The organism is Sphingomonas sp. IBVSS2 (genome assembly GCF_002127225.1).
GTDB lineage: Bacteria > Pseudomonadota > Alphaproteobacteria > Sphingomonadales > Sphingomonadaceae > Sphingomonas.
Window position 1 is genome coordinate 115962 of sequence record NZ_NFUR01000001.1, and the last position, 55675, is coordinate 171636.

The following is a 55675-nucleotide window of genomic DNA, read 5'->3' on the forward strand; positions in this document are numbered from 1 at the left end:
GCGTCACGGCGCGGCAGCACCCGCACCAGCGCCGCCAGCCGCTCGCCGGCGCGCTCGTGATAGCGGCGCACGCAGCGCTCGGTGCGGTGCGCCAGCGTCGCGAGCGTGTGGCGCACATCGGCCAGCACGGGCACTGCGATCTCGGCGGCGGCCGTGGGCGTCGGCGCGCGCAGGTCCGCGGCGAAGTCGCACAGGCTGGTATCGGTCTCGTGGCCCACCGCCGAGATCACCGGGATGCGGCAGGCGGCGACGGCGCGCACCACCGCTTCCTCGTTGAACGCCCACAGATCCTCGATCGAGCCGCCGCCGCGCGCGACGATCAGCAGGTCGGGCCGCGGCACCGCCCCGCCTTCCGCCAGCGCATCGAAGCCCCGGATCGCGTTCGCCACTTCCTGCGCGGCGCCATCGCCCTGCACCTTCACCGGCCAGACCAGCACATGGCTGGGAAACCGGTCCGCCAGGCGATGCAGGATGTCGCGGATCACCGCGCCGGTGGGCGAGGTCACGACGCCGATCACCTTCGGCATATAGGGCAGCGGCTGCTTGCGCTCGCGGTCGAACAGCCCCTCGCCGGCCAGCCCGGCCTTCAGCTTCTCGAACAGCGCCATCAGCGCGCCTTCGCCGGCCAGCTCCATCCGGTCGATGACGATCTGGTATTTGCTGCGCCCCGGATAGGTGGTGAGCTTGCCGGTGACGATCACTTCGATGCCGTCCTGCGGCTGGAACGGGATCGCGCTGGCGGCGCCGCGCCAGATCACTCCGTCGATCACCGCATCCGCGTCCTTGAGCGCCAGATAGGCATGGCCCGAAGCCGCCCGCTTCCACCCCGAAATCTCGCCGCGCAACCGGACATGGCCGAACTCGCCCTCGACCATCCGCTTCAATGCCAAAGATAATTCGCTCACCGAGAGCGCAGGCGCGTTGTCGCCCGGCACCGGCTCGGCTACGAGCCGCCCAGGCGTATCGGGAAAGGGGTCGGCCATGAATGTCCTGTTGTTGGGGTCCGGTGGCCGCGAACATGCGCTCGCCTGGAAGCTCGCGCAATCGCCGCTGCTCGAGCGGCTCTACGCCGCGCCGGGCAATCCGGGAATAGCCGAGCACGCCGAAATCGTGGACATTGCGGTGAACGATCACCGCGCCGTGATCGACTTCTGCCTGCGCCACTCGATCGGCTTCGTGGTGATCGGGCCCGAGGCGCCGCTGGTCGCCGGCCTGGCCGACAATCTGCGCACCATGGGGCTGGCCGTGTTCGGGCCGAACAAGGTGCCGGCCCAGCTCGAGGGCTCCAAGGGCTTCACCAAGGACCTGTGCGCGCGCGAGCGGATCCCGACCGCCGGCTATGTCCGCTGCGAGAGCCGTGACGGCGCGCTGGCGAGCCTCGAGGATTTCGGCCTGCCCGTGGTGATCAAGGCCGATGGCCTGGCCGCGGGCAAGGGCGTGACGGTCGCCTTCACCCACGAGGAGGCGGAAGGCGCGGTGCAGGCGATCTTCGCCGAGCCGGGCGCCAGCGTGGTGATCGAGGAATTCCTGGAGGGCGAGGAAGCCAGCCTGTTCGTGCTCACCGATGGCGAGACGCTCGTCTCCTTCGGCTCGGCCCAGGACCACAAGCGGGTGGGCGACGGCGATACCGGCCCGAACACCGGCGGCATGGGCGCCTATAGCCCCGCCCCCGTGCTCACGCCCGCGCTGGAGACCCGGGCGATCGACGAGATCGTCCGCCCAACGATCGCGGCGCTGGCCCGGATGGGGGCGCCCTATTCGGGCGTACTCTATGCCGGGCTGATGCTCACCCCCACCGGCCCCAAGCTGATCGAATATAATGCCCGCTTCGGCGATCCCGAATGCCAGGTGCTGATGATGCGCTTCACCGGCGACCTGCTCCAGCTGATGCTGGCGGTGGCGAAGGGCGAGCTCGCCGGCCAGCCGGCGCCGACCTTCGCGGCCAGGACCGCGCTCACCGTGGTGATGGCGGCCAAGGGCTATCCCGGCACGCCCGAGGCGGGCGGCGCGATCGCGGGGATCGACCGGGCGGAGGCGACCGGCGCCAAGGTCTTCCACGCCGGTACCCGGATGGACGGCGACACGCTGGTCGCCAGCGGCGGCCGCGTGCTCAACGTCACTGCGCTGGGCGAGACGGCGAAGGCGGCGCAGGCCGCAGCCTATGCGGCGGTGGACGCGATCGACTTCCCCAGCGGCTTCAGCCGCCGCGACATCGGCTGGCGCGAAGTGGCGCGCGAGCGCTAGGGCGACGCGCTTCCACGGCAGCGGAGCGGGACAGGGAACGGCCGGCAAGGCTTGCCGTTTCGGGACACTCGGCGCCCGGCACGCGCGACCAGCTTGTCGCGCTGCGCCGCACCACGTTATGCAGTTGCCGGGAATCGCAATTTCGCAGGAACGGGACAGGCGCAGATGAACAGCACGGAACCGCTCTTTCAGGGAGCTCCGCTTTGGCTGACGCTCCCGTTCGCGGCGATCGCCATCGGCGTCGTCTTCGCGCTTCTCGTCCTGTGGTGGGGCGCCCGCCTCGCCGGCCGGCGCCGCAATGCGCGCGAGGAGATCGAGGAGTATAACGAGGAGTATCGGGAGGAAGCCGCACAGGCCCGGCCGATCACCCCGCCCGTCGCTCCGCCGCCTCCGCCTCTCGCCGAGCCGCCCGTGGCGCCGGCACCCGAGCCCGCGGCCGAGATCGTCCCCACGCCGCCACCGCCCGTCGTCGAGGAAGCGCCCGCTCCCCAGCTGGCGGAGCCGGTTGCCGAGGTCGCCGCATCTCCGGCGGAAGAAACGCCCACGCCCGAGCCCCTTGCCGACGAGCCCATCGCCGCCGCTGCGCCGCTCGACGCCACGCCCGCTTCGCTCGCCTCGGACATCGCCGAACCCGCGCACGCGCCGGCTCCCGCGCCGAGCGAGCCCGCCGCGCCGGAACCGGAGCCGGCGCCCGCCACCCCGACGGCGGATGACCTCACCCGGATGAAGGGCGTCGGGCCGCGCCTGGCCGAGCGGCTGGGCAGCGTCGGGATCACCAGCTTCGCCCAGCTCGCCGCGCTCACGCCCGAGGAAGCCGACGCGCTCGACGCCAGGCTTGGCGACTTCCAGGGCCGCATCCACCGCGACCGCTGGATCGAGCAGGCGAGCTTCCTGGCGAAGGAAGACATTGCCGGCTTCGAGGGAGTCTTTGGGAAGCTTTAGGGTCACGGCCCAATCGGCAAACCCGTCATTCCCGCGCGGGCGGGGATCCAGGGTGGTACGGGATGACCGAAGCAATCATGGCGCTGCTTCCGGAGGAGGCATGCGGGCCGCACGACCATCGCCCCTGGCCCCGGATCCCCGCCCGCGCGGGAATGACGGTTGGGCCCCTTGAGGAACTTCCTTGCGCGCCACGAAAGGCGCCGCGCTCATCCCGCCGCGCGCTGGACCAGCAGCTTGTCGATCTTGCGCCCGTCCATGTCGACGATCTCGAAGCGCCAGCCCTGCTCGACGAAATAATCGCCTTCGTTGGGCAGCCGCTTGAACACCGCCAGCGCCAGGCCGGCGACGGTGGCGTAATCGCGGTCCTCGTCGAGATCGAGGCCGAGTCGCTCGGCGAGCAGGTCCGCCGCCATCTGGCCCGAGACGAGCAGCGAGCCGTCCTCGCGCGTCACGATATTGGGGTTGTCGCCGGGTTCCACGTCCGAGGCGAGCTCGCCCGCGATCGCGGCCAGCAGGTTGGCCGGCGTGACGATGCCTTCGAAATGGCCATATTCGTCATGCACCAGCCCCATCGGGACCTCCGCGCGCCGAAGGGCGCCCAGCGCGTCCATCGCATCGACAGTGTCGGGCAGGATCGGTGCCTCGCGCATCAGCTTGCGCAGGTCGAGCGCCTCGCCGCGGAACAGCGCGGCGGCGATGTCGCGCGCCTGGACCACGCCGATCACCGTGTCGACCGAGCCTTCGGCCACCGGCAGGCGAGTGTGCGGGGTGAGCAGCAGCGCCTCGCGGATGCCGTCCGCATCCAGGTTGACGTCGACCCAGTCGACTTCGGTGCGCGGCGTCATCACTTCGCGCACCGGCCGGTCGGCGAGGCGGACCACGCTGGAGATGATCGAGCGCTCATGCTCCTCGATCACGCCCGACTTGCTCGCCTCGGCGACGAGCAGGTGCAGTTCCTCGGCGGTGACCCGGTTCTCCGATTCGCGGCTGAGGCCGATCAGGCGGAAGATGAGCCGGGTGGTCGAATCGAGCAGCCACACCAGCGGCGCGGTCGCCCGGCTCGTCCAGAGCAGCGGCACGGCGACCAGCACTGCGATCGGCTCGGGCGAGCGCAGCGCGAATTGCTTGGGCACCAGCTCGCCCGCGACCAGCGAAGCGAAGGTGGTGAGGCCGATCACGATCGCGATGCCGAGCGTATGGGCGAGCTCGTCGCCCACGCCGAGCAGTTCGATCCGCTGTGCCGTCGGCTCGCCCAGGCTGGCGCCCGAATAGGCGCCGGCGACGATGCCGATCAGCGTGATGCCGATCTGCACGGTGGAGAGGAACTTGCCCGGATCGGCGGCGAGCTGGATCGCGGTGCGCGCGCCGGTCCCGCTGCGCCCGGCACGCGCCATCGCCTCCAACCGTGCCGTGCGCGACGATACGATCGCGAGTTCGGACATCGAGAAAAGGCCGTTCAGAACGATCAGCGCGAAGATGATCGCTACGTCTATCCAGGGGAAAGGCGCCAACATGGTGTGGCGCCCTTCATATCCGCAGATGGTGCCATGCGGCAACCGGCGTTGCATCCGCGCAATGAAATGTAAGATCAGCCGCGCCGTTCGCGGAAGAAATCGCGCAATATCTCCCCCGCTTCGGCCTCGCCGATGCCGGGATAGATTTCGGGACGGTGATGGCAGGTCGGCTGGGCGAAGAAGCGCGGCCCATGCTCCACCGCGCCGCCCTTGGGATCGCCGGCACCGTAATAGACGCGCGCGATCCGGGCATGCGCGATCGCCCCCGCGCACATCGCGCAGGGCTCGAGCGTCACCCACAGGTCGCAATCCTCGAGCCGTTCGCGCCCCAGCGCCTCGGCCGCCGCGCGAATCACCCGCATCTCGGCATGGGCGGTGGGATCGCGGAGCGTGCGCGGGGCATTGGCGGCGGTGGCGATCACTCTGCCATCATGCACCAGCACCGCGCCCACCGGCACCTCGCCCGCTTCCGCGGCCGCGCGGGCCGCGTCGAGCGCCAGGCGCATCGGTTCGGGAAGCGGGAACATCGAGGGTGATTACCGTAGCCCCTCCAGTGCGTCACCCCCGCGAAAGCGGGGTGACGGTTCGGGAGGAGTGACGGGCCAGCCGATGGCAGGGATCGCGATTCACGCGCGGCCCGGGCACGTACGGCCGTTTACTTCTCGGTGGGCGTGGGCGTCGGCGTGGCGCCGGCCTGCTTCACTTCGATGGTGGGCAGGGTGACCGTGGTGTTCCGCATCTCGACCGTCGGCACCGCAACGGTGGTATTGGTCGATCCGATACCCACCGATCCCGTCTCGGCCTTGAACTTGGGCAGCTGGCCGCCCTTGGCATCGAAAGTGATCGTCGGCATCGACGCGCCCTGCTGCTGCTCGATGCGCAGCATGCCAACCGACATGAGCACCACCACGGCCAGCGCGATCAGACCTATGAGAACGAGAATTCCACGCATCGCTTCATCTCCCCAATTGAATCGGTTGCGTAATCAACGCCGCATCAACCATGGTGGTTGCGTCGGCACAAGGCGTTTCTTGGGGCGAATCGGTTGACGCACCGTCCCATTACGGCTATCGGCGCCACCTTTCCGGCCCCAGTTCGCTGAGGCTCAAACCAGGATATCAAGCGATGTCGCGCATTTGCGAGCTGACCGGCAAGGGCCGGCAGGTGGGTAACAACGTTTCCCACGCCAACAACAAGACCAAGCGTACGTTCCTGCCCAACCTGCAGAACGTCACGCTGATCAGCGATGCGCTGGGCCGTAGCGTGCGCCTGCGCGTGTCGACCCACGGCCTGCGCTCGGTCGAGCACAATGGCGGCCTCGACAACTGGCTGCTCAAGACCAGCGACGACGATCTGTCGCTGCGCGCCCGCCGCCTGAAGCGCGAAGTGCGCAAGGCGTCGGCCGAGAAGACCGCGGCCTAAGAGCCACGCCTTCGACGGCTCCATGCGAGCCCGTTCTCCACGCGGAGGGCGGGCTTTTCGCATGTCTGGAATCGACGCCTTCCGTTTCGATGTAGCGCAAGCTTGATCCGGACGACGTTGAAGGCGGCCCGAGTCCTTGCTAAGGAGTTCGGACCCTTGGGGAGTAGCCGCTCGCGAGGCAACGCGAGGAGCATGTCAACACAATCGGTTTCGGCCGTGGCATGTTCGATCTTCGGATTTGGCAAGACCTTGGTGCCGCCCGATCGTCCCCTTGGGGTCTGGATTCTCGGGCGGGCCAATGGTTTGACCCTCGGATGATCCGATGCCCTCCATAGCCGCTCCCGCAGTGTTGCTGCTGCTTTCAGCCGTCGTGATCTATTTCTCCTGCGAGTATTTCGTGAACGGCGTCGAATGGGCCGGCCGCAAGATGAGCATCGGCCAACAGGCAACCGGCACCGTACTCGCCGCCTTCGGCACCGCATTGCCGGAAAGCGTCGTGACCCTGGTCGCAGTGGCTTTTGCCCGCAACCAGGCCCAGAGTGACATCGGGGTGGGAGCCGCGCTGGGGGGACCACTCGCGCTCGCCACGCTCGCATATGCCGTCGTGGGCCTGACACTGCTGATGAAGCGTCGAACATTCGAGCAGACTGGTGCAAATCGTGCCTGGTTCCGAAGCCTCGCCGACGATCAGCGGTGGTTCCTCTCGATATTCGTGGTCAAGCTCGGTCTCGGCATAGTGGTATTCAGCTGGAAGCCGCTTCTGGGCATCGCCTTTCTTGCCGCCTACGCGCTTTATTGCTGGAACGAAATCCGCGGCGGCCGCGGCGCCATCGACGAGGAAGAGGGCGAGCTCGAACAGCTGAAATTCGCCCCACACGAGGCCAACCCTTCGACCGTGATGATAATATTTCAGACCGGCCTGTCGCTGATCGTGATCTTTCTCGCTTCCCATCTGTTCGTCGCGCAGCTCGACGCGATCGGCCCCCCGCTCGGCCTCAAGCCGCAAGTGCTGGCGCTATTGCTCGCTCCGATCGCGACGGAGTTGCCCGAAACATTGAATGCTGTGATCTGGGTGCGCCAGGGCAAGACTAGGCTGGCCTGGCCAATATTTCGGGCGCCATGATGATCCAGGCAACGGTGCCGACCGCCTTTGGGCTATTCTTCACATCATGGTACCTCCAGCCCGCTTTGCTGCTGGCGGGTGCGGTGACCACGGCGACCATCCTGACGATGTACATCGCCTTCTCGCGTGGATGGGTCTCTCGCATCTTCCTCAGCCTTGTCCCGTTGTTCTACATCGCGTTCATCGTGACGGTGCTGGCGTTGCAGTTGGAATGACCTCGAGCCTTTCAGAGCCTCACATCGGCCGCTCAGTGCTTCCCGAACTCGATCCGGAACTTGAGCAGCAGCGACCATTCCCAGAATTGCTGGTTGTCGTCCGATGCGATCCACAGGATCGTGTCGTCGCCTTCGCGCGTGATCGCCAGCGCCTCGTAATTGTCGTGGATCAGGGGCGCGGCCAGCGCCGCGATCTCCGTGCCGCGCACCACGGCGCCGGGGCGGAATTCCTTCGGATCCACCAGGGTCAGCCTGGCCGTGAACAGGCCCGGTACCGCGAAGCGCCGGTTGAGCACAATCAGCCGCCCGTCGGGCAGCTGGACCGCGTCGCTCGGATCGTAGCGCTCGTCGGGCGGCATGTAGACGAAGCGGATCGGCTCCATGCCCGGCGCCGTGGGGTCGCCCGGGAAGAGCAGGGCTTCGCGGCCGACCCGGCTGCCCTTTGGCCGCGAGGTCTCGCCGATCACCACGAATCGGCCATCGGCCAGGCGGACCATCGATTCGGGCCCGCCATTGACCGACCAGTCGCGCATCGCCGCCGGCTGCACGCTGCGCTCGGCGCGCGTCAGCCCGTCGTCATAGCGCCAGATCGCATTATATCGCTCGAAACCCACCCAGATCCGCCCGGTGGCGGGATCGCTCGTCATCGATTCCGAATCGCGGTCCGATTTCAGCCAGCCGGTGCCGGGGCCGGCGGGCAGGTCGCCGAACGCCAGCTCGCGCGGCGTCCAGTCGGCGCCCATGCGGAAACGGATGAAGGTGCCGCCGTCGCTGAGCAGGGTGAAGCGATCGCCCTTGATCTGCATCGAGGAGAAGCCGCCAAAGGCGCGATCCGGGCTCTTCAGCCGGATGCCGCCCAGATAGGTGAGCGCCCCCACCCGGGTCCGCCCGGGATCGCGCGCGTCGAGCGGCACGCGCTCCACGGTCATGCGCGGCACCTTGCCCAGCAGGTCGCGCCCGTCGCGCCCCGATGCGGAGAGCAGCAGGATGAAACCGAGGGAGAACAGGGCGATCGCGAGGCGGAGCAGCATCGCCTCCGCTCATAGCGACTGGCGACGGAAGGACCAGCGCCCGAAAGATGAACGCCAGGTGACCAGCCCGTTCAGAAGAAACTAAAGGGAACCCGGCTAAGGATGCGTTGGTTGTTCGAACAAGAGTTTCCCTCGCGTAGCGTATCGAGGGGTTGGGGGCCGCCCTGAAAGGGGCGGCCCTCATCGCATCAGTACATGTGCTGGCCGCCGTTGATCGACAGCGTCGATCCGGTGACGAAGCCCGCCTCGTCCGAGCACAGGAACGCCACGCCGCGCGCGATCTCGTGCGCCTGGCCGAGCCGGCCCACCGGGATCTTCGCGACGATCTTCTCGAGCACCTCGGGCGGCACCGCGGCGACCATGTCCGTGTCGATATAGCCGGGCGCGATCGCGTTCACCGTCACGCCGAAGCGCGCGCCCTCCTGCGACAGCGCCTTGGTGAAGCCGTGGATGCCGGACTTGGCGGCGGCATAGTTGACCTGGCCATATTGGCCGGCCTGGCCGTTGATCGAGCCGATATTGACGATCCGGCCCCATTTGCGGTCGCGCATGCCGGGGAACACCGCATGCGCCATGTTGAAGCAGCCGCCCAGGTTGATGCGGATCACATCCTCCCACATGTCGCGGCTCATCTTCAGGATGGTGCCGTCGCGGGTGATGCCGGCATTGTTGATCACCACGTCGACCGGGCCGAGCTCGGCCGCGACCTTCGCCACGCCTTCGTGGCAGGCGTCATAGTCGCCCACATCCCATTTATACGCCGCGATGCCGGTGCGATCGGTGAAGGCCCGGGCCTTCTCCTCATTGCCCGCATAGTTGGCGGCGACGATCATTCCCGCGTCCTGGAGCGCGAGGCTGATCGCCTCGCCGATGCCGCGGGTGCCGCCCGTCACGATCGCTACGCGTGCCATGCTTTTCCTCTCCTTCGTGGTGCACCGAAAGGCTAGGCAGGCTCGGTCCAGCCCGCAAGCTCCTCGCTTAAAATTGTGCGCAGCATCCCGATGCCATCCGGACTGTCGTTGAGACAGGGCAGATAGGCGAACCGGCTCCCGCCCGCGGCGAGGAACGTCTCGCGCCCGCGGATCGCCAGTTCCTCCAGCGTCTCGAGACAATCCGCCGAAAAGCCCGGCGCCACGACCGCGACCTTCGTCACGCCCTTGCCCGGCAGCGCGGCGAGCATGGCGTCGGTGGCCGGCTCGAGCCATTTCGCCCGGCCGAAGCGCGACTGGAAGGTGACGATCAGCTCCCGTCCCCCCAGCGTGTCCGCCAGCGCCGCGCCGAGCAGGCGCGCGGTCTTGCGGCAATGGCAGTGATAGGGATCGCCGAGATCGAGGGTCCGCTGCGGCATGCCGTGGAAGCTCGCCAGGATCGCGTCGGGCACAAAGTCGAGCCGGGCGAGGCTGGCTTCCACCGATGCCTTGAGCGCGGCGATATAGGCGGGGTGATCATGATAGGGCGGCAGGGTGCGGATCGCCGGCTGCCAGCGCATCTTCGCCAGCGCGGCGAAGGCCGCATCGTTGGCAGTGGCGGTGGTCGCCGCGCAATATTGGGGATAGAGCGGCGCGATCAGGATGCGCCGGGCGCCATGGGCCTGCATCGAGGCCAGGCGGTCCGCGATCTTCGGCTCGCCATAGCGCATCGCCCAGTCGACGAAATTCCCTTCCCCGAACGCGCCCTGCAATGCCCGGGACTGGGCGGCGGTGATCGCGGCGAGCGGCGATCCGTCCTCGCGCCACACCTGCCGATAGGCATGCGCCGACCTGCGCGGCCGGGTGCGCAGGATGATCCCGTGCAGGATCGGCTGCCAGGCGATCGGCGGAATCTCGACCACGCGCCGGTCCGACAGGAACTCGGCAAGGTAGCGCCGCACCGATGCGGCATCGGGGGCGCTCGGCGTACCGAGATTGACCAGCAGCACGCCGATCCTGTCCGGGGCGAAGAAGGGCGGATGCCCGGCCGGGACGCTCATTCGACGTCCGAGAGCAGGGGCAGCACGCGGAAGCGCACGCCGCTCGCCGATTGCAGCGCGTTGGCGATGGCGGGAGCGACCGGCGGCACGGCGAGCTCGCTCACGCCGCCCGGATCGGCGGCGTTGCGGATCAGTTCCACGGTAATGTCGGGCGCATCCGCCAGCGTCGGCAGGCCGAGCTCGGAAAGGTCGCGCACATCGGCGACGTTCTCGGTGAAGCCGGTCGACCCGGCGAGCGCCGCGGCCATGCCGAACAGCAGCCCGCCCTCGATCTGCTGCGTCACCAGGTCGGGGTTCACCACCCGCCCGCAATCGACCGCCGCGACCAGCCGCTCCACCTTCACCTTGCGCCCCTCGAGCCGCGCCTCGGCCATCACTGCGATATAGGAGCCGCGAAAGGCGTGGCAGGCGATGCCCTGGCCGCTGCCGGGCTGGCCACCCTGCCAGCCGCCCAGCTGGGCCGCCATCTGCACGCAGCGGGCAAGCCGCGTCTCGCCGCCGAGCATCGCCATGCGGAACGATACCGCGTCCTGCTCGGCGGCATGCGCCAGCTCGTCCATGAAGCTCTCGACGAAGAAGCAATTGTAGCTGTGTGCGCCCGAGCGCCAATAGCCGGTCGGCACCCCGATCGCGGCGACATGGTGATCGACCGCGTAATTGGGGATGGCATAGAAGGGCCGCGCCCCCGCCACCGCCGAGGGATCGCCCTTGCCGGGCAACGCGAGCGACGCCTGCACCACCGGATCGCTGCCCAGCAGTCGCGTCGCCAGTTCGCGGCCCGTCTCGGGCGCGGCGATCTTGGCGAGCAGGCCCGAGACCTGGCCCCGCGGGTTCAGCTTGCCGGTCATCCGGCCGATCGCGGGCGGGCGGTAGCGATCGTGCCGCATGTCCTCGCCGCGCGGCCAGGTGAGCTGCACCGGCCGGCCGATCCGCTCGGTGAGCAGCGCCGCCTGCTCCGCCACCGCATGTTCCAGCTTCGCCCCGAACGAGCCGCCCGCCATCGTCGCATGCACGGTCACCGAGCTCTCGGAGATGCCGATCGCCCGCGCCGCCGCCGCCCGCGCCAGCCCCGGCGCCTGGGTCGGCAGCCAGAGCGAGAGGTGCCCGTCATGATAATTGGCCGTGCAGGTCATCGGCTCGAGCGCGGCATGGAGCGCCACGTCGACACGATATTCGGCCGAGACCACTTTCGCCCCGCGGAAATCCGCCGCAAGGTCGCCGGCCTCGTGGATCCGCGTGCCGTCGGCGTTCAGCGCGTCGCTCAGCGCCGAGGCGATCGAATCATTGTTGATCACTTCCTCGGGCGTCTTGAAGCGCGGGCGCATCGCGTCGATCGCCCGCTCCGCCGCCCAGCCATTGTTGGCGATCGTCGCCACCCAGTCCCTGGTCGTCACGATCGAGAGCATGCCGGGGATCCGGTTCGCCGCCGCCCGGTCGAGCTTCACCAGCTCGGTCTCGCCGATCGGCCCCATCCGGATCGAGGCGAACACCATGTTCGGCAAGCGCACGTCCGCCGCGTAGAGAAGGCTGCCGTCCACCTTGGCCGGCGCGTCGAGCCGGGGCAGCTCCTGGCCGTAGAGCCGGTTCGCCTCGCCGGTGCGCAGCGGCACGTCGCCGGGCACGCGCTCGTCCGCCGCTTCCGCCGCCAGCGCGCCGAAGCCGAGCTTCGAATTGCCATGGATCACCTGGCCGCCGGCCGTGTCACAGCTCTGCCATTCCGCGCCCCAGCGCCGCGCCGCCGCCTTGCACAGCAGCACCCGCGCGGTGGCGCCGGCATGGCGCAGCTGATCCTCGAAGCTGCGAATCGAAGTCGAGCAGCCGGTGAGCACCAGCCCAGTGCGCGCGGCATGGCTGCGCCGCAGCTGCTCGGGCAGCCCGCCCAGCGCCAGCTCGAACAATTCCTCGGCGGCCAGCGGATTGGCGTAGAGCGGATTGAGCGGTGCCGGCTCCACGCCCACCAGCTTCCAGTCCGCGCCCAGCTCGTCGGCGATGATCTGCGGCATGGCGGTGAACACGCCCTGCCCCTCCTCGCATTGCGGAACGGCGACCGAGACGTGCCCGTCGGTGCCGATCTTGATCCAGGCGCCGAACAGGCTCTCGCCCGGCGCCGCGGTGAGATTGGGGAGATAGGTGCGCGGCCACACCGCCCAGGCGACCACCAGCCCCACGCCCACGCCGCCGCCGATCAGCAGCGTGCGCCGATCCAGCTTCTGGAGCTTGCCGAAATCGACCTTCATCGCATGCCGTCTATCCTGCCCGCCAAAGGCTGTCACCCCGGCTCCCCCATGCCGAACGCGAGTCATCCTTCAGTCGCGAGGCCCTTGGGTTTGCGGCGAGCCTGCTCTATCGGGGCCCGACACCCGGAGGGATCACCCGTGCTGCTTTCCACCCTGGCCGCCGCCGCGGCCGACCATATCCAGTTCAAGGATCTCGGCCTCGACAAGGTCGCGCTCAATCTCGGCTTCTTCGAGATCAAATGGTATTCGCTGGCCTATATCGCCGGAATCCTGGTCGGCTGGTGGTATCTCCTCCGCCTGCTCCGCCAGCCCGGCGCGCCGATGAGCAAGCGCCATGCCGACGATCTCGTCTTCTACGCCACGCTCGGCATCATCCTGGGCGGTCGCCTCGGCTATGTGATCTTCTATGCGCCCGGGATGTTCCTCGACCCGATCCGCATCTTCAAGCTCTGGGACGGCGGCATGTCGTTCCATGGCGGCGTGATCGGCACGACGCTGGCGATCATCCTGATGTGCCGGCGCCAGGGGCTCAACTGGCTGCGCGTGCACGATTACGTCGCCTGCTGCGCGCCCTTCGGCCTGTTCTTCGGCCGCCTCGCCAATTTCGTGAACGGCGAGCTGTGGGGCAAGCCGGCGGATCTGCCCTGGGCGATCGTCTTCCCGGGCGCCGGCCCGCTGGCCCGCCATCCGAGCCAGCTCTACGAGGCGGCGCTCGAGGGCGTGCTCCTCTTCGCCATCCTCGCCTATGCCTTCTGGCGCACCAAGGCGCGCTACGAGCCGGGCAGGCTCGTCGGCATCTTCCTGCTCGGCTATGGCTGCTTCCGCTTCTTCGTCGAATATTTCCGCGAGCCGGATTCGCAGTTCGCCGGCACGATCTTCGAGCATGTGATCCATATGGGCCAGGTGCTGTGCCTACCGATGATCCTTGGCGGCATCTATCTGATCGTCACCGCCAAGGGCCGCCGCCAGCGTGTGGAGCCCACGCTCGGCACGGAGAGCGTGGCCTGAGCGAGAATCCTCTCGACGCCCCGGCGGGGGAACGCGCGGCCAATGCCGCCGAGCCGCTGCTCGCCGAGCGGCTGGCCCGTGCCATCACCATGGCCGGGCCCATCCCGCTGTCGCAGTTCATGGGCGCCGCCAACGCGCATTATTATGCGACGCGCGATCCGCTCGGCGCGCGGGGCGACTTCACCACCGCGCCCGAAGTGAGCCAGATGTTCGGCGAGCTGATCGGCCTGTGGATGGCGGACCTGTGGCAGCGCGCCGGCGAGCCGCCCGTCCGCTATGTCGAGCTCGGCCCCGGCCGCGGCACGCTCGCCGCCGACGCGCTGCGCGCGATGGCCAAGGCGGGGCTGGCGCCGCCGGTCGACCTGGTCGAGACCAGCCCGACGCTGCGTGCCGCCCAGGCCGAGCGCGTGGCGCATGCCGAATTCCATCTCGACCTGGTCGGCCTGCCCGACGATGCGCCGCTGATCTTCGTCGCCAACGAATTCTTCGACGCGCTGCCGATCCGCCAGCTCATCGCCACCGGGGAAGGCTGGCGCGAGCGGCTCGTCGCCTGCCAGGACATGCTGTTCCTGCCGATCCAGGGCGATCGCAGCTTCGACATGATCATCCCGCGCGACTTCAGGGACGCCGCGCCCGGCTCGATCCTCGAGACCTCGCCCGCCGGCGTCGCGGTGCTGCGCCAGCTCGCCAAGCGGCTGAACGATCAGGGCGGCGCCGCGCTGATCGTCGACTATGGCTATATGGGCCCCGCGATCGGCGACACGCTCCAGGCAGTGAAGGGCCATGCCTATGCCAATCCCTTCGACATGCCGGGCGAGGCGGACCTTACCGCCCATGTCGATTTCGCCACGCTCGCCGAGGCCGCGCGGGCCGAGGGCCTGGTCGTCCATGGCCCGGTGACGCAGGGCGCCTTCCTGATGCGGCTCGGCATCGCCGAGCGCACCGCCAGCCTCTCGCTCGCCGCGCCGGACCGCGCCGGCCAGCTCGCCATCGATCGCGACCGGCTGACCGATCCGGAGCAGATGGGCGAGCTGTTCAAGGTGATCGCGCTGACGGCGCCCGGCTGGCCGGTGCCGGCGGGGTTCGAATGATCTACCGCGACGCCACCCAGGCCGACCTGCCCGCGATCGACGCGCTGTTCCGCACCAGCTTCGTCGCGACCTTCGGCCATCTCTACGCGCCGAAGGACCTTGCCGACTTCCTCGCCGGCTTCACGCCCGAGGCTTGGGCCGGGGAGTTCGCCGAGCCCGGGCTGCGCTTCCGGCTCGCCGAGGACGAACGGGGCCTGGCCGGCTTCGCCAAGACCAGCAACCTCACCCTCCCCGCCGAGACCAGCGCGCGCACCTATGAGCTGCGCCAGCTCTATCTCGACGAGCGGGCCAAGGGCAGCGGCGCGGCCCAGCTGCTGCTGGACTGGGCCCTGGAGCAGGGCCGGGCGCGAGGCGCGGAGGAGATGTGGCTCTCGGTCTATGTCGACAATCACCGCGCCAGGCGATTCTACGAGCGGAACGGGTTCGAGGATCGCGGCCGCTATGCCTTCATGGTCGGCGAGCACGCCGATGAGGATCGATTGATGAGGCGCATGCTGTGAGCGAGATCGAAATCTTCCGCGCGCGGGCGCTGGCCGGAGTCGCGCACGGCTTTCTCGGCCGCAAGGGCGGCGTCTCGACGGGCGACATGGCCAGCCTCAATGTCGGGCTGGGCTCGGGCGACGATCCCGCGCTGATCGCCGAGAATCGCTGCCGCGCCGTGGAGGCGGTACTCCCCGACGCCCGCCTCGTCTCGGTGCATCAGGTCCATTCCGCCGACTGCGTCACCGTGGCCGCGCCCTGGGAGGATCGACTGCGCCCGCATGCCGACGCGCTGGTCACCGATCGGCCGGGGATGGCGCTCGGCATCCTCACCGCCGATTGCGCGCCGGTGCTGTTCGCCGATACGCAGGCCGGCGTGGTCGGTGCCGCCCATGCGGGGTGGAAGGGCGCGATCGGCGGCGTCACCGATTCGACGATCGCTGCGATGGAGATGCTGGGCGCGAGCCGCGACCGGATGGTCGCCGCGGTCGGCCCCTGCATCGCCCGCGCCTCCTATGAAGTCGATGCCGGTTTCCTCGCCCGGTTCGCCGAGGCCGATCCGGCGAACGAGCGCTTCTTCACCGAGGGGCGGCGCGAGGATCACTGGCAGTTCGATCTCGAAGCCTATGTCGCGCACCGGCTGGCCGCGGCGGGCCTCCGCACCGTCGAGATGCTGGGGCAGGACACCTATGCCCAGCCCGGACATTTCTATTCCTATCGCCGCGCGACCCATCGGCGCGAGCCGGATTACGGGCGGCAGATCTCGATCATCGGACTGGCATGAACGCATCCGGCACCCCCGCGCGAGGCCAGGCGACGCCGGGATCGCGCGAGAAGGCGGAATCGGTCCCCAAAGCGCAGACTTCGCAAACTTTCGCCGCATCCGGGGGTGCGATCCCGCCCCCGGCTCGTTACAGATGATACGAAACAGGCGGCGCTCACGCCCCTGACCGGAGAGACCGCATGACCGACGAGACCGAAGCCGACCTGACCGGCGCCACCCCGCGCCGCCGCCCCAAGGCGGATGTCGACACGGTCGGCGGGCGCAAGCTCAAGCCCGCCACCCTGATGATGGGCCATGGCTTCGACCCCATGCTGTCGGAAGGCTCGCTCAAGCCGCCGATCTTCCTCACCTCCACCTTCGTCTTCCCCAATGCCGCCGCCGGCAAGCGCCATTTCGAGGGCGTCACCGGCAAGCGCCCGGGCGGAGCCGAGGGCCTGGTCTATTCGCGCTTCAACGGCCCGAACCAGGAGATCCTCGAGGATCGCCTGGGCGTGTGGGAAGGGGCGGAGGATGCGCTGGCCTTTTCCAGCGGCATGTCGGCGATCGCCACGCTGTTCCTGTCGATGGTCAAGCCGGGCGACACGATCGTCCATTCGGGCCCGCTCTATGCCGCCACCGAGACGCTGATCGCCCGGATCCTGGGTCGTTTCGGCGTGCACTGGCTCGATTTCCCGGCCGGCGCCACGCGCGAGGAGATCGATGCGGTGCTGGGCAAGGCCGCCAGCGGCAACGTCGCGCTGATCTATCTCGAATCGCCGGCCAACCCCACCAATGCGCTGGTCGATGTCGAAGCCGTCGCCGCCAGCCGCGACGCGATCTTCAAGGGGCCGAACAAGCCGCCGATCGCGATCGACAACACCTTTCTCGGCCCCCTATGGGCCCAGCCGCTCAAGCAGGGCGCCGACATCGTCGTCTATTCGCTGACCAAATATGCCGGCGGCCATTCGGACCTGGTGGCGGGCGGCGTGCTCGGCTCGAAGGAGCACATCAACACGATCCGGCTGATGCGCAACACGATCGGCACGATCTGCGATCCCAACACCGCCTGGATGCTGCTCCGCAGCCTCGAGACGCTGGAGCTGCGCATGTCGCGCGCCGGCGAGAATGCAGTGAAGGTCTGCGAGTTCCTGCGCGCGCACCCCAAGGTGGAGCATGTCGGCTATCTCGGTTTCCTCGAGGAGGGCTCGCGCCAGGCCGACATCTATCGGCGCCACTGCACGGGCGCGGGCTCGACCTTCTCGCTCTATCTCAAGGGCGGCGAGAAGGAGGCGTTCGCCTTTCTCGACAGCCTCAAGATCGCCAAGCTCGCCGTGTCGCTGGGCGGCACCGAGACGCTGGCCAGCCACCCGGCCGGCATGACGCACCTCTCGGTGCCCGACGCGCGCAAGCAGGCGCTGGGCATCACCGACAATCTCGTCCGCATCTCGATCGGCGTCGAGGATGCCGACGATCTGATCGCCGATTTCGAGGAGGCGCTGAAGGCCGTCTGAACCGATTGAGCTCGAGGGCCGGCGGGTATATCCTGCCGGCCCGAGGGGGAACTCGGCCATGATCGGACTTTCGCGCTTCCTGGTTCTGCTCGCGGCACCGCTGCTGGTCCTGCCCGCCACGGCACAGACGGGCGACATGGCCGGCATGCATGGCGGGCACGGCTTCCCGCAGACGCTCGCCGATTGGGCGCATGGCGCGCAGCTCTTCCCGGATCTCGGCGATTTCCACCGCGATGCCGGAACGAAGCTGCCCGCCGCCCAGGCCTATTTCGACCAGGGCATGCGCCTGCTCTGGGCGTTCAACCATGACGAGGCGGCGCGCAGCTTCGCCAGGGCGGCCGAGGCCGATCCCCGGTGCGGCATCTGCCATTGGGGCGTAGCGCTCGCCCTCGGCCCCAATTACAACATGCCGATGATGGCCGAGGCCCGGGCCCGCGTCGCCTGGGACGCGCTCAAAAAGGCCGAGGCGCTGGCGCCCGGCGCCACGCCGGCGAACCGCGCGCTGATCCTGGCGCTGGCCAGGCGCTATGCCGGTCCCCAGCCGGTCGACCCGAGCAACAGCGCGCCGCTGCTCGCCGCCTATGGCGATGCGATGCGGGACGCCGCCAGGGCATTTCCGCACGACGACGACATATTGACGATGTTCGCCGAGGCGCAGATGAACCGCACCCCGTGGAAGCTGTGGAATGCCGACGGCAGCCCGGCCAAGGACACGCCCGAGATCGTCGCCACGCTGGAGACGGTGCTGAAGCGCAACCCGCAGCATCCCGGCGCCAACCATTACTACATTCACGCCGTCGAAGCCTCGACCACGCCGGGCCGCGCCGTGGCCGCGGCCGAGCGGGTCGGCCCGATGATGCCGGGCGCGGGCCATCTCGTGCACATGCCCTCGCACATCTTCCAGCGCGTCGGCCGCTACGAGGAATCGGCGGTGGCCAATCGCGATGCCGATGCCGCCGACAAGGCCTATTACGCCAGGACCGCGGCGATCGACTATTATCCGATGTATTCGGCGCACAATCTCCAGTTCCTCGCCGCCTCGACGGCGATGGAGGGGCGCGCCGCCGAGACGATCAAGGCGCTGCGCGACGTGCGGCTGGTGTTCACCGACGATCAGGCCGCCGCCATGCCCGGCATGGATTGGGGGATCGGCTATCTCTACCAGGCGCTGGTCCGCTTCGGCCGCTGGGACGAGATGCTGGCCGAACCGCGACCCGATGCGCGGCTGCTCGACCTGACCGTCAACTGGCTGTCGGCCCGCACCATCGCGCTCGCCGCCACGGGCAGGATTGCCGAGGCCGAGACCGAGCTGGCCGGCCTGAAGGCGAGGATCGCGGCCGCCCCCGCCGATGCGCTGGCCGGCATGAACATGGCCGCGCCACTCTTCCGCATCGCCGCGCTGCGGGCCGAGGCCCGGATCGCGCTCGCCCGGAAGGGCGGGGCCCGCGCGGTCGCGCTGCTACGCGAAGCCGTCACCGTCGAGGACGCGCTGTCGTACAACGAGCCTTCGGACGAGTTCTTCCCGACCCGCCACCTGCTCGGCGCCGCGCTGCTTGGCGCGGGCAAGGCGGCGGAAGCCGAGGCGGTGTTCCGCGAAGACCTGGATCCCCGGCGCAATCCGCGCAACGGCTGGGCCCTGCTCGGCCTCGCCCAGGCGCTGAAGGCCCAGGGCAAGGATGCGGGCGCAGCGGAGAAGGATTTCGCCGCCGCCTGGGTCCGGGCGGACGTGAAGCTAGCCGCGCCGGCCTTTTAGCGTCGCGGCCAGAAGATCGGCCATAAGGCGATGGTCCGTGAGCGAGGGGTGCCAGTTGCACCCGGTCATCGCGAGCGCAGGCACCTGCACCATCGTCGCGCCGGTGGCCGCGGCCACGGCCGCGACATCGGCCTGGAAATTCCCGGCACCCATCAGCACCAGGCGCGCCTGGGGCTGGCGGCGCCGGAGCTCTTCGACAAAATCGATATAGCGGGCACGATAGGCGGCCCGCAGCGCCGCCGCGTCGGTCCAGGCCTCGCCCGCGTGGAGCGGCGTCGAGAAGTCGTTGGTGCCCAGGTTGACCACGATCGCCCGCGGCCTCCAGTCCGGATCGGGCGCGGCCGGCGCCGGATCGCCGGGAAGCGCGCGCGGATAGAGGAAGGGCAGGTTCTCGCTCGCGAACTTGCCGGCATAGTTGCGGACGATCCCATAGCCCGAATAGGCGATCACCCGGTAATCGGCGCCCAGCCGCCTGGCGACGATCGGCCCGAAGGCCTGGCTGGTATCGGTCGTGTCGTGCACCTGTTGTGCCGTGCAGGTGCGCGTCGCCGAAGTGTTGCCATAGCCCACGCTGTGCGAATCGCCGATGAACTCGATCCCGGCGCGCCGGGCCGGCGCGGGCAGCGGCGTGCCACGAGTGAAGAAGCCGAAAAAGCTACTGCTGCCCGACTGGCTCTCGGTCAGCTTGTCGATGCGGATGGCGTGGACACCGGGCTTCAGCCCCGCGATCCGCACCGTCGCGGGCCCCGGCGTCACCAGGGTCTGGAACGGCCTGCCGTCCACGCTCACCTGCAGGAAGTCGCCATGCGTCTCGACCCGGGCAGTGACGTCGGTGCCGCGAAAGCGCGCCTCGACATAGGTGCCCGGCCAGCCGAACCGCATCTCGCCGCCCTGGACGATCGCGCGGCCGCCGACATGGACGGCCAGGCGACTGCCCTCGGGCAGGGGCGCGGCGGAGAGGACAAGCGGTGCGAGCAGCACAAGAGCAATGGGCTTCATCGCCGCATCCTAGCCCGTCCCGCCGACGCGCGAAATCGTCGCATCGGATCCACGGAGCTCGGATCCGGGTTGGAGGCATGGCGCGGCTCTGCTCTAACGAGGCGCATGACCGCGCTCCTTCGCACCGGCCTCGCCGCGTTCGCCGCCCTGTCGCTCGCCACCGCGCCGCTCGCGGCCCAGACGTCCGGCGGATCCACCTATGACGCCGCCGATCCGATGATCGGCACCGGCGGCGAGGGGCACACCTTCCCGGGGGCGGTCGCGCCCTTCGGCATGATCCAGCTGAGCCCGGATACCGACACGACCTGCGAGATCCGCAAATGCTATAGCCACGCCGCCGGCTATCGCTACGAGGACCCGACCATCCAGGGCTTCTCGATGACGCATTTCTCGGGCGCCGGCCATTCGGACCTGGGCGACTTCCTGATCCAGCCGCTGGTGGGCGATGCGATTTCGCTCGAGCCCGGCGCCCATCGCGCGCGTTTCGACCATGCGACCGAACAGGCGCGGCCCGGCTATTATGCCGTCACCCTGGCCGATAGCGGGGTGCGCGCAGAGATGACCGCGGGCACCCGCGTCGGCGTGCAGCGCTACACCTTCCCCGCCGGCAAGGATGCCCGGCTGCTGCTCGATCTGCGCAGCTCGCTCTACAATTATCCGGGAAAGACGCTCTGGTCCTCGATCCGGGTCCGCGCGGACGGCACGATCACCGGCATGCGCGAGACGCGCGGCTGGGCGCCGGCCCGCAAGCTCTATTTCGCGATCCGCCCCTCCGCGCCGCTCACGCGCCACGCCTTCTCGAACACCGAGGAGAAAGTGGAGTATAAGGGCTTCCAGGGCCCCGGCCGCGGCGCCGCGGACCCGGCCCAGCTTCAGGGACGCGCGTTGGTTGCCCAGTTCGGCTTCGGCGTGCTCGACAGGCCGCTCGAAGTGAAGGTCGCCATCTCCGCGGTCGACGAGGACGGCGCCATCGCCAATCTCGACAGCGAGCCCGGCGATTTCGATGCCGTCCGCGCCGATACGGGCAGGGCTTGGGAAAAGGCGCTCGGCACGGTCGAGCTCGAAGGCCCCGCGCCGATGAAGCGCATGGTCGCCACTGCGCTGTATCACAGCCTGATCGCCCCCAGCGTCTTCTCCGACGCCGATGGCCGCTGGCGCGGCCCGGACGACCAGGTCCATGCCGCCACCGGCTTCACCTTCCACTCGACCTTCTCGCTGTGGGACACGTTCCGGGCCGAGCATCCGCTGCTGGTGCTGCTCCAGCCGGAAAAGCGGAACGCCGACTTCGTCAATTCGCTGATCGCCAGCCAGCAGGTGAGTCCGTTCGGCATCCTGCCGGTCTGGCAGTTCCATGGCCGCGAGACCTGGACGATGATCGGCTATCACGCCGTGCCGGTGATCGCCGACGCCTATCTCAAGGGCATTCGCGGCTTCGACGCACAGGCCGCGCTCGATGCGATGGTGAAGAGCGCCACCTATGGCCCCTATGGCGGCTTGGACCCGTATATGAAGCTCGGCTACGTCCCGATCGACAGGGAACCGGAGGCGGCATCCAAGACAGTCGAATACGCCTATGACGACTGGACCATCGCCCGCATGGCCGGGGCGATGGGCAAGGCGGACGTCGCCGCCGCCTTCGGCAAGCGCGCCGGCAACTGGCGCAACAGCTTCGATGCGAAGACCGGCTTCCTGCGCGCCCGCAAGGCCGATGGCAGCTATCGCACACCCTTCGATCCCACTGCGATCAATTATGGATCGGACTATACCGAGGGCAATGCCTGGCAATATTCCTGGTTCGTGCCGCAGGACCAGGCCGGCATGTTCGCGCTGCTCGGCGGCGACGCGGCGGCGGTGAAGAAGCTCGACGCGATGTTCGACTTCGACAATTCGAAGCTCGACTACAGCCATGCCGAGGACATTGCCGGCCTGATCGGCCAGTACATCCATGGCAACGAACCGAGCCACCATGTCGCCTATCTCTACGCCTATGCCGGCCAGCCCTGGCGTACGCAGGAGCGGCTGAAGCAGATCGTCGAGAGCCAGTACAAGCCGGCGCCGGACGGGCTTTCGGGCAATGACGATCTGGGCCAGATGTCCGCCTGGCTGGTCTTCACCGCGCTCGGCTTCTATCCGGTCGCCCCGGGCTCGAACGAATATGTGATCGGCCGGCCCTTCCTGAGCCGCACGACGCTCAACCTGCCGAACGGCAAGCGCTTCACCGTGATCGCCGACGGTCTGTCGGATGCGAACGCCTATGTCGGCACGGTCACGCTGAACGGCAGGCCGCTGGCGCGGGGATATCTGCGGCACGAGGAGATCGTCGCGGGCGGCGAGCTGCGCTTCACGATGCGCGCCACGCCGAACAAGGGCTGGGCTACGGCCAGGGCAGCGCGGCCCTATTCGATGAGCGCGGCGCGCTAGGGCGTCCCGATCGTCTCGCGCAGGAACCCGCCGATTCGCCGCGCCCATTCGGCGTCGTGCAAGTTGCTGACATCACCGTGCGACAGCCCCGGCACCAGCCATAGCGCCTTGCGGTTCGGCGCGGCCCGATAGAGGGCACGGGTCTCCGCCGGCGGCGTGTAGCGGTCTTCCGCGCCGCCGATCACGAAGACCGGCCCGGGATAGTCCCGGATCGCCGCGATCGGCGCGATCCGCCCGGGCCATACGCCGTAGCGCGGCAGCGCCTGGAAGCTCAGCAGCGGCTCGGCCAGCGTCCCGCCCGCCACCGTCAGCACCGCCGCCATCCGGTTGTAGATCGCATGGCGAATGTCGGGGAACACCGCGACCAGCACCAGCGCATCGGCCGGGACCGCGCCGTCGCGCCCGATCAGCGCCGCGGCGCCGCCCAGCGAGACGCCGATCACCGCCACCTTCGCATCATGCTGCCTCGCCTTGAGCCAGTCGAACGCCGCGCGTGCGTCCAGCCCTTCGTCGAGCCCATAGCTATGATCGGTGATCGTCGACGCGCCATGCCCGCGCAGGTCGATCGCCAGTGCCGCATAGCCTTGCGCCACCAGCGCCTCGGCCATCGGCACGGTCTGGTTCCGCGAGGCCCCGACGCCGTGGAGGAGCAGCACCGCCGGCGCATCGGGGCGCCGCCCGGGCCAATAGGTGCCGGCGAGCGAAACGCCGTCCCGCGCCTTCAGCCGCACCTGCTCGGCCGGCGGCGGCACCGGCGCCACTGCCGAGGCATGCCCGGCGGCAATCTTCGATGCGAGGAACCAGCTTGCCGCCAGCACCAGAAGCAGCAGCAGCGCCGCCGCCCCGATCGCCAGGCTGAAGCGCCGCCCGAGCACCCGCCCTAGCCGTCGCCGACCCGCTCGATATCCGCGCCGACCGCGGAAAGCTTCTCCTCCAGCCGCTCATAGCCGCGGTCGAGGTGATAGACGCGGTTGACCTGCGTCTCGCCCTCGGCCGCCAGACCGGCGAGGATCAGGCTCATCGAGGCGCGGAGGTCGGTCGCCATCACTTGCGCGCCGACCAGCCTGGTCGGCCCGTGCACCACCGCGGTGCGCCCGCGCACGTCGATATGGGCGCCCATCCGCGCCAGCTCGGGCACGTGCATGTAGCGGTTCTCGAAGATCGTCTCGGTGAAGACGCTGGCGCCCTCGGCCATGCATTGCATCGCCATGAACTGCGCCTGCATGTCGGTCGCGAAGCCCGGGAAGGGCGCGGTCGACAGCGTCAGCGGCTTGAGCGGGCCGTTGGCCGCCACGCGGATGCCGGCCTTGGTCTCCTCCACCGTCACTCCGGCCTGGACCAGCGCGTCCAGCGTCGCGCGCATGTCGTCCGCCGCCGCGCCGACCAGTTCGACATCGCCGCCGGTGATCGCCGCCGCGCAGGCATAGCTGCCCGCCTCGATCCGGTCGGGCATCACGGCATAGGTCGCGCCGTGCAGGCGGTCCCTGCCTTCGATCTCCAGCCGCTCGGTGCCGATGCCCTGGATATGCGCGCCCATCGCGACGAGCAGGTTGCACAGGTCGACGATCTCGGGCTCGCGCGCGGCATTGTCGAACACGGTGGTGCCCTTGGCGGTAACCGCGGCCATCAGCGCGTTCTCGGTCGCGCCGACCGAGACCACCGGGAAGCTGTAACGCCCGCCACGCAGCCGCCCGCCGGGCGCCGTCGCCTTCACATAACCCGCGGCGATCTCGATCTCGGCGCCCATCGCCTCGAGCGCCTTCAGGTGCAGGTCGATCGGACGGTTGCCGATCGCGCAGCCGCCGGGCAGCGACACCGTCGCCTCGCCCGCACGGCCGAGCAGCGGGCCGAGCACCAGGATCGAGGCGCGCATCTTGCGGACGATGTCATAGGGCGCGACGGTCGAGGTCAGCTTGCCTGCCCGCACCGTCATCACCCGGCCGAAATCGCTGGGCCGCGTGCCTTCGATCGCAGTCGAGGCGCCGAGCTCATTGAGCAGATGGCCGAAGCTGTCCACATCCGCCAGGCGCGGCAGGTTCCGCAAGGTCAGCGGCTCGTCGGTGAGCAGCGCGCAGGGCATCAGCGTGAGCGCCGCGTTCTTGGCGCCGGAGACGGGAATCTTGCCGGAAAGGCGTTTGCCGCCGCGAATGAGAATACGGTCCATGCCGGGCTTCTAATCTTTGTCCCGCCGCGCGCAAGGGCAGGCGTTTTTCGCACCCTTGATCGATTTTAATGCATTGATTCAGTTGCACTGCTTTGCATTGCGCGTGGGGAGAAGCCATCGCGTGTCCGGCAGTTGTTTCGCGGAGAGGCTGAGCGAGCTGATCGACTTATCAGAGGTCGAGCGGAAAGCGCTCGAAAGATTGGAAGAACGCCAGCGCCACTTGCGCCGCGGGGCGGTGCTCCAGCGCGAGAATGAGGGCGGCAACGAACTCTACATCCTGCGCAAGGGCCTGATGATGAGCTATGTGCTGCTCGACGATGGCAGCCGCCAGATCCTGCGCTTCCTCTTTCCGGGCGACATGCTGGGGATTTCCAGCGCGGTTTATCGGGAAGCGCCCGAGACGCTGGCCGCGCTTTCCGACTGCGTGGTCTGCCCGTTCGATCGCGGCGTGTTGTCGGATCTGATGCTCGATCATCCGCGCCTCGCCGCGATGGTGCTCGTCTATTCGCAGATCGAACGCGTCGCATTGACCGACCGGCTGGCCGCGCTCGGCCGCACCAGCGCCAAGGCCCGGGTCGCGGCGCTGCTGCTCGAATTGCGCAATCGCCTGCGCGCCACCGACAAGAGCCTCGCCAATGTCTTCCCGCTGGGACTGACGCAGGAGGAAGTGGGCGACGCGACCGGCCTCACTGCCGTGCACGTCAACCGCATGCTGCGCCAGCTCGAGGAGGAAGGGATGATCGCCCGGGAGAGCGGCCGCGTCACGCTGCTCGACGAGCGCGCGCTTGCCCGCGCGGCCAATTATGTCAACCGCTACGAGGGGCTCGACCTGGGCTGGCTGCCCCGCGCGCGCTGAGCCTTGCCGGAAATGCGAGGGGCCGGACGTCTGCGATGACAAGTCGCGCCGCCCGGCCCCCGTTCCCGCCCGAAACCCCCCGGTTCCCAGGAACGAAAGGTCTAATAGCTTGGGCCGAGGCCACTGGGTTTCCCGGAAAAATGCCTACACGGGTCGATACGGAGGCAGGCGCGAAACGATCTCCTACGCCTTTTCCAGCGTGCATTGCAGCGGGTGCTGGTTCTGGCGGGCGAAGTCGATCACCTGCGCCACCTTGGTCTCGGCGACTTCGTAGCTGAACACGCCGCAGACGCCCACGCCGCGCTGATGGACGTGGAGCATCACGCGCGTCGCCTCTTCCATGTTCATCCGGAAGAAGCGCTGCAGGACCAGCACGACGAACTCCATCGGCGTATAGTCGTCGTTGAGCATCAGCACGCGATAGGGCGTGGGCTTCTTCGTTCGGGTGCGCGTGCGCGTGGCAATGCCGACGGAGGGGTCATTGCCCCGGTCGTCGTCATTGCCGTCCTCGGCCATGCGCCATGGCATGCTGATGTCGAATTTCACGGGATCTGTCACGCCGCCGAAAATATGGGCTCGCGCTCCCAAGGGCAAGGCCGCCGGCCATGCGTGAACCCGGATGGGACACCGGAAAGGAAAAGGGCGGCCGTCCCGGGGGACGGCCGCCCTGATCTCGTCTTCCGGCAAGCCGGAAGCGCCGGCTTACGCGGCGGTCTTCACCTTCTCGGCGGCGACGGCAACGCGGTTCGACAGCGGCTGCGCGGCATCGCTGGCGAGCTTGATCAGCGCCTCGGTGTTCTTCGACGCCTCGGCGACGTACGAGTCGAACGCGCCGCGGAAATAGTCGCTCTGCAGCTTGAAGAACTCGGTCGGCGACTTGACGGCGGCGAGATTCTTCAGCGCGGCAGTCGCGCTCTCGAACGACTTGCGGCCATATTCGGCAGCGTCCTGGCCCAGGCCCTCGAAGCCCTTGGCGGCGATGCGGCCCGACTCGACCAGCGCCTCGACATTGCCCTTGGCGAAGTCATTGGCTTCCTCGACCAGCTTGGTCGACTTCTCGACGGCGGCCTTGGTGCGGTCGTTCCACTCGGCGAACAGAGCCTGGGCCTTGTCGGTGGCGTTCTCGATGGTGGTCATCTTCCAGCTTCCCTTCACTTCCGGCGCGACGACCGTCTCCTCGACGGCTTCGACGACGGTGATTGCGGTTTCCGCGGCAACCTCGGCGATCTGCTCGACGGGGGTCTCGGCCACGGCTTCGACGGTTTCGGTTTCGGTCACTTCCTGCGGTGCTGCCTCAACGACTGGGACCGGCTCGGCGACGACGGGAGCCTCGACGATCGTCTCGGCGGCCTTCACCGGCTCGGGCTTCTCAGCCTTGGGCGCAGCAACTTTCGGCGCGGGCTTGGCGCGCGCCGCAGGCTTCGGAGCGACGGGCTTGGGCGCGCCGGTCTTCGGTCCTTTGGTGGCCATGATGTGCCTTCCCCATAAAGCTATTGCTGCGATGCAGCATGTAGCTCTTCTTGCACTGCAATGCAAGTGACTTTTGTGCAGTGCACAAAAATAGGTAAAAGCTTGGGATAGCGCAGGAAATCAGCGCATCCGGACATAGCTTCCCGGCGCGTCCTCCAGGGGCTTGAGCTTGCCCTTGCCCGGAATCCGCGCGCCCTTGGCCGGAACCCTGGCGGCATCGAGCGCGTCGAGCCAGCCGATCCAGTCGGGCCACCAACTCCCCTTGGTCTCTTTTGCTCCCGCGAAAAACTCGGCGAGCGTCCCGACTTTCTCCGAATTGGTCCAATATTGATATTTCTGCGCGGAGGGCGGGTTCACCACGCCGGCGATATGCCCCGATCCGGCCAGCACGAACTTGAGCGGCCCCTTGAAATAATGGGTGATCTTCCAGACGCTCTGCGCCGGGGCGATATGATCCTCGCGCCCGGCCTGGACATAGGTGGGCGTCGCCACCTGCGCGAGGTCGAGCGGCGTGCCGCCGATCGCCAGCGCGCCGGGCTGGACCAGCTTGTTGTCGCGGTAGAGGTCGGTCAGGTAGCTCATGTGCCAGCGCGCCGGCAGGTTGGTGACGTCCGAATTCCAGTGGAGCAGGTCGAACGGGGCATAATCCTTGCCCATCAGATAGTTGTTGGTGACGTAGTTCCAGATCAGGTCGCGCCCGCGCAGCAGGTTGAACGTCGCCGCCATGTAGCGCCCGTCGAGGAACCCCTCGCCCCCCAGGCTGCGAATCATCGCCAGCTGGTCGTCGTCGACGAACATGCCCAGCTCGCCGGCCTCGGAGAAATCGACCTGCGCGGTGAAGAAGGTCGCACTCCGCACCTTCCCGGCCTGGCCCCTGGCGTGCAGCACCGCCAGCGTGGCGGCGAGCGTGGTGCCGGCGACGCAATAGCCGATCGCGTGCACGGCCTCCACGCCGAGCAGATCGCGCACCGTGTCGATCGCGTCGATCTGCCCGCCTTCGACGAAATCGTCCCAGACTATGTCCTTCATCGTGGCGTCGGCGGACTTCCACGAGACGACGAACACCGTGAGCCCCTGCTCCACCGCCCAGCGGATGAAGCTCTTCTCGGGATTGAGGTCGAGGATGTAGAAGCGGTTGATCCAGGGCGGGAAGATCAGCAGCGGCGTCGCATAGACCTGTTTCGCGCCGTCCGCCGGGGCATATTGGATCAACTCGTAGAGCGGCGTGCGCTTCACCACCTTGCCCGGCGTCATCGCCAGGTTGCGGCCCAGCTCATAAGCGCCCTCGGCGGTTTGGGTCATCTGCCCCTTGGCCAAGTCGCCCAGCATGTTGGACAGCCCCTTGAGCAGGCTCTCGCCCTTGGTCTCGACGATCTTCTCGAGCACTTCGGGGTTGGTCGCGGGGAAGTTGGTCGGGCTCATCGCGTCGAGGAAGCCCCTGGTTGCGAAGCGCACCTGGTCCTTCTGCCTGGGGTCCATCCCCTCCAGCACGTCGACGCCGCGCAGCATATGGTCTGCGATCACCAGATAGCTCTGGCGCAGAAAGTCGAACACCGGCTCCTCGCGCCATTGCGGCGCCTTGAAGCGCTTGTCGCGCGCCTGCTCGGGCGTCTCCTCGAACGGCTGGGCGTTCTGCGGATCGAGGAAACGCTGCCAGAGCCTCATCGTGTCCGACCAGAAATCGGTGGTCGCCTTCACCGCCGCGGCGGGATCGAGCAGCGCGCCGAAGGGCGGCGCGGCGGGCATGTGCTCCATCATGTCGAGGCCGTGCTCGAGCATCATCTGCTGCGCGCGGCCGAGCACCCAGGTCCAGTGCTGCAGGTCCTCGAGATCGGGAATCGGCGGTGTGGTCGTTTCGGCCATGCTCATCCTCTTCAAGCGCCGCTTTAGCGCACCACAGGCAACTCGTCATTCCCGCAGGCGCGAACATGGCGTAGGACGGGTACACGGCACAAGTTCGTGCCGCGCTCCAACCCCTGAGAGACGAGGAAATGTCCGAAGAATTCTACCGCATGAAGCGCCTGCCCCCCTATGTCATCGCCGAAGTGAATGCGATGCGGGCAGCGGCGCGTGCGGCAGGGGAGGACATCATCGACCTCGGCATGGGCAACCCCGACCTGCCGCCGCCCCAGCACGTGATCGACAAGCTGGTCGAAGTCGCCCGCAAGCCCGATGCACACGGCTATTCCCAGTCCAAGGGCATTCCCGGCCTGCGCCGCGCCCAGGCCAATTATTATGCCCGCCGCTTCGGCGTAGAGATCGATCCCGAGACCGAAGTCGTCGTGACCATGGGCTCGAAGGAGGGCCTGGCCAGCCTCGCCACCGCGATCACCGCGCCGGGCGACGTGGTGCTGGCGCCCAACCCCAGCTACCCGATCCACACCTTCGGCTTCATCATCGCGGGCGCGACGATCCGCGCGGTGCCGACCACGCCGGACGAACATTATTTCGAAAGCCTCGAGCGGGCGATGGCCTTCACCGTGCCGCGCCCCTCGATCCTGGTGGTCAACTATCCCTCGAACCCGACCGCCGAGACGGTGGACCTCGCCTTCTATGAACGCCTCGTCGCCTGGGCGCGCGAGAACAAGGTGTGGATCCTCTCCGACCTCGCCTATTCGGAGCTTTATTTCGACGGCAAGCCGACCGTGTCGATCCTGCAGGTCAAGGGCGCCAAGGACGTGGCGATCGAGTTCACCTCGCTCTCCAAGACCTATTCCATGGCCGGCTGGCGCATGGGCTTCGCGGTGGGCAACAAGCAGCTGATCGCGGCGATGACGCGCGTGAAGTCGTATCTCGATTACGGCGCCTTCACGCCGATCCAGGCCGCCGCCTGCGCCGCGCTCAACGGCCCGCAGGACATCGTCGAGGCCAATCGCCAACTCTACCACAAGCGCCGCGACGTGCTGGTCGAGAGCTTCGGCCGCGCCGGCTGGGAAATCCCCTCCCCGCCCGCAAGCATGTTCGCCTGGGCGCCGCTGCCCCCGGCACTGGCGCATCTGGGCAGCCTGGAATTCTCCAAGCAGCTGCTCACCCATGCCAAGGTCGCGGTCGCGCCGGGCGTCGGCTATGGCGAGAATGGCGAGGGCTTCGTCCGCATCGCCATGGTCGAGAACGAGCAGCGCCTGCGCCAGGCCGCGCGCAACGTGAAGCAGTATCTCAAGTCGATGGGCGTCAACACCGCGGCGAAGGCAGGCTGAGCCCGGGCCGGTGCTCCACGTCGATCCGCTCTATTCGCTTGCCGGCGTGCTCGTCGGCCTGCTCGTCGGGCTGACCGGCGTCGGCGGCGGATCGCTGATGACGCCCTTGCTGGTGCTCGTCTTCGGCTTCCACCCGGCCACTGCCGTCGGCACCGACCTGCTCTATGCCTCGGGCACCAAGGCGGTGGGCACCGCCGTCCATGGCTGGCGCGGATCGGTCGACTGGCGGGTGGTGCGGCGGCTGGCGACGGGCAGCGTCCCGGCGACGATCGCCACACTGCTGTTCCTCAACGCCGCCCATCGCGGCGCGCAGGATACCGGGCATCTGATCTCGGCGATCCTCGGCGTCACCCTGATCCTCACTGCGATCGCGCTGTTCTTCCGCACCCGCATCGTGCGTGCGGCGGGGCAGCGCTTCGCCAGGCTGGACGGGCGCATCATCGCCGGGCTCACGATATTGCTGGGCGCGGTGCTGGGCGTGCTCGTCTCGCTCACCTCGGTGGGCGCGGGCGCGCTGGGGATGACGGCGCTGCTCGTCCTCTATCCCGGCGCGCCGGTGGCGCGGCTGGTCGGCTCGGACATCGCGCATGCGGTGCCGCTCACCTTCATCGCCGGCATCGGCCATTGGACGATGGGATCGGTGGACCCGGGCCTGCTCGTCGCGCTGCTGCTCGGCTCGATCCCCGGCATCGTGATCGGCAGCCTGATCGCCACGCGCATCTCCGAGCGCGTGCTGGTGCCGATCCTGGCGACGGTGCTGGCGATCGTCGGCTTCAGGCTGTTGACATAGGCGACCTTGCCGGCGCCGGGCAGCGAAGGGACGGTTGACGCGCGCCTCCCGTCGCGCCACCCCGCCGCGATGCGTCCCGGCTTCCAATTCTCCACGCGCTTCCGCGTCCGCTATTCCGAGATCGACGGACAGAAGATCGTCTTCAACTCGCGCTATCTCGAATATGCCGACGTCACTCTCGGCGAGTTCTGGCGCTGGGCCGATCTGGGCGATATCGGTCCCGACTGGCTCGACGCCGAGTTCAACGTCGTCCGCGCCGCCATCGACTACAAGAAGCCGTTCGTGTTCGACGACATGGTCGAGGGCTTCGCCCGGGTCGAGCGAGTCGGCACGTCGAGCATGACCATGCGCATCGAACTCTGCCACGCCGAGACGGGCGAACTCCACACCGAAGTCGAAATGGTCAGCGTCCATGTCGACCTGGCGACGCGCAAGTCGAAGCCGATCCCGGAGAATGTGCGGGTGCGGCTGGCGGGGCTGGGAGGCTGATCGGCCATTGCCGCCATTAATGTAACAATGTATCATTCACGCATGCTCCGAGCCGGCTCGCCGTTGGTCGCTGCGTCCTTGGTCCTGCTGTCGGGGCCCGCGAACGCGCAGCGGCACCTGCCCCGGGCGATCCGGGTGCCAGACTTCAGGCTCATATGCCCGCCCGACGTCGATCGATATGCCGACTGGGTCCAGTCGCGCCCGGGAACGCCACAGCAGATCAGCCCGATCGCCAAGGCGGCGATCCATGAGGTCGGTGCGGCCCGGCGGGCCCAGGCGGTCGAAATGCTCGAAAAGGCCGAGATCGTCCCGCTTGGCCTGGACCAGGCGAAGGACCTGATCGGCGACATTCCCGAAGCCGCGGCAGGGGAAGGGCAACCCTATCTCATCCGCAACGTCGTGCCGTCGTTCGTCTCCGGCCTCGGCGGTCCGGTCAGCCTGCTTCGTGTCGGATCCGCGCTATGGATACGCGCCGCGCTGATCGGATGCGGCGGGTTCTTCAAGAATCCGCTCGTCGTGTTCCTGCCCTTCACGCCAACCCGAGTGGACATCCAGGCCGTCGCGACCTGGTAGCCTCGCCTACTCCGCCGCCTTCACCTCGACCGCGTCGTCCTCGGCCACCACGTCTTCCGGCAGCGCCCAGAGCAGGTCGCCCTTGCCCAGCGCGCGCCCGTCATGGCTCAGCACCTGCACGGCGCGGATCGGGCGGCTGTCGCGCGCGTCGACCAGCACCGGATAGGCCGGCACCCCCGTCTCCCAGCGCTCGCCCCATTGGCGCAGCGACACCATCACCGGCAGCAGCGCATAGCCCTTGTCGGTCAGCCGGTATTCGATCTTGCGGCGATCGTCGGCGCAGGGCTGGCGCTGCAGGATGCCCTTGTCGACCAGCCGCGCCAGCCGGTTCGCCAGGATATTGCGCGCAATGCCCAGCTCGGACTGGAATTCCTCGAAATGATGCAGCCCGTTGAACGAGCCGCGCAGGATCAGGAACGACCAGCGTTCGCCCATCGCTTCCAGCGCCGCCGGCAGGCTGCAGTCATTCGCCAGCTGGCGCAGCGACTCTCGAATGGCACCACCCATAACTTGTCATCCTACCGTAAAAGCCGACGCTACGGAATGCCGTAACTTCTTGCGCCGCAGCAAAAGTTTCTCGTTGCAACTTACTTCTATGTCAATTAAAAACCGGGTTGCAGCTTCGGCTGCAGGTTCTGACCCCAGGAGGATTTCCCATGACCCGCTTCTTCGCCGCAGCGGCCGCGGCCACGCTGGCCCTCGTCCCCGCCGCCGGCATCGCGCAGGGTGCCCCGAACGGCTATTATTCCGCGACTCCGGTGAGCGCACCCGCCAAGACCAGCCTCGTCACGCGCTCGACGCTGTGGAAGTGCGGCGCCGGCACCTGCACCGCCGCCAAGGCGAACGCGCGGGACGGCATCGTCTGCGAGCTCGTCGCCCGCGAAGTCGGCAAGCTTTCGGCCTTCCGCGCCAACGGCGCCGATTTCGACGCGGCCGCGCTGGAAAAGTGCAACGCCAAGGCGAACTGAGTTGACCGGAGCCGGCCGCTTCGCCGTCGAAGTGGCCGGCCCCGCACGAAAAGCGCCGCAAAGCGCTCAAATTTATTGCAAAGCAACAGCACCGGGCCCCATCTAGATCCCGTGCTGCGCCAATATGAACTTGTCGACCGGGTCCTGAGCTACGACCCCGATGCCGATGAAGCGATGCTCAACCGGGCATATGTCTTCTCGGTCAACGCGCACGGCACCCAGAAGCGCGCCAGCGGCGACCCCTATTTCAGCCACCCGATCGAAGTGGCCGGCATCCTCACCGACCTGCATCTCGACGACGAGACGATCGTCACCGCGATCCTGCACGACACGGTCGAGGACACGGTCGCCACGCCCGAGGACATCCAGCGCCTGTTCGGCGACAATGTCGCGCGCATGGTCGACGGCGTCACCAAGCTTTCCAAGATCGAGGCGCAGACCGAGAGCGAGCGGGCCGCCGAGAATCTCCGCAAGTTCCTGCTCGCGATGTCGGACGATGTCCGCGTGCTGCTCGTCAAGCTGGCCGACCGGCTGCACAACATGCGCACGCTCCATCACATCAAGAATCCCGACAAGCGCAAGCGCATCGCCCGCGAGACGATGGACATCTACGCCCCGCTCGCCGAGCGGATCGGCATGTACGAGTTCATGAAGGAGATGCAGACGCTCGCCTTCCGCGAGCTCGAGCCCGAAGCCTATGAATCGATCGAGAAGCGGCTCGACAGCCTGAAGATCGAGGGCGAGGACCGCATTGCCAAGATCGCCTCGGGCCTCAAGCTCCTCCTTTCGCGCGGCGGCATCGAAGCCGAGATCACCGGGCGCGAGAAGCATCCCTATTCGATCTGGAAGAAGATGTCCGAACGCCACGTGTCGCTCGAGCAATTGAGCGACATCATGGCCTTTCGCGCGATCGTCGATACCGAGGAGGAATGCTACCGGGCGCTCGGCGTGATCCACCGCCGCTGGCCGATGGTGCCGGGCCGGTTCAAGGACTATATCTCCACCCCCAAGCGCAACGGCTATCGCTCGCTCCACACCAGCATCATCCATGCCGGCGACACGCGCATCGAGATCCAGATCCGCACGCGCGACATGCACGCCCAGGCCGAATATGGCCTCGCCGCCCACTGGGCCTACAAGGCCAGCAACGTCCGGCCCGATACCCAGGTCAGCTGGATCAAGGACCTCATCGAGATCCTCGAACATGCCGAGAGCCCCGAGGAGCTGCTCGAGCATACCCGCATGGCGATGTACCAGGACCGGATCTTCGCCTTCACCCCCAAGGGCGAGCTGATCCAGCTGCCCAAGCGCGCGACTCCGATCGACTTCGCCTATGCGGTCCATTCGAACCTGGGCGACCAGGCGGTGGGCGCCAAGATCAACGGCCGCGTCGTGCCGCTGCGCACCGAGATCGAACAGGGCGACCAGGTCCAGATCCTGCGCTCCAAGGCGCAGGAGCCCCAGGCCAATTGGCTCAACTTCGCGATCACCGGCAAGGCGCGCGCGGCGATCCGCCGCCATATCCGCCACAAGGAGCGCGAGGAAACGATCGCGCTCGGCCACAAGCTCTATGACGAGATCGTGCTGCGCCTGCCGACGCCGCCGGGCGACGGCGCGATCCCCGACGCGCTCAAGCGCCTCAAGCTGCAGGACGAGGCCTCGCTGATGGAAGCGATCGCCCGCCGCCAGTTCACCGACTTCCAGGTGATGGAAGCACTGATGCCCGGCTCGACCGAAGGCGAGGACGAGCACGACCTGCCGCCCCAGCAGCACGCGATCGAGATCAAGGGCCTAACCCCCGGAGTCGCGTTCCACTTCTCGGTCGATTGCCGCCCGGTGCCGGGGGATCGCATCGTCGGCATCCGCCGGGCCGGCGAGCCGATCGAAGTGCACCGGATCGACTGTCCCAGCCTGGCCGACACCACCGAGGAGGACTGGGTCGATCTCACCTGGGGCAACAAGGCCGAGGGCGGCATCGCCCAGATCGAGATCACGCTGAAGAACGAGCCCGGCGCGCTGGGCGCGGTCGCCACGCTGATCGGCCAGCACAAGGCCAACATTCTCGGCCTGCGCATGGACAATCGCGACACCACTTTCCACACCAACACGATGGACCTGGAAGTGCGCAACGCCGCGCACCTGATGCGCCTGCTCGCGGCGCTGCGCGCGGCGGACGCGGTCAGCTCGGCGGAACGGGCCTGAGGGCCCTGCCGGCAAAGGCCCGGATCGCGCCGATCGGCCAGCCATAAGCCACCATTTCGCTGCCAACTTCGTTTCGCATCCGTGCCGCACGCAGCTAGACTGGCGATGAGCGGCGGGGGCCGATTTCACATGCCGGTGATGCCCGAACCCCGATGAATCTCGCGCGCCTTCCGCTCGCCCATCCGGACCGGCGCTCGCCGCGAGCGCCCGGCAACAGCGAGAGGAAGATCATGGCCACGCCTCCATCTCCACCCCCACCCCCTTTGCCGCCCCAGCAGCCCATCGGCTATTCCGGTCTCTATCCGGACGCCGATACCGCGTGGAGCATCGCGAACGGCCAGGTGATGGTCGCGCAGGTCGCGTCCGGCGTCGCAGGAACCCCGCAGCCCTTCGTCTTCAAGGGCGTGCGCTATCAGCCGACTCCGCTCGACATCAATGGCGGTGCCGCCGGATCGCCGATGGGCGACTTCTATTATATCGGCATGCAGAACGCCGGCCCCGACGCCACGACCATGATCATGTACCAGCCGATCTGGAACCGCGATGTCGGGCCGAACGGCCTGATCCGCCAGCTCGGCGCCAACAATATCGGCGTCTATGGCAGCTTCAACATGCCGCCCTCCACCATGTCGAAGCCGGATGGCAAGGGAACGGTGGTTCCCTCGGCCGACAACAGCATGATCGACTGGACCGTGCTGGGCCCGATCCGCTACGTCGCGGCCAACGGCACCGAATATCCGACCTATATGCCCCAGGGCGCCGACGTGAAGCAGGCCCCGCCCTATTGGTATCATTACTGTCACGACGTCTTTCTCGACATGTGCTGGAACGGCGGAGTCGATCCGATCTACGTGTTCCTGTCGGTCGGCGTGTCGACGGCCGCCTTCTATTCGGCGAACACGGCGCCGGCGCCGGGCTATCAATATACCCAGATCCAGCAATATTATCTCGATACGGCGACCTGGCTGGGCCAGAGCTATGGCCATCACCCGGCCCTGGCCGGCTTCTACGTCACCAACGAGACGAACCAGCCGGGCCCGAGCGGCACCTATGAGTATCGCGAATATTGGGACTTTCTGAACGCGGTGGGCGCGGCGCTGAAGCAGGGCGCGCCGAACAAGCTCACCATCGCGGCGATGCAGGACGACATCGCCACGCTGACGACCCAGCTGATCCAATATGATTCGCCGCCGGACCCCACCGGCACCGCCCCGGGCACCGAGCCGCTCTATGTCGACAGCAACGGCAACATCACGACGACCGCCGGTACCAACCGTCCCGCTTATGCCACCGATGTCTACGACCTGGATCTATGGGGCTGGAATCTCTACGCGGCCCCCATCGCGAGCACGCCGATCATCGCCTATCTGAGTGCGCGCAAGGCCGCCGGCCAGCCGATGGCGCCGGTGGTGCTGAGCGAGATCGGCATTCCGCAGGCGATGCGCTTCACCCAGGTCGCGAATACCGGCTTCGGCGCGCTGGGCGGGAACGATCCCTATGTGGCGAATCCCAACGGGGAAGTGGCGACCTGGGATGCGACCTCCAACCAGGCGGTCCTCTCGTCCTATATCCCGGGCACGGTGCTGGGCCAGGAGAGCCTGGCGGTCGTCACCACCACCAGCACGGCGCGGACGTCGTCGACCTTCTTCACCGACAATCCCACCTACAATGCCGGCGGGCTGGTCGCCTATGACAGCGACACCGGGAATTATTGGCTCTTCCAGGGCGTGCCCCAGAATCCCGCCAATCCCGGCCTGCCATCGCCCAGCTGGATGCAGCTGGACGCGACAATCTACGGCACGCTGCTCGACGGGCTGCGGACCGCGGCGAATCCCCCGGCGGCGGCGGGCCCCGCGGTCGCGCTCTACGCCTATCTCCAGGCGGCGGCCGGCTTCCAGGTCGGCAGTGCATCGGTCGCTCCCGCCAACCAGCTCCTCCAGGGCGTCCAGGTCTTCGAATTCTCCGACGAATGGTACAAATGGATGGACCCGGCGGTCACCAGCCCGGCGACGATCCAGACGGCGGCCGGCGTGCACGATTTCCGCGACACCGCCATCGCCCCCTGGGGCCCGGCGAACGCGCAATTCTACACCACCTGGGAAGAGGAATGGTTCGGCCTCTGCTCGGTCCTGCCCGTCGGCAGGAACTCGACCGATCCGGCGATCGCCAGCGACGGCTGGCTCACCGGCGGCGTCGCCGACCAGCTCACGCCGCGCGCCAGCTATACGGTGGTGCAGCAGTTCTTCGCGCAATAGCCGGGCGCGAGGATCAAAAAAGGGGGCGGGCACGGGCTTGGGAACCGTGCTCGCCCCCAGCCCGCTCCGACCAAGGAAAGCGGGCCTTTCCCGAGGGGGAATCTATCGCGCGGCCCTGGTCGCCTGGTCCATCAGCGCCCGGGCGGTCTTGACCCCGTCCGCCTCGCTGGTCTTGCCCTGCTGGATCTCGTCGGCGATCTCGAGCACGCGCCCGGCGATCACCGTGCCGTGATCGGCTTCCTCCGTGATGCGGATGCCGCCCTTGGCCGCGGCGATCCGGTCCCATTCGGCGCGGATCGCGGCCCAATAGCCCTTGGTCGCCGCCCAGTAATCGTCCGCCGCCTTCACGTCGAAGCCCGCGAATTTCGTATAGCTGTTGAGGACATATTCCTGGACGACCGGCATCGTCTTGCCGTCCATCTTCAGATTGTCCTGCCAGTGAATCCAGCCGGCCGGTGCGATGGCGTGACGGTTGACGCCCAGATAGCGGTCATAGACCGGCCCGCGCACCGCGTCGCGCCGGGCGAGTGGCCGCCAGCTGCGGTTCGATTCCCAGCGGCGCACGCCGCCGACCTCGGTCCACTTGCCCCAGCCGCCATAACGGGGGGAATCGTCGACCTGATAGACGGTCTGCGACCAGACGCCCTTGCGCTCGGCGGCGAGCACCTCGGCCCAGGTCCAGGCATCGCGGTCCGAATAGACCAGCACCCTGGCGGGCTCGTACTGCCAGTCCTGGCGCCAGTGCTTGATCACCATCTTCTTGCCGTCGCCCGTGTCGACGACGAGCAGATGCTGGAGCCGGATCGTCGTGCCCTTGTCCTCGATCACCCGGACGACCTCGTCGCCGCCCGAGACCTTGGCCGGGATCGGAGTGTAGTCGGCGCGCCAGGACGTGCTCTCCTGCATGTCGAACTTCACCTTGTACGTCCCCGCCATGGCGAGGATGTCGGCACGGTCGGCCTCGAAGGCCGATCTGGCCGCCGGCGCGGGCGCCTGCTGGGCGAGCGCGGGCAACGGCACCGGCAGCAGCAATGCAATCGGGAAAAGCAGCGTCTTCATGATCCTGGTCCTCAGAAGCGGTAGCTGATGGAGACCGAGCCGTTGCGGCCCGGCTGGGTGTAGGAATCGGCACTGATCGGCACCGTCTGCCCGTTGGTCGTCGATGTCAGGCCCAAGCCCCGCACATCGTTCCACCAGGCATATTTCTTGTCGAAGATGTTGAACACGCCGGCGCGCAGCGTCAGCCCGTCGGCGATGCGGAAAAAGGCCGTCGCGTCGAGGATGGTGAAGCCGTCGGGGCGGTAGCAGGGGGTGCCGTTGCACACGCCGGTGGTGGCGCTCAGCTCCTTCTGGGCGCTGTGCGTCGCGGTCAGGTCGGCGCCGAAGCGCCCGTCCGGCGCGCGATAGCCCAGGCCGATCACCAGCTTCAGCGGATCGACGGTGGAGAGCGAATTGCGCGCGCCGTTCGGCTCGATCTGCTCGCCCTGGGCATAGGCAAGAGCGAGCGTGCCGGAGAGGCCGTTGGTTGAGCGGGCCTGGAACCGCGCCTCGGCGCCCTTCACCCGGGCGCGGTCGATGTTGATGAACTGATAGATGGCGGGATTGGCCGGGGTGCCGGCACCGCCGGTCACTTCCTGCGAGATGAAGTCGTCATAATCGGCGATGAACCCGGTGACGTCGAGGCTGACCGGCCCGCTGTTCAGACGGAAGCCGGCTTCCCAGCTCTCGCTGCTCTCGGGCCGCAGGTTCGGATTGGGCCGCGAGGTATAGCCAAAGGCGAGGTTCGAGAAGAACTGGTTCACCTGGCTCGGCTCGGGCGCCTTGAAGCCCTGGGCATAGTTGGCGAACAGCCGGATCTCGTCGCTCAGCCGCACCACCGCACCCAGCTTGGGCGACACGCGCGAGCCGGACTGGGCGGCACCGCTGAAGCTCGGCAGCAGCGGGTCGCGCTTCGGCGACAGGTCATAGGCGTCGAAGCGCAGGGCGGGATAGAGCGATACCGGGCCCAGCACGATCTCGTCGGCGATGAAGGCGCCGGCCAGCACATAGTTGGTCTCGGGGAAGGCGCGGGTCGGAAAGGTCTCGCCGGCCGGCGGCACCTTGCCGTCGCGCAGCCCTTGCTGATGCGTCCTGCTGATGTCGCCGCCGATGAGCAGGCGGTGCGTCACCGCGCCGGTCTCGAAGCGGGCGCCGACTTCGACCGAGCCGCCGAACACGGTGTTCTCGAAGGTGTTGAGCCGCTCGCGATCCGCGGCGGGGGTGCGATCCTCGTCGGTGAACTGGCGGTTCTCGCCGTCCTGCCACCAGACGCTCAGGCGGGCATGGTCGAACAGGCCGTCGCCCTTCCAGAACCAGTCGCCCGCGATGCGGCCGCGCTTGGTGGTGTCGCGGGCCTGGAGCAGGTCGACCGTCGTGCTCAGCCCGGTCAGCACATTGGTGAAGACATGGCTGTCCTGATATTCGCCGGTGATGCGGAAGCGGTTCTGCGCGTCGGGCTCGAAGACGATGCGGCCGAGCACGGCGTTGGTGCGGCCGTCCTGCGGATTGGGTTCGGTGCGCGCCGAACCGGTGCCGCCCTTGCTGCCCTTGTTGTCGAGCTCGTGGAAGTCGCGGCGCGTATAGGAGAGCATCGCCGAGACGTCGCCGAAGCGGGCGGCGACGATGCCGGTCTCGGCAAATTCATTGTCCGCCGAGCTGTAGCCGGCGCGGACCAGGCCGCCGATCTTCTTGTCGCCGCCGAGGAAGTCCGCCGGATCGCTGGTGGTGAAGCTGATCGCACCGGCAAGCCCGTCGCTGCCGTAGAGCGCCGAAGCCGGGCCGCGCAGGATCTCGACCGACTTGACCAGGCCGATATCGACATAGTCGCGGCCCGCCGACTGGGCGCCGAAGGTGAAGCCGTCGGGCACGCGCACCCCGTCGACCTGGATCAGCACGCGGTTGCCGCCGATGCCGCGGACGATGAAGCCCTCATTGCCGGCACGACCGGTGACGCCCAGCGCCGCGCCGAAGCGAGTCGGCCCGCGCGGCACGCTGATGCCCGGTTCGTAACGGACCAGGTCCTTGATGTCGGTCACCAGCTGGTCGGCGATCTTCTTCTCGTCGATCACGCTGACGGTGGCGGGGACTTCCTTCACGTCGGTCGGGATGCGGGTGGCGGTGACGGTGATCGTCGAATTCTGCTGCTCGGCGTCCTTCTTCTCCTGCGCCTGGACCGGCAGCGCCGCCGCCAGCGCCCAAAGGCTGATCCCCATCCCGATCGTCCGCCGCATGCCCCGAAACCCTTTCTGCTAATGCAAGTGATTCTCAATCGCGATGTCCGTTAGCCGCCATGCGCATGGAGCGTCAACCCCATGACGAGGAGAAGCGCGGCCGAGCGCGGGCAGCGATACGGGGCGAGGCATCCATGCCGCTCGACGGCGGCGCATCGCGACGCTAGAGCGTCCGGTCATGCAAAAACGGCCCAAGCTCTCCGTCGTCATCCCCTGCTACAATGAAGAGGCGTGCCTCGAGATGCTGCACGGCCGCGTCTCCGGCGCGGCCCGTGCCGCGGTGGGCGACGATTATGAAATCGTGCTGATCAACGACGGCTCGCGCGACAGGAGCTGGGACGTGATGCAGCGCCTCTCCGCCGGCGATCCGCGCCTCGTCGCGATCAATCTCTCGCGCAACCATGGCCATCAGCTCGCGCTCACTGCCGGGCTCGACCTGTGCGCGGGCGAGGAGATCCTGATCATCGACGCGGACCTGCAGGACCCGCCCGAGCTGCTCGCCGACATGCGCGCCGCGATGCGCTCGCAGGGTGCGGACGTGGTCTATGCGGTGCGCCGCAAGCGCGACGGCGAGACGATCTTCAAGAAGATCACCGCCGCCTTCTTCTACCGCATGCTCGATCGGATCACCGACACGCCGATCCCGCTCGACACCGGCGATTTCCGCCTGATGACGCGGCGCGCGCTCGACGCCTTCCTGTCGCTGCCGGAACAGGCGCGCTTCATCCGCGGCATGGTCGCCTGGGTGGGCTTCAAGCAGGTGCCCTTCCCCTATGACCGGCACGAGCGCCATGCCGGCGAGAGCAAATATCCGCTCGGCAAGATGATCCGCTTCGCCCTGGACGCGATCACCGGTTTCTCGACCGCGCCCCTGCGCTTCGCCAGCCATGTCGGCCTGGTGCTCACCGGCCTGTCGGCGCTGCTGGTGCTCTACATCTTCGCCGGCTTCCTGATGGGCGCGGCGATCCCCGGCTGGACCTCGCTGATGCTCGTCGTCGTCGTGCTGGGCGCGGTGCAGATGTTCGTGCTCGGCATGATCGGCGAATATCTCGGCCGCCTCTATGTCGAATCGAAGCGCCGGCCGCTCTATATCGTGGCGGATGTCGCCGGGCCGGTGATGGGCCATGCGTCGCTCGGCTATCGCTATGCCGATTCGGGCGAGGTCAGCGTCTCTCCGGTGACGCCGCGCGGCGAGGGCTGATTCCTCAGCCCTTGGGCGAGGCCAGCACGATGATCGACAGGCCCGGCGGCATCGGCAGCCGGCCGAGCAGGTGGCGCTCCAGCCCGAACACCGTCTCGAACGCGGCGTTGAGCGGCCTGGGCGGCGGCGAATCGTCGCTGTCGTCCTTGCCGGTCAGCCTGCCGACCAGCCGCGCCGCCACCGCCACGGGGAAGAGCAGCGAATTGAACCAGTGCAGCTTCTGCCAGCCGAGCCCGGCCTTTTGCAGCGAGGCGGTCAACGTCGTCTTGGAATAGCGGCGCTTGTGATGGTTCACCACGTCGTGCGCGCTCCACATCCATTGGTGCGCCGGCACGGTGATCAGGATCTTGCCGCCAGGCTTGAGCACGCGCGCGATCGCCTGCAGCGCCGCGACATCGTCCTCGACATGCTCGATCACGTCGAGCACCGCGACCATGTCGTAGCTGCCGTCCTCGACTCCGGTCAGTTCCGGAAGCGGCGAGGCGCCCACCTTCTTGCCCAGCCGCTCGCTCGCCTTGGCGGCGGCGATCTCGTCGATCTCGATCGCATCGATCTCGCCGAACTGGGCCAGCATCGGCAGGTTATGGCCGGTGCCGCAGCCGATCTCGAGGATGCGCGCACCGCCGGGAATATGGGCGTAGCGCTTCAGATAGTCGGAAAGGATCTCGCGGCGTGCGCGATACCACCAGTGAGTGGTGTCGTGCGCTGCCATGCGCTCGTAGACGATGCGGTCCATCTTATTTGAACACCAGATAGCGGTTGAGCGCGAAGGTAACGAGCGGCGTCACGAAGACGACGGGAAGCAGCGGCACCCAGGTCTGCTGATGCAGCGGCCCGGTGATCACCCAGGTGAAGGCGGCGTTCATCGCCATGCCGACCGACTGGACCGCGACGAACTTGGACTGGGTGCCGACGCCGCCTTCGGCCTCATGCCCCTTGAAGCTCCAGCGGCTGTGGAAGACATAGCCGAAGACCACCGCGACCAGGAAGCCCGCGATCGAGGCGAGCACCGGCGGGATCGCATAGGTGGCGAGCGGCCAATAGACCACGGCATAGACGAAGGTCGACGCCAGCCCGACAATGCCGAAGCGCACGAGCTGCCCGAACACGCCATTCGCCCACATCTCTTCGAATCGCCTGATTACCGCCGTCACAATCGCTTGCCCAAGAACCGCCGGTCGCCCTAATGCGTGGCGCGGAGCGAGGGAAGCGATTTTGACGCCACAAGCCAAGGGCGGATTCCGCCTCGACCGAGAACTGGACCGCAACTGGCTGCGCTGGATGGCGCTCTTCTGGTTCTGCGTGGTCGCCTGGTTCCTCCACGACCGGCAGGGCAACATCTATTGGCTGCTGCTCGGCGACACCGACGACAATATGCGCCTGATGCAGGTCCGCGCCTGGCTGGCGGGCCAGGGCTGGTACGACCTGCGGCAATATCGCCTCGACCCGGCGCTGGGCGGGTTCGACATCCACTGGTCGCGCCTGGTCGACCTCCCGATTGCCGGGCTGATCCTCGCCTTCAAGCCGTTCGTCGGCACCGCCACCGCCGAGAAATGGGCGTGCGGCATCGCCCCGCTGCTGCCGTTGGCGCTCGCCATGGCCGGGCTCTCGCTCGCGGTGCGCCGGCTCGTGGCGCCTTGGGCCTGGCCGGTGGCGCTGATCGTCCTGATGGGCTGCGCGTCCACCATGTCGATGTTCGCGCCGATGCGGATCGACCATCATGGCTGGCAGCTGGCGTTCCTGGCGATGACCGTCGCCGGCCTCGCCGATCCGCGCCGCGCCCGCGGCGGCGCCGTTGTCGGCCTGTCCAGCGCGGCCTCGCTCACCATCGGGCTGGAGATGCTGCCCTATTGCGCCATGGCCGGCGCGATCATCGCGCTGCGCTGGATCTGGGACCACGACGATGTGCGCCGCATGCAGGTCTATGGCCTGACGCTCGGCGGCGGCTCCGCGCTCGGCTTCGCGCTCTTCGCCTCGAATGCCAATCAGGCGATGCGCTGCGACGCGCTCACGCCAGTGTGGCTGACCGTGATGGTCGCCGCCGGTGCCCTGCTCTTCGCGCTGTCGCTGTGCAACCCGGCCGATCGCCGGCTCCGCCTCGCGCTGGCCGCCCTGGCCGGCGGGGCGATCGTCGCCGGTTTCGCGCTGCTGTTCCCGCAATGCCTGGGCCGGCCCGAACAGGTCTCGGACGAGCTCGCCAATACCTGGCTCAACAATGTCCGCGAGGCGCGGCCGATCTACAAGCACGCCTTCAAGACCGCCTTCCCGATGGCGGTGCTGCCGGTGATCGGCATCCTGGGCGCGCTGTTCGCCACGTGGCGCGCGCGCCACGGCGAGGCGCTGGTCGGCTGGGCCGCGGTGGCGCTGTTCACGGCCTTTGCCGGCGCGATGCTGCTCTGGCAGGTGCGCGCCGCACCCGCCGCACAGCTGCTGGCCGTGCCGGGATCGGTGGCGCTGCTGGCAGTGGCGGTGCCCTGGTTCCTGAGCATCCGCGCGCCCTTCGCGCGCTGGATCGGCGAAGGCCCGGCACGGCTGCTCGGCATCCTCGTGCGCGTGCTGGGCACAGTATTCGCCTTCCTGCTGCTCTCGGGCCTCTGGGCCGGGCTGGTCGTGCCCTTATTCTCCGCCGGCGACGACGCCAGGCCAGGCAAGCCGGCGTCCCCCGACAAGGTCGCCGCCGCCAATGCCGCCTGCGCGCGGATGAGCAACCTGCGCGTGCTCGACGACGTGCCGGCCGGGATCGTCTTCACTCATGTCGATCTGGGCCCGCGGCTGATCACCGTCACGCATCACAGCGGCATCGCCGGCCCCTATCATCGCAACGGCCGCGCGATCCTCGACGTGCATCACGCCTTCACCTGGGCGACGCCGAACTTCCGGCCGATCGCCGCCGCGCACAAGGCGCAATATCTGCTGATCTGCCCGAACATGGCGGAGACGACGCTCTATCGCAGCCGCGGGCCGAACGGCTTCTATGCGGAGCTCGCCAAGGGCCAGGTGCCGAACTGGCTCGAGCCGGTGCCGCTGCGCGAGGCCCAGCCGGGCAAGCCGTTGCCGTTCAAGCTGTGGCGGATCCGCTACGACCTGCCGGGGCCAGCGAAACGCTGAGCCTCTTCCCGAGCTTCAGTGCCCTGTCGCCGCCCGCCCGGCGACCAGCGCTGCACTGATCCCGTCGATCACGAACTGCACCGCCAGCGCCCCCAGCAGCACGCCGAGCAGCCGCGACACCACGGCCTCGATCTTCGCGCCGACCACCCGCATCAGCGGACCGGCCGCGAGCAGCGCCAGCATGGTGAGCAGCAGGATCGCCGCCATCGCCGCGAGCACCACGGTCGTCCGCTCGAAGCCGTTGTTCTGCGACATCAGCAGCATCACCGAAGCGATCGAGCCGGGGCCCGCGATCATCGGCATCGCCATGGGGAAGATCGAGATGTCGGTCGGTTCGCTCGCCTTCACCTTCTCGGCCCGGTCCTCGCGCCGCTCGGTGCGCTTCTCGAACACCATTTCGAGCGCGATCAGGAACAGCATGATGCCGCCGGCGATCTTGAAGGCGTTGAGACTGATGCCGAGCGCCCGCAACAGCACTTCGCCGAACAGCGCGAAGCCGAACAGGATGGCCGCGGCAACCACCACCGCGCGCACCGCCATCGCCCGGCGATGCGCCGCGCTGGTGCCGGCGGTGAGCCCCGCGAAGATCGGCGCGCAGCCGGGCGGATCGATCACCACGAAGAAGGTGACGAAGGCGGAAATGAACAGCTCGATCATTTGCCGGGCGCCGCGATCTTGTCGTCGATCACCTGCACCAGGGCCTTGCCGTCCCAGATCCAGGCGAGGAACCGGCGCGCGCCGCCCGACGACACGTGCCAATGCCAGGCGAGCGTTCCGTCGGGAGAGGCACCGCTATCGCTTGGTCCTTCGCGATAGCCGAACCGCGGCGGCTCCACCGGTTTTCCCGCGCACGAAGCGCGGCGCAGCTTCGGTTCGGCAGGGCGATCCCGCGCAGTCTCGAGCAGTTCGCCGCCATCGACAGTCCATTTCCAGCCGCCCTCGGCCTCGCGCCGCCACACGGTGCTGAAGAAGCCGACCCTGCCCTCGGGCAGCTTCCACCCGCCGGTGTTCACCGCGAACTTGCCGTCGCAGGAAACCCAGCTCCCGGTCGGCCACCATTCGATCGGCCTGGGCGGGTCCTTGCGATCCCTGAGCCATGCCTGCGCCTTCACCGGCTGCGGTACGAACATCGTCGCATCCGCCGCCGCATATTCGCGGAACGCCGTCCACTGCCCCTTGGCCTGCGCCGCCGCGTTGAACGCGCGCTCGGCATCGAGGGCGCTCTGCGGCGCGGCGGCCTGGAGGATCAGCGCGGCAAGGATCATATCGCGCCCTTTGCCAGCGGCACGCCGGCATTGCGGTGCGCGGCGACCAGGGTGTTGCGCAGCAGGCACGCGATCGTCATCGGCCCCACCCCGCCAGGCACCGGCGTGATCGCACCCGCCACGCTCGCCGCACTGTCGAAATCGACATCGCCCACCAGGCCCTGGTCCGTCCGGTTGATGCCGACGTCGATCACCGTCGCACCCGGCTTCAGCCACTCGCCCTTGACGAAATGCGCCCGGCCCACCGCCGCGACGACGATGTCGGCATGCTTGAGGTAATGCGGCAGGTTGCGCGTCCTGGAATGGACGAGCGTCACCGTCGCGCTCGCTCGGGTGAGCAGCGCCGCCATCGGCTTGCCGACGATGTTGGAGCGGCCGATCACCACCGCGTCGAGCCCGCTCAAATCGCCCAGCCGGTCCTCGAGCAGCATCAGGCAGCCGAGCGGCGTGCAGGGCACGAAGCCGTGCAGCCCGGTCGCCAGCCGCCCGGCATTGACCGGGTGGAAGCCGTCGACGTCCTTGTCCGGATCGATCCGGGTGAGCACCGCCTGTTCGTCGATATGCCCGGGCAGCGGCAGCTGGACGAGGATGCCGTCCACCTCGGGATCGGCATTGAGCTTGTCGACCAGCGCGATCAGCGTCGCCTGGGTGGTATCGGCACCAAGCTTGTGCTCGAAGCTCTCCATGCCGCACTCGCGCGTCATCTTGCCCTTGGAGCGGACATAGACGGCGGACGCCGGATCCTCGCCGACCAGCACCACGGCCAGCCCGGGCGCTCGCCCCGCCGTCTCCCGGAATGCGGGAACCAGTTCCGCCACGCGGGCACGCAGGCCCGCGGCGAACGCCTTGCCGTCGATGATCTCAGCCGTCATGCGGCCCGCCATAGAGCCTGTGCGCGATATCTTCCAGCGCCGCGGGATCGCCTGCCACGCGAAGTCGCTTGAGCCGCGCCGTATCGCCCGCGATCAGCGTCACGGCGCGCTTCGGCACGCCGAAAGCGCCCGCCACCAGCGGCACCAGCGCCGCATTGGCCGCGCCTTCGACCGGCGGCGCGGCGAGCCGGGCGGCGAAATGCTCGCCGGTGCCTGCCGCAAAGGCATCGCGCGATGCGCGCGGCGTCACCCGGACGGCGATCTCGATCCCGTCCGCCATGCGCCGCCAGGCCGGCATCCCGGGATCAATAGGCCGTGGCGGCCAGCTGCGCGGCGAGCGTCGGCAGGACGAAGTTGTTGAGGATGTAGATGATCAGCAGCGCCACCAGCGGGCTCAGGTCGAGCGCGCCGAAATCGGGCAGGACCTTCCGGATCGGGCGATAGATCGGCCGCGTGATCACTTCGAGCGCCTGCCAGACCGAGCGGACGAACTCGTTGTAGAGGTTGATCACGTTGAACACGATCAGCCACGACAGGATCGCCTGCACGACGATGACGATGCTCAACGCCGACAGCAGGAAGCCGATGATGTCGAGGATCATGAGTAGGAAGGGGATCAATGCGCTCTCCGAGGTCTCTTGCGACACAGATTAGGGAATGCGGCGCTCCGCAACAACCCCGGCGCGCTCGCCGCACCGCAGTTGGCGTCGCTTCCTGGAAAGCCGCTACCGCTATACCAGGCCCTTGGGCGGCTGGCCGGGCAGATGGCCGGAGCGCATCACTGCGATCGACTCGACTATCCGGCGCGCAAGGCCGGTTGCCGCATCCTGGTGCCGATACTCCAGCGCCACCAGCGACTCCTCGACGACGGCGTCGATCTCGCCGCCATCGAGCACCCCCTTCCTTTCGAGCGCGTTCATCAGCGTCTTCACCAGCGTGAGCGCGCTCAGCGCCAAGGCCCTGTTCTCGTCTTCGAAGTGGTTGCGCTCGTTCATTTCGTCCTCCTCGGAGCCTGGAGCCACGACTCAATCGGCAAACCCCGCCATCCCGGCTTCCGCGGGGCAGCGAAGGCGGGAACATGCGCTTCGGGCCCGGCGCCCGGCCGGAGCGCCGCGCCGGATCAGGCGTGGACCAGCGTGCCGGCGCCGCGCCGGGTGAAGATCTCGAGCAGCATCGCATGCGGGACCCGGCCGTCGAGGATCACCGCGGCGTCGACACCCTGTTCGACCGCGTTCACGCAGGTCTCGACCTTGGGGATCATGCCGCCCTTGATCGTGCCGTCCGCCTTGAGCGCGGCGATCCGCGCCGGATCGAGATCGGTCATCAGTTCGCCCGCCTTGTCGAGCACGCCGGCCACGTCGGTCAGCAGGAAGAAACGCGAGGCGCCGCAGGCGCTGGCGATCGCGCCCGCCATGGTGTCGGCGTTGATGTTGTAGGTGTGGCCGTCCGCGCCCAGCGCGATCGGCGCGACCACGGGAATGAAGCCCTGCGCCGCCAGCGAATGCAGGATCGCCGGATTGACCCCGGTCGGCTCGCCCACGAATCCCAGGTCGACATGGCGCTCGATGCCCTGGAGCGGATCGGCCTCGCGCCCGGTCACCTTCTCGGCGGTGACGAGCCCGGCATCCTTGCCCGAGATGCCGACCGCGCGGCCGCCCGCCGCGCCGATCCAGCTGACGATCTCCTTGTTGATCGATCCGGCCAGGACCATCTCGGCGATCTTCGCGGTTTCGGAATCGGTCACCCGGAGCCCGCCGACAAAGTTCGATTCGACACCCAGCCGCTTGAGCATCGCGCCGATCTGCGGGCCGCCGCCATGGACGACGATCGGGTTGATCCCCACTGCCTTGAGCAGCACCACATCCTCCGCGAAGTCGCGCTGCAACTCGGGATCGCCCATCGCGTGGCCGCCATATTTCACGACGAAGGTCGCGCCGGCATAGCGCTGCAGATAGGGAAGCGCCTCGACGAGCGTTTCGGCCTTGGCGAGCAGCGCAGGATCGGGGGCGTTGGTCATGCGCGGCCCATAGGGCCCGCGGGCCGCTGCCGCAACTTGTCAGCGAAACACGGCGGTGGCGCGATAGGTGGCGAGCCAGTTGGTCGAACCGCGGCATTCGTTCATCGCGCGCTCCTCGGTCCGCCGGAAGCGCGCACCATCCCAGACATAGGCCTGGCTCTGGCCGCAATCGCCGACGCCGCGCCCCTTGTTGAAAGTGGCCAGCACCCCTTCCTTGTCGAAGCCGGCATTGACCAGCATGCCGTCATTGCCGTCGTCGAACGCCGCCCGCACCACCTTGCCGCCCGCGAGAACAAAGGCGACGCTGCTATAGTTATAGGCTCCCGCGCCGCAGGGGATCAGGGCCAGCGTCTTGCCCCCGCCCAGCGCATAGGTGGTGACCTCGGGCACGGTCTCGGCTCCGTCATACAGCCCGTCGCAATCGCTCTGCTTCTCCAGGCTCGCCCGCAAGGCGCCCGAGACCTTCGCCGGGGTGCCGGAGGGACGGAGGGCCGCGATACGCGCGGGCGCCGGCGCAGCGGGCACCGCGCCGGCGGGCTTGCTTCCCTTGGCGACCGCCGCGGTCACCGTGCCGGCGCGGCCCTGATCGGCGTCGATGTGGCGCAGCGCGGCCGATGAGCCGGCGAGCGAGATGCGCGCCACCCGCTGGCCGGCGCCGTCGACCAGCGTCGCTTCCTTGCCATTGGGCATGGCGGCCGCGATCTTCGCGGCATCCGCTCCCCGGAAGGTCACGCTTTCGCCGCCGGCCATCGCGGTCGCGATCGCGATGTCGTCGATCCTCAGGGTCGCCTTGCCGCTCGGCTTGTCCGCCGGCCAGATCGTCACCGTGAAGCCGCCGTCCGGCCCGGCCGCGCGGACGACCGACATGCTGGCGTCATAGCCCGACCCTTCCGCGGGCACTGCCTGGTCGCCCGGCCAGAGCGAGGTCATCTCGCAGCCGTGCAGATTGTCGCAGGCCACGGCCCAGTCGCCATAAAGTTTCTCGGGGCCGTCTTGCGTGGCCTGGGCGGAGAGGAGGAAGGCGAGGAGCAGCATGGCTTCGAGCCTAGCCGATTCGCCTTCGAATCGATAGGAGCGGCGCCAAAGGAGAGACGATGATGAAGACGGTTGGCGTGATCGGTGCGGGGCAGATGGGCGCGGGGATCGCGCAGGTTTCGGCCCAGGCGGGCTATGCCGTGCTGCTGTCGGACGTCGACCAGGCGCGGGCCGAGGCGGGCAAGGCCGGGATCGCCAGGCAGCTCGCCCGGGCCGTGGAGAAGGAGAAGATCGGCGCGGCCGATGCCGAGGCCGCGCTCGGCCGGATCGCCTGTGTCGGCGGCACCGATGCCTTTGCGCCCTGCGACCTGGTCATCGAGGCCGCGACCGAGCGGGAGGCGATCAAGCGCCAGATCTTCGAGAATGTCGGCAAGGTGCTGGGCCCGCAGGCGATCCTGGCGAGCAACACCTCGTCGATCCCGATCACCCGCCTCGCCCAGGCCGCGCCCGACGCCGGCCGGTTCATGGGCGTGCATTTCTTCAACCCGGTGCCGGTGATGGGCCTGATCGAGCTGATCCGCGGCCTGGCGACCTCGGACGGCACCGTCGCCGCCGTCGAAGCCTTTGGCCAGTCGCTGGGCAAGCGTATCGTCCATGCCAACGATGCCCCGGGCTTCATCGTCAATCGCGTGCTGATGCCGATGCTCAACGAAGCCTGCTTCGCGCTGGGCGAAGGCGTTGCGACGATCCCGGACATCGATGCGGCCTGCCAGCTCGGCCTCAACCATCCGATGGGCCCCTTCACCCTCGCCGACTTCATCGGGCTCGACACCTGTCTCGAGATCACCCGCGTGCTGTTCGAGGGCACGGGCGATCCCAAGTTCCGCCCGGCGCCCCTGCTGGTGAAATATGTCGAGGCCGGCTGGTACGGCCGCAAGACCAAGCGCGGCTTCTACGACTATACGGGCCCGGAACCGGTGCCGACGCGCTAGGCGTCGGCCGCGGCCAGCTCCGCCTGGCGGTCGAGCGCCCATTTGGCGAGCGCGTCGAACGGGATCGCGACGAGGAAGCCGATCCCCGCCCGGCCGTCATGCGCCCAGCGCACCACGCCCCGGCGCGGATCGAGCCCATGGACGCCCACCGTCACCGCGTCGCCCTCGCGAAGGAAATCGGCCTCGACCTTCACGCCGCCCTGCGACACGTCGACCAGCGTGACGCTCACCCGCATGCCCTCGGCCACCAGGCTCACCGGGCAGGCGATGCGCAAGCGTGGCATGCGCTGGGTGAGCCCGGGCTCGCCATGGACCGGGGCGTGGAGCACTTCGAGCACGTCGATGCGATCGTCGAACTGCACGCCGATCATCCCGTCCGCCGACCAGGCGATGCGCCCGGATATCGCGTTGCCCGAGCGGATCTCCACCGTCACCGGTTCGCCGGGCGGCAGGCTGGTGTGGAGCTTTCCCATCAGGCCGCCGGGCGAGATGTTGCGGATCAGGCAGAGCGCCTCATAGCCGCCCCAGCGCAGCATCGCGGACCGGTAGACCGAGATTTTCGAGCGATCGTCGATTCGACGTTCCATGACAGGCACTTCGGGCTGGAAGGAGATTTCGGTGCGGATGTCTGCCTCCGACGGCGTGATGGTGGTGACCCGCGGAGAACATGCGTCCGTCAGATGTCTGTAACGTTTCGAAGGCACAACGATCCGTGGTAAATGCGGGCGTGCCGGACGACCGGCGGCATCGGCCTGCGGGAAGGCGATCTGCAGGCAGCTCCCCAAACGGCCAAGGGCTTCCTCGCCGGGCGTGGGCGGAGATCGGCGCAGGATACGCAGCGGACGAACGTCCGGGCCCGAAGCAAGCAAACTGGTCACGCAGCACTCCAGCAAGATGCCTGGAGAGCGCACATCCGGCGATCGTTCCGCGACGAAGCACGCGGCACGAACGTTCGATGGCGCGCGACCCGCTCTCCATCCGATGTCGGTTGTTATCGCAGGCCCAGCGCGCCCCCGGCGCAGCGTTGTTCCCGCGGATTTACGCGATCTCTACCGAGCGGCCGGTAACCAAAAGGTTAACGCGGCCAACCCGGATCAGGGAAGCAGCAGCCCCGCCAGCGCGGCGCTCATCAGGTTCGCCAGGCTGCCGGCGATCAGCGCGCGGATGCCGAGCTTGGCGATCATCGGCCGCTGGTTGGGCGCCAGGCTGCCCGTCGCCGCCATCTGGATCGCGATCGAGCTGAAATTGGCGAAGCCGCATAGCGCGAAGGTGATGATCGCCCGGGTGCGCGGGGCAAGATCGGTCATCGCGCCCAGATCGATGAAGGCAACGAACTCGTTGAGCACGACCTTGGTGCCGAACAGCCCGCCCGCCGCAGTCGCCTCGTGCCAGGAGATGCCGAGCAGGTACATCACCGGCGCGAACACCGTGCCGATGATCTTCTGGAAGCTGAGGTTCCGGAAGGCCTCCGCCCAGGCGGCATGGCCGCTCAGCTCGTAGACCCAGTTGCCGGCCCCGGCGAGCAGGCCGTTGGCGAGCGCCACCAGCGCCACGAAGGCGAGCACCATCGCCCCCACCGCCACGGCTATCTTCACGCCGGTCGATGCCCCGGTCGCGGCGGCCATGATGATGTTGGCGGCGCGCTCTTCCTCGATATCGTGCTCGGCGACCCGGATCGCCTCGTCCTCCGCCGCGTCGCCGAACGGCAGCACGCCGTCCTTCACCGGCGTATCGGGCATGATGATCTTGGCCATCAGCAGGCCGCCCGGCGCCGCCATGAACGATGCGGCCAGCAGATAGGGAAGCGCCGTCGGCCCGAGCAGGCTGGCATAGGCGGCGAGGATCGTGCCGGCGACGCCCGCCATGCCGACGCTCATCACCGCGAAGAGCTGCGAGGGCGTGAGCCGGGCGAGATAGGGACGGATCACGAGCGGCGATTCGCTCTGCCCGACGAAGATGTTCGCCGCCGCGCACAGCGATTCGACCTTGGTGGTGCCCACCACCTTCTCGATCGCGCCGCCGATCCAGCGGACCACGAACTGCATCACGCCCAGATGATAGAGGATCGAGACAAGCGCGGCGAAGAAGATGATCACCGGCAGCGCGGCGATCGCGAAGCTCTGGCCGCCCAGCTCGGGCTTGGCGAGCGGCCCGAACAGGAAGCTGGTGCCGGCGCCGGCATAGCCGAGCAGCGCGGAGACGCCGTTGGAGAGCCAGTGCAGCGCCGCCTGGCCCCAGCTCGTGCGCAGCACCAGCGCCGCGATGCCGGCCTGGAGCAGGAAGGCAGCGCCGACGATGCGCAGGTTGATCGCGCGCTTGTTCGACGAAAGCAGGAAGGCGATGGCGAGGATCGCGATCACGCCGAAGATGCCGACCGGAAACTGATTCAACTGCTTATTCCCCCAAGGCGTACGCCCAAGTCTCCCACCATACACGCTCGATACCGCAAGGCCAGAGCCCGCCCGCGCCATTCCCCGCGGGACCGGACATTCCAGACGCCAAAGTCCGCGGAATATGGGCCAGCCCCCTCCGCGACAGGGCGCTCCGGCCCACGCAACCCCCAAGGAATATGGCGGTTCCTGGGCGGCGCCACTCCGCGAGGCGACGACATTGGAACGATAAGCGAACATCCCCCATATTGACGGCCCGGCCCCGGCGCCGGGGCTTGCGGCGCGGACTTTTCCCGCTAGCGTCCGGCCATGGACACTATCCGCATCCCGCGTTCGCTCTTCTTCCTTTCGATCTTCTACGGCGGCATGGTCTGCATCGCCGGCGTGCTCGGCAACAAGCAGGTCTCGCTCGGGCCGATCTCGCAGATCGGCAACTGGGTGGGCGTGGGCCCGCTCGCGGTGGAGGCGGGCATCTTCGCCTTCCTGCTGCTCGTCTCGGTCTCGAGCGCGGTCGCCGAACTGCACGGGCCCGACACGGCGCGGCGGCTGGTGCTGCTCGGCTTCGTGCCGCTGGTCACTTCGGTCCTCCTGTCGATCCTCGTCCTCAGCCTGCCCGCCTCGCCGAGCATGGAGCCCGACCGGCTCCACGCCTTCGAACTGATGATGAGCGGCACGCCGCGCATCTGGCTGGGCGGAATCATCGCTTACGGCATCTCGCAGATCCTGAACGTCACCATCTTCTCGGCGCTCAAGAGCGGCGGCGGGAAGCTGCTGTGGCTGCGCGCCGCGATCGCATCGGTGCTGAGCCAGATCGCCGACACGCTGATCTTCATCTCCGTCGCCTTTTACGGCGTGTTCCCGATCGGCGAGCTGCTGGTCGGCCAGATGCTCACCAAGGTGGTGCTGAGCGTGGTGCTGGTGCCGCCGGCCATCTACCTGTTCGTGGCGCTGGGCCGGATGCTCGACGGGCGGCGCGGGCTGAATTGAAGGCTTCATAATTCCACCCCCAGCCTGCTGGGGGAGGGGCACACCGGTGCAACCGGCGCGTTGCGCCAGCCCCTCCACCACCGGCCTGCGGCCGACGGTCCCCCTCCCCGAGACAAGCTCGGGGAGGAATTTGGAAGCCTAGGGCGCCATCCGCAGCGGCTGGGCCTCGCAAAGGATCAGCGCGAACCAGTCCTTGGGATCGGTCCATTCGCGGATCGGCGTCCAGCCGCCGGCGCGCAGCAGCATGCGGGCGCCGTTGCGGCCATATTTGTGGCTGTTCTCGGTGTGGATCGTCTCGCCCGCACCCATGGCGAAGGCGCGCCCCTCGACAGTGAATTCCACGTCGCGCACCGCCTCCAGATGCATCTCGATCCGCGCGGCATCGTCGTTCCACAACGCGACATGGCGGAACGCCTCGACCGGGATCGTGCCGCCCAGCTCGCGGTTGATCCGCGCGAGCAGGTTGCGGTTGAACGCCGCGGTGACGCCCTGCGCATCGTCATAGGCGGGGACCAGCACCTCCGCCGGCTTCACCCGGTCCATCCCGATCAGCAGCCGCGCGCCCTCACCCAGCCAGTCGCGCATCGCGCGCAGCAGGTCGACCGCGTGGAAGGCCTGCATGTTGCCGATCGTCGATCCCGGGAAGAAGCCGAGCTTGGGCATGCCCGCCACCTGCTCCGGCAGCGGCACGGGGCGCAGGAAATTGGCCTCGACCGGATGGACCGGCAAGCCCGGAAAAGCCTGGCCCAGCTCGGCGGCGGACTGGCGGAGGAAATCGCCCGAAATGTCGATCGGCACATAGGCGGCGGGATCGATGGCGCGCAGCAGCAACGGCGTCTTCACCGACGAGCCCGAGCCGAACTCCACCACCGCCGCCCCCCGCGCCGCGAGCGCGCCGAGCTCGGGCCCGGT

54 protein-coding genes (2 of these 54 only partly in view) are annotated in these 55675 nt (G+C 68.1%); 24 read left to right on the forward strand and 30 right to left on the reverse strand.

Going from position 1 to position 55675, the window contains the following annotated elements:
- On the reverse strand, positions 1-983 hold the 5' portion of the coding sequence (xseA, locus tag CAP40_RS00450) for an exodeoxyribonuclease VII large subunit (protein ID WP_086127405.1). It extends 394 nt beyond the left edge of the window; 983 of the gene's 1377 nt are visible here — the first part of the coding sequence; the start codon lies at positions 981-983; its stop codon lies off the left edge, out of view.
- Here xseA and purD point away from each other — a divergent pair.
- Together purD and CAP40_RS00460 are read left to right on the forward strand one after the other, a co-directional pair.
- Entirely contained in the window at positions 982-2244 is a 1263-nt protein-coding gene (gene purD, locus CAP40_RS00455; RefSeq protein ID WP_086127406.1) for a phosphoribosylamine--glycine ligase, read from the forward strand. The genes xseA and purD overlap by 2 nt on opposite strands.
- A gap of 165 nt (positions 2245-2409) precedes the next feature.
- Entirely contained in the window at positions 2410-3186 is a 777-nt protein-coding gene (locus CAP40_RS00460; RefSeq protein WP_086127407.1) for a helix-hairpin-helix domain-containing protein, read from the forward strand.
- A gap of 206 nt (positions 3187-3392) precedes the next feature.
- Here CAP40_RS00460 and CAP40_RS00465 read toward each other — a convergent pair whose 3' ends face one another.
- The 3 genes from CAP40_RS00465 to CAP40_RS00475 form a co-directional block, all read right to left on the reverse strand.
- A complete protein-coding gene (locus tag CAP40_RS00465) occupies positions 3393-4700 on the reverse strand; it encodes a hemolysin family protein (RefSeq protein ID WP_086128374.1) in 1308 nt (435 codons plus the stop codon).
- A gap of 74 nt (positions 4701-4774) precedes the next feature.
- Complete coding sequence (locus tag CAP40_RS00470; RefSeq protein WP_086128375.1) at positions 4775-5206, reverse strand: nucleoside deaminase; 432 nt, start codon at positions 5204-5206, stop codon at positions 4775-4777.
- Positions 5207-5355: 149 nt separating this feature from the next.
- Positions 5356-5652, reverse strand: a complete 297-nt coding sequence (locus CAP40_RS00475; RefSeq protein ID WP_086127408.1) for a hypothetical protein — start codon at positions 5650-5652, stop codon at positions 5356-5358.
- 173 nt (positions 5653-5825) lie between these two features.
- On the opposite strand from CAP40_RS00475, the gene rpmB reads away from it, so the two are divergent.
- From rpmB to CAP40_RS20670, 3 genes are all read left to right on the forward strand, one after another.
- On the forward strand, positions 5826-6122 hold the full coding sequence (rpmB, locus tag CAP40_RS00480; RefSeq protein ID WP_086127409.1) for a 50S ribosomal protein L28: 297 nt from the start codon (positions 5826-5828) through the stop codon (positions 6120-6122).
- Between the two features lie 346 nt (positions 6123-6468).
- Complete coding sequence (locus CAP40_RS00485) at positions 6469-7245, forward strand: sodium:calcium antiporter (protein WP_256923948.1); 777 nt, start codon at positions 6469-6471, stop codon at positions 7243-7245.
- On the forward strand, positions 7242-7460 hold the full coding sequence (locus CAP40_RS20670) for a hypothetical protein (RefSeq protein WP_256923949.1): 219 nt from the start codon (positions 7242-7244) through the stop codon (positions 7458-7460). The genes CAP40_RS00485 and CAP40_RS20670 overlap by 4 nt, the downstream gene beginning before the upstream one ends.
- A 32-nt stretch (positions 7461-7492) precedes the next feature.
- On the opposite strand, the gene CAP40_RS00490 is transcribed toward CAP40_RS20670, so the two are convergent.
- From CAP40_RS00490 to CAP40_RS00505, 4 genes are all read right to left on the reverse strand, one after another.
- The gene (locus tag CAP40_RS00490) at positions 7493-8491 is read right to left on the reverse strand and encodes an esterase-like activity of phytase family protein (protein ID WP_086127410.1); all 999 of its coding nucleotides are present in this window, start codon (positions 8489-8491) and stop codon (positions 7493-7495) included.
- A gap of 188 nt (positions 8492-8679) precedes the next feature.
- Entirely contained in the window at positions 8680-9402 is a 723-nt protein-coding gene (gene phbB, locus CAP40_RS00495; protein WP_086127411.1) for an acetoacetyl-CoA reductase, read from the reverse strand.
- 32 nt (positions 9403-9434) lie between these two features.
- Complete coding sequence (hemH, locus tag CAP40_RS00500) at positions 9435-10460, reverse strand: ferrochelatase (protein WP_086127412.1); 1026 nt, start codon at positions 10458-10460, stop codon at positions 9435-9437.
- Positions 10457-12697, reverse strand: coding sequence for a xanthine dehydrogenase family protein molybdopterin-binding subunit (locus tag CAP40_RS00505; RefSeq protein WP_086127413.1), 2241 nt, complete (start codon positions 12695-12697; stop codon positions 10457-10459). Before CAP40_RS00505 ends, hemH begins: the two co-directional genes overlap by 4 nt.
- Before the next feature lie 138 nt (positions 12698-12835).
- On the opposite strand from CAP40_RS00505, the gene lgt reads away from it, so the two are divergent.
- The 6 genes from lgt to CAP40_RS00535 all read left to right on the forward strand — a co-directional run bounded on the left by lgt (position 12836) and on the right by CAP40_RS00535 (position 19303).
- Positions 12836-13705, forward strand: coding sequence for a prolipoprotein diacylglyceryl transferase (gene lgt / locus CAP40_RS00510; RefSeq protein ID WP_256923950.1), 870 nt, complete (start codon positions 12836-12838; stop codon positions 13703-13705).
- 89 nt (positions 13706-13794) lie between these two features.
- Complete coding sequence (locus CAP40_RS00515) at positions 13795-14796, forward strand: class I SAM-dependent methyltransferase (RefSeq protein ID WP_086127415.1); 1002 nt, start codon at positions 13795-13797, stop codon at positions 14794-14796.
- Positions 14793-15296: a GNAT family N-acetyltransferase gene (locus CAP40_RS00520; RefSeq protein WP_086127416.1), complete on the forward strand. Its 504-nt coding sequence runs from the start codon at positions 14793-14795 to the stop codon at positions 15294-15296. The genes CAP40_RS00515 and CAP40_RS00520 overlap by 4 nt, the downstream gene beginning before the upstream one ends.
- On the forward strand, positions 15293-16060 hold the full coding sequence (gene pgeF, locus CAP40_RS00525; RefSeq protein ID WP_086127417.1) for a peptidoglycan editing factor PgeF: 768 nt from the start codon (positions 15293-15295) through the stop codon (positions 16058-16060). The genes CAP40_RS00520 and pgeF overlap by 4 nt, the downstream gene beginning before the upstream one ends.
- A 179-nt stretch (positions 16061-16239) precedes the next feature.
- Positions 16240-17550 (forward strand): cystathionine gamma-synthase family protein, encoded by a 1311-nt coding sequence (locus tag CAP40_RS00530; RefSeq protein ID WP_086127418.1) that lies wholly within the window; start codon positions 16240-16242, stop codon positions 17548-17550.
- A gap of 58 nt (positions 17551-17608) precedes the next feature.
- Positions 17609-19303 (forward strand): hypothetical protein, encoded by a 1695-nt coding sequence (locus tag CAP40_RS00535; RefSeq protein WP_086127419.1) that lies wholly within the window; start codon positions 17609-17611, stop codon positions 19301-19303.
- Here CAP40_RS00535 and CAP40_RS00540 read toward each other — a convergent pair.
- On the reverse strand, positions 19283-20302 hold the full coding sequence (locus tag CAP40_RS00540) for an SGNH/GDSL hydrolase family protein (protein WP_086127420.1): 1020 nt from the start codon (positions 20300-20302) through the stop codon (positions 19283-19285). The genes CAP40_RS00535 and CAP40_RS00540 overlap by 21 nt on opposite strands.
- A gap of 105 nt (positions 20303-20407) precedes the next feature.
- Here CAP40_RS00540 and CAP40_RS00545 point away from each other — a divergent pair, with 105 nt between their 5' ends.
- On the forward strand, positions 20408-22723 hold the full coding sequence (locus tag CAP40_RS00545) for a GH92 family glycosyl hydrolase (protein WP_086127421.1): 2316 nt from the start codon (positions 20408-20410) through the stop codon (positions 22721-22723).
- Here CAP40_RS00545 and CAP40_RS00550 read toward each other — a convergent pair.
- Positions 22720-23598 carry an alpha/beta hydrolase gene (locus CAP40_RS00550; RefSeq protein WP_086127422.1) on the reverse strand — a complete coding sequence of 293 codons (879 nt, stop codon included), beginning with the start codon at positions 23596-23598 and terminating at the stop codon, positions 22720-22722. The two genes, CAP40_RS00545 and CAP40_RS00550, sit on opposite strands and share 4 nt — an antisense overlap.
- A 5-nt stretch (positions 23599-23603) precedes the next feature.
- Entirely contained in the window at positions 23604-24887 is a 1284-nt protein-coding gene (gene murA, locus CAP40_RS00555) for a UDP-N-acetylglucosamine 1-carboxyvinyltransferase (RefSeq protein ID WP_086127423.1), read from the reverse strand.
- A gap of 148 nt (positions 24888-25035) precedes the next feature.
- On the opposite strand from murA, the gene CAP40_RS00560 reads away from it, so the two are divergent.
- Complete coding sequence (locus CAP40_RS00560; protein WP_086128376.1) at positions 25036-25743, forward strand: Crp/Fnr family transcriptional regulator; 708 nt, start codon at positions 25036-25038, stop codon at positions 25741-25743.
- Positions 25744-25926: 183 nt separating this feature from the next.
- Here the strand turns inward: CAP40_RS00560 and clpS are convergent, their stop codons facing one another.
- The 3 genes from clpS to CAP40_RS00575 form a co-directional block, all read right to left on the reverse strand.
- Complete coding sequence (clpS, locus tag CAP40_RS00565) at positions 25927-26259, reverse strand: ATP-dependent Clp protease adapter ClpS (RefSeq protein WP_086128377.1); 333 nt, start codon at positions 26257-26259, stop codon at positions 25927-25929.
- A 186-nt stretch (positions 26260-26445) separates the two neighbouring features.
- On the reverse strand, positions 26446-27213 hold the full coding sequence (phaP, locus tag CAP40_RS00570; RefSeq protein ID WP_086127424.1) for a phasin family protein: 768 nt from the start codon (positions 27211-27213) through the stop codon (positions 26446-26448).
- 120 nt (positions 27214-27333) lie between these two features.
- The gene (locus CAP40_RS00575; RefSeq protein ID WP_086127425.1) at positions 27334-29082 is read right to left on the reverse strand and encodes an alpha/beta hydrolase; all 1749 of its coding nucleotides are present in this window, start codon (positions 29080-29082) and stop codon (positions 27334-27336) included.
- A 122-nt stretch (positions 29083-29204) separates the two neighbouring features.
- On the opposite strand from CAP40_RS00575, the gene CAP40_RS00580 reads away from it, so the two are divergent.
- From CAP40_RS00580 to CAP40_RS00595, 4 genes are all read left to right on the forward strand, one after another.
- Positions 29205-30410, forward strand: coding sequence for an LL-diaminopimelate aminotransferase (locus CAP40_RS00580; RefSeq protein ID WP_086127426.1), 1206 nt, complete (start codon positions 29205-29207; stop codon positions 30408-30410).
- Positions 30411-30420: 10 nt separating this feature from the next.
- Positions 30421-31200, forward strand: a complete 780-nt coding sequence (locus CAP40_RS00585) for a sulfite exporter TauE/SafE family protein (RefSeq protein ID WP_086127427.1) — start codon at positions 30421-30423, stop codon at positions 31198-31200.
- 69 nt (positions 31201-31269) lie between these two features.
- Positions 31270-31689: a thioesterase family protein gene (locus CAP40_RS00590; RefSeq protein ID WP_086128378.1), complete on the forward strand. Its 420-nt coding sequence runs from the start codon at positions 31270-31272 to the stop codon at positions 31687-31689.
- A gap of 78 nt (positions 31690-31767) precedes the next feature.
- Positions 31768-32262: a hypothetical protein gene (locus tag CAP40_RS00595; protein WP_086127428.1), complete on the forward strand. Its 495-nt coding sequence runs from the start codon at positions 31768-31770 to the stop codon at positions 32260-32262.
- Positions 32263-32268: 6 nt separating this feature from the next.
- On the opposite strand, the gene CAP40_RS00600 is transcribed toward CAP40_RS00595, so the two are convergent.
- Entirely contained in the window at positions 32269-32769 is a 501-nt protein-coding gene (locus CAP40_RS00600; protein WP_086127429.1) for a helix-turn-helix domain-containing protein, read from the reverse strand.
- A gap of 149 nt (positions 32770-32918) precedes the next feature.
- Between CAP40_RS00600 and CAP40_RS00605 the strand changes: the two genes are divergently transcribed.
- The 3 genes from CAP40_RS00605 to CAP40_RS00615 all read left to right on the forward strand — a co-directional run bounded on the left by CAP40_RS00605 (position 32919) and on the right by CAP40_RS00615 (position 37687).
- Positions 32919-33230 (forward strand): hypothetical protein, encoded by a 312-nt coding sequence (locus tag CAP40_RS00605; protein ID WP_086127430.1) that lies wholly within the window; start codon positions 32919-32921, stop codon positions 33228-33230.
- Between the two features lie 111 nt (positions 33231-33341).
- The gene (locus tag CAP40_RS00610) at positions 33342-35432 is read left to right on the forward strand and encodes a bifunctional (p)ppGpp synthetase/guanosine-3',5'-bis(diphosphate) 3'-pyrophosphohydrolase (RefSeq protein WP_086127431.1); all 2091 of its coding nucleotides are present in this window, start codon (positions 33342-33344) and stop codon (positions 35430-35432) included.
- A 263-nt stretch (positions 35433-35695) separates the two neighbouring features.
- Positions 35696-37687, forward strand: a complete 1992-nt coding sequence (locus tag CAP40_RS00615) for a hypothetical protein (protein WP_086127432.1) — start codon at positions 35696-35698, stop codon at positions 37685-37687.
- A 102-nt stretch (positions 37688-37789) separates the two neighbouring features.
- Here CAP40_RS00615 and CAP40_RS00620 read toward each other — a convergent pair whose 3' ends face one another.
- Positions 37790-38746: a DUF6607 family protein gene (locus tag CAP40_RS00620; RefSeq protein ID WP_144034179.1), complete on the reverse strand. Its 957-nt coding sequence runs from the start codon at positions 38744-38746 to the stop codon at positions 37790-37792.
- A gap of 11 nt (positions 38747-38757) precedes the next feature.
- Complete coding sequence (locus tag CAP40_RS00625; protein WP_086127433.1) at positions 38758-40956, reverse strand: TonB-dependent hemoglobin/transferrin/lactoferrin family receptor; 2199 nt, start codon at positions 40954-40956, stop codon at positions 38758-38760.
- A gap of 178 nt (positions 40957-41134) precedes the next feature.
- Between CAP40_RS00625 and CAP40_RS00630 the strand changes: the two genes are divergently transcribed.
- On the forward strand, positions 41135-42157 hold the full coding sequence (locus CAP40_RS00630; protein WP_086127434.1) for a glycosyltransferase family 2 protein: 1023 nt from the start codon (positions 41135-41137) through the stop codon (positions 42155-42157).
- A 4-nt stretch (positions 42158-42161) separates the two neighbouring features.
- On the opposite strand, the gene CAP40_RS00635 is transcribed toward CAP40_RS00630, so the two are convergent.
- Together CAP40_RS00635 and CAP40_RS00640 are read right to left on the reverse strand one after the other, a co-directional pair.
- Positions 42162-42893 carry a bifunctional 2-polyprenyl-6-hydroxyphenol methylase/3-demethylubiquinol 3-O-methyltransferase UbiG gene (locus CAP40_RS00635; RefSeq protein ID WP_086127435.1) on the reverse strand — a complete coding sequence of 244 codons (732 nt, stop codon included), beginning with the start codon at positions 42891-42893 and terminating at the stop codon, positions 42162-42164.
- 1 nt (position 42894) lies between these two features.
- On the reverse strand, positions 42895-43266 hold the full coding sequence (locus CAP40_RS00640) for a GtrA family protein (protein WP_086128380.1): 372 nt from the start codon (positions 43264-43266) through the stop codon (positions 42895-42897).
- A 172-nt stretch (positions 43267-43438) separates the two neighbouring features.
- Here CAP40_RS00640 and CAP40_RS00645 point away from each other — a divergent pair, with 172 nt between their 5' ends.
- Positions 43439-45265: a hypothetical protein gene (locus CAP40_RS00645; protein WP_086128381.1), complete on the forward strand. Its 1827-nt coding sequence runs from the start codon at positions 43439-43441 to the stop codon at positions 45263-45265.
- Positions 45266-45280: 15 nt separating this feature from the next.
- Here CAP40_RS00645 and CAP40_RS00650 read toward each other — a convergent pair whose 3' ends face one another.
- From CAP40_RS00650 to CAP40_RS00685, 8 genes are all read right to left on the reverse strand, one after another.
- Entirely contained in the window at positions 45281-45922 is a 642-nt protein-coding gene (locus CAP40_RS00650; RefSeq protein ID WP_086127436.1) for a MarC family protein, read from the reverse strand.
- Positions 45919-46530 (reverse strand): hypothetical protein, encoded by a 612-nt coding sequence (locus CAP40_RS00655; protein ID WP_256923951.1) that lies wholly within the window; start codon positions 46528-46530, stop codon positions 45919-45921. Before CAP40_RS00655 ends, CAP40_RS00650 begins: the two co-directional genes overlap by 4 nt.
- Positions 46527-47402 (reverse strand): bifunctional methylenetetrahydrofolate dehydrogenase/methenyltetrahydrofolate cyclohydrolase FolD, encoded by an 876-nt coding sequence (gene folD, locus CAP40_RS00660; RefSeq protein WP_086128383.1) that lies wholly within the window; start codon positions 47400-47402, stop codon positions 46527-46529. The genes CAP40_RS00655 and folD overlap by 4 nt, the downstream gene beginning before the upstream one ends.
- A complete protein-coding gene (locus CAP40_RS00665; protein ID WP_086127437.1) occupies positions 47392-47700 on the reverse strand; it encodes a DUF167 family protein in 309 nt (102 codons plus the stop codon). Before CAP40_RS00665 ends, folD begins: the two co-directional genes overlap by 11 nt.
- A 7-nt stretch (positions 47701-47707) precedes the next feature.
- Positions 47708-48004, reverse strand: a complete 297-nt coding sequence (locus CAP40_RS00670; protein ID WP_086127438.1) for a YggT family protein — start codon at positions 48002-48004, stop codon at positions 47708-47710.
- 129 nt (positions 48005-48133) lie between these two features.
- Entirely contained in the window at positions 48134-48397 is a 264-nt protein-coding gene (locus CAP40_RS00675) for a hypothetical protein (protein WP_086127439.1), read from the reverse strand.
- A 125-nt stretch (positions 48398-48522) separates the two neighbouring features.
- Positions 48523-49419 carry an acetylglutamate kinase gene (gene argB, locus CAP40_RS00680; protein ID WP_086127440.1) on the reverse strand — a complete coding sequence of 299 codons (897 nt, stop codon included), beginning with the start codon at positions 49417-49419 and terminating at the stop codon, positions 48523-48525.
- Positions 49420-49458: 39 nt separating this feature from the next.
- Entirely contained in the window at positions 49459-50454 is a 996-nt protein-coding gene (locus tag CAP40_RS00685) for a DUF1176 domain-containing protein (protein WP_086127441.1), read from the reverse strand.
- A gap of 62 nt (positions 50455-50516) precedes the next feature.
- On the opposite strand from CAP40_RS00685, the gene CAP40_RS00690 reads away from it, so the two are divergent.
- Positions 50517-51386 carry a 3-hydroxyacyl-CoA dehydrogenase NAD-binding domain-containing protein gene (locus CAP40_RS00690; RefSeq protein WP_086128384.1) on the forward strand — a complete coding sequence of 290 codons (870 nt, stop codon included), beginning with the start codon at positions 50517-50519 and terminating at the stop codon, positions 51384-51386.
- Here the strand turns inward: CAP40_RS00690 and CAP40_RS00695 are convergent.
- Both CAP40_RS00695 and CAP40_RS00700 read right to left on the reverse strand, forming a co-directional pair.
- Positions 51383-51973 (reverse strand): PilZ domain-containing protein, encoded by a 591-nt coding sequence (locus tag CAP40_RS00695; protein ID WP_086127442.1) that lies wholly within the window; start codon positions 51971-51973, stop codon positions 51383-51385. The two genes, CAP40_RS00690 and CAP40_RS00695, sit on opposite strands and share 4 nt — an antisense overlap.
- A 507-nt stretch (positions 51974-52480) precedes the next feature.
- Complete coding sequence (locus CAP40_RS00700; RefSeq protein ID WP_256923952.1) at positions 52481-53776, reverse strand: NupC/NupG family nucleoside CNT transporter; 1296 nt, start codon at positions 53774-53776, stop codon at positions 52481-52483.
- 309 nt (positions 53777-54085) lie between these two features.
- On the opposite strand from CAP40_RS00700, the gene CAP40_RS00705 reads away from it, so the two are divergent.
- Positions 54086-54763 (forward strand): queuosine precursor transporter, encoded by a 678-nt coding sequence (locus CAP40_RS00705; protein WP_086127444.1) that lies wholly within the window; start codon positions 54086-54088, stop codon positions 54761-54763.
- 138 nt (positions 54764-54901) lie between these two features.
- On the opposite strand, the gene egtD is transcribed toward CAP40_RS00705, so the two are convergent.
- Positions 54902-55675, reverse strand: partial view of an L-histidine N(alpha)-methyltransferase gene (gene egtD / locus CAP40_RS00710; RefSeq protein WP_086127445.1) — the 3' portion only. The gene runs 204 nt beyond the window's last position; 774 of the gene's 978 nt are visible here — the last part of the coding sequence; its start codon lies beyond the right edge, outside the window; it ends in the stop codon at positions 54902-54904.

What these genes read in the sequence shown, in the direction of transcription:
- purD (WP_086127406.1), top strand. Translation starts at nt 982, where the DNA reads ATGAATGTCCTGTTGTTGGGGTCCGGTGGCCGCGAACATGCGCTCGCC.
- CAP40_RS00460 (WP_086127407.1), top strand. Translation starts at nt 2,410, where the DNA reads ATGAACAGCACGGAACCGCTCTTTCAGGGAGCTCCGCTTTGGCTGACG.
- CAP40_RS00465 (WP_086128374.1), bottom strand. Translation starts at nt 4,700, where the DNA reads ATGTTGGCGCCTTTCCCCTGGATAGACGTAGCGATCATCTTCGCGCTG.
- CAP40_RS00470 (WP_086128375.1), bottom strand. Translation starts at nt 5,206, where the DNA reads ATGCGCCTGGCGCTCGACGCGGCCCGCGCGGCCGCGGAAGCGGGCGAG.
- CAP40_RS00475 (WP_086127408.1), bottom strand. Translation starts at nt 5,652, where the DNA reads ATGCGTGGAATTCTCGTTCTCATAGGTCTGATCGCGCTGGCCGTGGTG.
- rpmB (WP_086127409.1), top strand. Translation starts at nt 5,826, where the DNA reads ATGTCGCGCATTTGCGAGCTGACCGGCAAGGGCCGGCAGGTGGGTAAC.
- CAP40_RS20670 (WP_256923949.1), top strand. Translation starts at nt 7,242, where the DNA reads ATGATGATCCAGGCAACGGTGCCGACCGCCTTTGGGCTATTCTTCACA.
- CAP40_RS00490 (WP_086127410.1), bottom strand. Translation starts at nt 8,491, where the DNA reads ATGCTGCTCCGCCTCGCGATCGCCCTGTTCTCCCTCGGTTTCATCCTG.
- phbB (WP_086127411.1), bottom strand. Translation starts at nt 9,402, where the DNA reads ATGGCACGCGTAGCGATCGTGACGGGCGGCACCCGCGGCATCGGCGAG.
- hemH (WP_086127412.1), bottom strand. Translation starts at nt 10,460, where the DNA reads ATGAGCGTCCCGGCCGGGCATCCGCCCTTCTTCGCCCCGGACAGGATC.
- CAP40_RS00505 (WP_086127413.1), bottom strand. Translation starts at nt 12,697, where the DNA reads ATGAAGGTCGATTTCGGCAAGCTCCAGAAGCTGGATCGGCGCACGCTG.
- CAP40_RS00515 (WP_086127415.1), top strand. Translation starts at nt 13,795, where the DNA reads ATGGCCGGGCCCATCCCGCTGTCGCAGTTCATGGGCGCCGCCAACGCG.
- CAP40_RS00520 (WP_086127416.1), top strand. Translation starts at nt 14,793, where the DNA reads ATGATCTACCGCGACGCCACCCAGGCCGACCTGCCCGCGATCGACGCG.
- CAP40_RS00530 (WP_086127418.1), top strand. Translation starts at nt 16,240, where the DNA reads ATGACCGACGAGACCGAAGCCGACCTGACCGGCGCCACCCCGCGCCGC.
- CAP40_RS00535 (WP_086127419.1), top strand. Translation starts at nt 17,609, where the DNA reads ATGATCGGACTTTCGCGCTTCCTGGTTCTGCTCGCGGCACCGCTGCTG.
- CAP40_RS00540 (WP_086127420.1), bottom strand. Translation starts at nt 20,302, where the DNA reads ATGAAGCCCATTGCTCTTGTGCTGCTCGCACCGCTTGTCCTCTCCGCC.
- CAP40_RS00545 (WP_086127421.1), top strand. Translation starts at nt 20,408, where the DNA reads ATGACCGCGCTCCTTCGCACCGGCCTCGCCGCGTTCGCCGCCCTGTCG.
- murA (WP_086127423.1), bottom strand. Translation starts at nt 24,887, where the DNA reads ATGGACCGTATTCTCATTCGCGGCGGCAAACGCCTTTCCGGCAAGATT.
- clpS (WP_086128377.1), bottom strand. Translation starts at nt 26,259, where the DNA reads ATGGCCGAGGACGGCAATGACGACGACCGGGGCAATGACCCCTCCGTC.
- phaP (WP_086127424.1), bottom strand. Translation starts at nt 27,213, where the DNA reads ATGGCCACCAAAGGACCGAAGACCGGCGCGCCCAAGCCCGTCGCTCCG.
- CAP40_RS00575 (WP_086127425.1), bottom strand. Translation starts at nt 29,082, where the DNA reads ATGAGCATGGCCGAAACGACCACACCGCCGATTCCCGATCTCGAGGAC.
- CAP40_RS00580 (WP_086127426.1), top strand. Translation starts at nt 29,205, where the DNA reads ATGTCCGAAGAATTCTACCGCATGAAGCGCCTGCCCCCCTATGTCATC.
- CAP40_RS00590 (WP_086128378.1), top strand. Translation starts at nt 31,270, where the DNA reads ATGCGTCCCGGCTTCCAATTCTCCACGCGCTTCCGCGTCCGCTATTCC.
- CAP40_RS00600 (WP_086127429.1), bottom strand. Translation starts at nt 32,769, where the DNA reads ATGGGTGGTGCCATTCGAGAGTCGCTGCGCCAGCTGGCGAATGACTGC.
- CAP40_RS00605 (WP_086127430.1), top strand. Translation starts at nt 32,919, where the DNA reads ATGACCCGCTTCTTCGCCGCAGCGGCCGCGGCCACGCTGGCCCTCGTC.
- CAP40_RS00620 (WP_144034179.1), bottom strand. Translation starts at nt 38,746, where the DNA reads ATGAAGACGCTGCTTTTCCCGATTGCATTGCTGCTGCCGGTGCCGTTG.
- CAP40_RS00625 (WP_086127433.1), bottom strand. Translation starts at nt 40,956, where the DNA reads ATGCGGCGGACGATCGGGATGGGGATCAGCCTTTGGGCGCTGGCGGCG.
- CAP40_RS00630 (WP_086127434.1), top strand. Translation starts at nt 41,135, where the DNA reads ATGCAAAAACGGCCCAAGCTCTCCGTCGTCATCCCCTGCTACAATGAA.
- CAP40_RS00635 (WP_086127435.1), bottom strand. Translation starts at nt 42,893, where the DNA reads ATGGACCGCATCGTCTACGAGCGCATGGCAGCGCACGACACCACTCAC.
- CAP40_RS00645 (WP_086128381.1), top strand. Translation starts at nt 43,439, where the DNA reads ATGGCGCTCTTCTGGTTCTGCGTGGTCGCCTGGTTCCTCCACGACCGG.
- CAP40_RS00650 (WP_086127436.1), bottom strand. Translation starts at nt 45,922, where the DNA reads ATGATCGAGCTGTTCATTTCCGCCTTCGTCACCTTCTTCGTGGTGATC.
- CAP40_RS00655 (WP_256923951.1), bottom strand. Translation starts at nt 46,530, where the DNA reads ATGATCCTTGCCGCGCTGATCCTCCAGGCCGCCGCGCCGCAGAGCGCC.
- folD (WP_086128383.1), bottom strand. Translation starts at nt 47,402, where the DNA reads ATGACGGCTGAGATCATCGACGGCAAGGCGTTCGCCGCGGGCCTGCGT.
- CAP40_RS00665 (WP_086127437.1), bottom strand. Translation starts at nt 47,700, where the DNA reads ATGCCGGCCTGGCGGCGCATGGCGGACGGGATCGAGATCGCCGTCCGG.
- CAP40_RS00670 (WP_086127438.1), bottom strand. Translation starts at nt 48,004, where the DNA reads ATGATCCTCGACATCATCGGCTTCCTGCTGTCGGCGTTGAGCATCGTC.
- CAP40_RS00675 (WP_086127439.1), bottom strand. Translation starts at nt 48,397, where the DNA reads ATGAACGAGCGCAACCACTTCGAAGACGAGAACAGGGCCTTGGCGCTG.
- argB (WP_086127440.1), bottom strand. Translation starts at nt 49,419, where the DNA reads ATGACCAACGCCCCCGATCCTGCGCTGCTCGCCAAGGCCGAAACGCTC.
- CAP40_RS00685 (WP_086127441.1), bottom strand. Translation starts at nt 50,454, where the DNA reads ATGCTGCTCCTCGCCTTCCTCCTCTCCGCCCAGGCCACGCAAGACGGC.
- CAP40_RS00690 (WP_086128384.1), top strand. Translation starts at nt 50,517, where the DNA reads ATGAAGACGGTTGGCGTGATCGGTGCGGGGCAGATGGGCGCGGGGATC.
- CAP40_RS00695 (WP_086127442.1), bottom strand. Translation starts at nt 51,973, where the DNA reads ATGGAACGTCGAATCGACGATCGCTCGAAAATCTCGGTCTACCGGTCC.
- CAP40_RS00705 (WP_086127444.1), top strand. Translation starts at nt 54,086, where the DNA reads ATGGACACTATCCGCATCCCGCGTTCGCTCTTCTTCCTTTCGATCTTC.